At 59.7% G+C, this 57,671-nt stretch carries 48 protein-coding genes and 1 tRNA gene (1 of these 49 running past the window's edge); 18 read left to right on the top strand and 31 right to left on the bottom strand.

Annotation, left to right across the window (positions count from 1 at the left end):
- Positions 1–131 carry the 3' portion of a bifunctional lysylphosphatidylglycerol flippase/synthetase MprF gene (mprF, locus tag ACR0KM_RS10405; protein ID WP_480859597.1) on the top strand. It extends 2,476 nt beyond the left edge of the window, so 131 of the gene's 2,607 nt are visible here — the last part of the coding sequence; the start codon falls outside the window, past its left edge; its stop codon occupies positions 129–131.
- Positions 132–134: 3 nt separating this feature from the next.
- Here mprF and ACR0KM_RS10400 read toward each other — a convergent pair whose 3' ends face one another.
- The 4 genes from ACR0KM_RS10400 to ACR0KM_RS10385 all read right to left on the bottom strand — a co-directional run bounded on the left by ACR0KM_RS10400 (position 135) and on the right by ACR0KM_RS10385 (position 4,089).
- Positions 135–1,685 carry an efflux transporter outer membrane subunit gene (locus ACR0KM_RS10400; protein ID WP_480859595.1) on the bottom strand — a complete coding sequence of 517 codons (1,551 nt, stop codon included), beginning with the start codon at positions 1,683–1,685 and terminating at the stop codon, positions 135–137.
- Positions 1,686–1,696: 11 nt separating this feature from the next.
- Positions 1,697–2,842 (bottom strand): HlyD family secretion protein, encoded by a 1,146-nt coding sequence (locus tag ACR0KM_RS10395; protein WP_480859593.1) that lies wholly within the window; start codon positions 2,840–2,842, stop codon positions 1,697–1,699.
- 21 nt (positions 2,843–2,863) lie between these two features.
- The gene (locus ACR0KM_RS10390) at positions 2,864–3,226 is read right to left on the bottom strand and encodes a DUF3302 domain-containing protein (RefSeq protein ID WP_480821788.1); all 363 of its coding nucleotides are present in this window, start codon (positions 3,224–3,226) and stop codon (positions 2,864–2,866) included.
- A gap of 92 nt (positions 3,227–3,318) precedes the next feature.
- Positions 3,319–4,089 carry a DeoR/GlpR family DNA-binding transcription regulator gene (locus tag ACR0KM_RS10385; RefSeq protein ID WP_480859591.1) on the bottom strand — a complete coding sequence of 257 codons (771 nt, stop codon included), beginning with the start codon at positions 4,087–4,089 and terminating at the stop codon, positions 3,319–3,321.
- A 178-nt stretch (positions 4,090–4,267) separates the two neighbouring features.
- Here ACR0KM_RS10385 and glpD point away from each other — a divergent pair, with 178 nt between their 5' ends.
- A complete protein-coding gene (gene glpD, locus ACR0KM_RS10380) occupies positions 4,268–5,836 on the top strand; it encodes a glycerol-3-phosphate dehydrogenase (RefSeq protein WP_480859589.1) in 1,569 nt (522 codons plus the stop codon).
- Between the two features lie 45 nt (positions 5,837–5,881).
- Here the strand turns inward: glpD and ACR0KM_RS10375 are convergent, their stop codons facing one another.
- The 3 genes from ACR0KM_RS10375 to metG form a co-directional block, all read right to left on the bottom strand.
- Positions 5,882–9,019, bottom strand: a complete 3,138-nt coding sequence (locus ACR0KM_RS10375) for an efflux RND transporter permease subunit (protein ID WP_480859587.1) — start codon at positions 9,017–9,019, stop codon at positions 5,882–5,884.
- A gap of 3 nt (positions 9,020–9,022) precedes the next feature.
- Positions 9,023–10,201, bottom strand: a complete 1,179-nt coding sequence (locus ACR0KM_RS10370) for an efflux RND transporter periplasmic adaptor subunit (RefSeq protein ID WP_480859584.1) — start codon at positions 10,199–10,201, stop codon at positions 9,023–9,025.
- Between the two features lie 272 nt (positions 10,202–10,473).
- Positions 10,474–12,192: a methionine--tRNA ligase gene (gene metG, locus ACR0KM_RS10365; RefSeq protein WP_480859583.1), complete on the bottom strand. Its 1,719-nt coding sequence runs from the start codon at positions 12,190–12,192 to the stop codon at positions 10,474–10,476.
- A 165-nt stretch (positions 12,193–12,357) separates the two neighbouring features.
- Here metG and ACR0KM_RS10360 point away from each other — a divergent pair, with 165 nt between their 5' ends.
- The gene (locus ACR0KM_RS10360) at positions 12,358–12,558 is read left to right on the top strand and encodes a hypothetical protein (RefSeq protein WP_480859581.1); all 201 of its coding nucleotides are present in this window, start codon (positions 12,358–12,360) and stop codon (positions 12,556–12,558) included.
- A gap of 56 nt (positions 12,559–12,614) precedes the next feature.
- Here ACR0KM_RS10360 and ACR0KM_RS10355 read toward each other — a convergent pair whose 3' ends face one another.
- From ACR0KM_RS10355 to ACR0KM_RS10325, 7 genes are all read right to left on the bottom strand, one after another.
- Positions 12,615–13,835, bottom strand: coding sequence for an MFS transporter (locus ACR0KM_RS10355; protein ID WP_480859579.1), 1,221 nt, complete (start codon positions 13,833–13,835; stop codon positions 12,615–12,617).
- A 79-nt stretch (positions 13,836–13,914) separates the two neighbouring features.
- On the bottom strand, positions 13,915–14,511 hold the full coding sequence (locus tag ACR0KM_RS10350) for a YceI family protein (RefSeq protein WP_480859577.1): 597 nt from the start codon (positions 14,509–14,511) through the stop codon (positions 13,915–13,917).
- The gene (locus tag ACR0KM_RS10345; protein WP_480859575.1) at positions 14,508–15,722 is read right to left on the bottom strand and encodes an MFS transporter; all 1,215 of its coding nucleotides are present in this window, start codon (positions 15,720–15,722) and stop codon (positions 14,508–14,510) included. The genes ACR0KM_RS10350 and ACR0KM_RS10345 overlap by 4 nt, the downstream gene beginning before the upstream one ends.
- 62 nt (positions 15,723–15,784) lie before the next feature.
- On the bottom strand, positions 15,785–16,402 hold the full coding sequence (locus ACR0KM_RS10340) for an ImuA family protein (RefSeq protein ID WP_480859573.1): 618 nt from the start codon (positions 16,400–16,402) through the stop codon (positions 15,785–15,787).
- Between the two features lie 49 nt (positions 16,403–16,451).
- Positions 16,452–17,033, bottom strand: a complete 582-nt coding sequence (locus ACR0KM_RS10335; protein WP_480821808.1) for a retropepsin-like aspartic protease family protein — start codon at positions 17,031–17,033, stop codon at positions 16,452–16,454.
- A gap of 41 nt (positions 17,034–17,074) precedes the next feature.
- Positions 17,075–17,695, bottom strand: coding sequence for a MarC family protein (locus tag ACR0KM_RS10330; protein ID WP_480821810.1), 621 nt, complete (start codon positions 17,693–17,695; stop codon positions 17,075–17,077).
- Complete coding sequence (locus ACR0KM_RS10325; RefSeq protein WP_480859571.1) at positions 17,692–19,545, bottom strand: ABC-F family ATP-binding cassette domain-containing protein; 1,854 nt, start codon at positions 19,543–19,545, stop codon at positions 17,692–17,694. The genes ACR0KM_RS10330 and ACR0KM_RS10325 overlap by 4 nt, the downstream gene beginning before the upstream one ends.
- Positions 19,546–19,652: 107 nt before the next feature.
- On the opposite strand from ACR0KM_RS10325, the gene ACR0KM_RS10320 reads away from it, so the two are divergent.
- On the top strand, positions 19,653–20,855 hold the full coding sequence (locus ACR0KM_RS10320) for a multidrug effflux MFS transporter (RefSeq protein WP_480821814.1): 1,203 nt from the start codon (positions 19,653–19,655) through the stop codon (positions 20,853–20,855).
- Positions 20,856–20,958: 103 nt separating this feature from the next.
- Positions 20,959–21,381: a nucleoside-diphosphate kinase gene (gene ndk / locus ACR0KM_RS10315; RefSeq protein ID WP_170469645.1), complete on the top strand. Its 423-nt coding sequence runs from the start codon at positions 20,959–20,961 to the stop codon at positions 21,379–21,381.
- 58 nt (positions 21,382–21,439) lie between these two features.
- Here ndk and ACR0KM_RS10310 read toward each other — a convergent pair whose 3' ends face one another.
- A complete protein-coding gene (locus tag ACR0KM_RS10310; protein WP_480859568.1) occupies positions 21,440–21,787 on the bottom strand; it encodes a TfoX/Sxy family protein in 348 nt (115 codons plus the stop codon).
- Between the two features lie 97 nt (positions 21,788–21,884).
- Here ACR0KM_RS10310 and ACR0KM_RS10305 point away from each other — a divergent pair, with 97 nt between their 5' ends.
- On the top strand, positions 21,885–23,108 hold the full coding sequence (locus tag ACR0KM_RS10305; RefSeq protein WP_480859566.1) for a cytochrome P450: 1,224 nt from the start codon (positions 21,885–21,887) through the stop codon (positions 23,106–23,108).
- Between the two features lie 32 nt (positions 23,109–23,140).
- Here the strand turns inward: ACR0KM_RS10305 and ACR0KM_RS10300 are convergent, their stop codons facing one another.
- The 8 genes from ACR0KM_RS10300 to ACR0KM_RS10265 all read right to left on the bottom strand — a co-directional run bounded on the left by ACR0KM_RS10300 (position 23,141) and on the right by ACR0KM_RS10265 (position 34,525).
- Complete coding sequence (locus tag ACR0KM_RS10300; RefSeq protein ID WP_480859564.1) at positions 23,141–24,511, bottom strand: sensor histidine kinase; 1,371 nt, start codon at positions 24,509–24,511, stop codon at positions 23,141–23,143.
- Positions 24,504–25,184: a response regulator transcription factor gene (locus ACR0KM_RS10295; protein WP_480821822.1), complete on the bottom strand. Its 681-nt coding sequence runs from the start codon at positions 25,182–25,184 to the stop codon at positions 24,504–24,506. Before ACR0KM_RS10295 ends, ACR0KM_RS10300 begins: the two co-directional genes overlap by 8 nt.
- A gap of 166 nt (positions 25,185–25,350) precedes the next feature.
- Positions 25,351–26,787, bottom strand: coding sequence for a Do family serine endopeptidase (locus tag ACR0KM_RS10290; RefSeq protein WP_480859561.1), 1,437 nt, complete (start codon positions 26,785–26,787; stop codon positions 25,351–25,353).
- A 748-nt stretch (positions 26,788–27,535) separates the two neighbouring features.
- Complete coding sequence (locus tag ACR0KM_RS10285; protein WP_480859559.1) at positions 27,536–28,138, bottom strand: nucleotidyltransferase family protein; 603 nt, start codon at positions 28,136–28,138, stop codon at positions 27,536–27,538.
- Positions 28,139–28,169: 31 nt separating this feature from the next.
- Positions 28,170–30,578, bottom strand: coding sequence for a GcvT family protein (locus ACR0KM_RS10280; RefSeq protein ID WP_480859557.1), 2,409 nt, complete (start codon positions 30,576–30,578; stop codon positions 28,170–28,172).
- Between the two features lie 90 nt (positions 30,579–30,668).
- Positions 30,669–31,976 (bottom strand): HlyC/CorC family transporter, encoded by a 1,308-nt coding sequence (locus ACR0KM_RS10275; protein ID WP_480859555.1) that lies wholly within the window; start codon positions 31,974–31,976, stop codon positions 30,669–30,671.
- A gap of 63 nt (positions 31,977–32,039) precedes the next feature.
- Positions 32,040–32,996: a site-specific tyrosine recombinase XerD gene (locus ACR0KM_RS10270; protein WP_480859552.1), complete on the bottom strand. Its 957-nt coding sequence runs from the start codon at positions 32,994–32,996 to the stop codon at positions 32,040–32,042.
- A 2-nt stretch (positions 32,997–32,998) separates the two neighbouring features.
- On the bottom strand, positions 32,999–34,525 hold the full coding sequence (locus ACR0KM_RS10265) for a hypothetical protein (RefSeq protein WP_480859550.1): 1,527 nt from the start codon (positions 34,523–34,525) through the stop codon (positions 32,999–33,001).
- Positions 34,526–34,743: 218 nt separating this feature from the next.
- On the opposite strand from ACR0KM_RS10265, the gene ACR0KM_RS10260 reads away from it, so the two are divergent.
- On the top strand, positions 34,744–35,331 hold the full coding sequence (locus ACR0KM_RS10260) for a shikimate kinase (RefSeq protein WP_480859548.1): 588 nt from the start codon (positions 34,744–34,746) through the stop codon (positions 35,329–35,331).
- Positions 35,331–36,443, top strand: coding sequence for a 3-dehydroquinate synthase (gene aroB, locus ACR0KM_RS10255; RefSeq protein ID WP_480859546.1), 1,113 nt, complete (start codon positions 35,331–35,333; stop codon positions 36,441–36,443). Before ACR0KM_RS10260 ends, aroB begins: the two co-directional genes overlap by 1 nt.
- A 9-nt stretch (positions 36,444–36,452) precedes the next feature.
- Here aroB and ACR0KM_RS10250 read toward each other — a convergent pair whose 3' ends face one another.
- Together ACR0KM_RS10250 and ssb are read right to left on the bottom strand one after the other, a co-directional pair.
- Positions 36,453–37,523 (bottom strand): site-2 protease family protein, encoded by a 1,071-nt coding sequence (locus ACR0KM_RS10250; protein ID WP_480821840.1) that lies wholly within the window; start codon positions 37,521–37,523, stop codon positions 36,453–36,455.
- A gap of 19 nt (positions 37,524–37,542) precedes the next feature.
- Positions 37,543–38,028, bottom strand: a complete 486-nt coding sequence (gene ssb / locus ACR0KM_RS10245; protein WP_480859544.1) for a single-stranded DNA-binding protein — start codon at positions 38,026–38,028, stop codon at positions 37,543–37,545.
- 206 nt (positions 38,029–38,234) lie between these two features.
- Between ssb and ACR0KM_RS10240 the strand changes: the two genes are divergently transcribed.
- On the top strand, positions 38,235–38,813 hold the full coding sequence (locus tag ACR0KM_RS10240) for a lytic transglycosylase domain-containing protein (RefSeq protein WP_480821844.1): 579 nt from the start codon (positions 38,235–38,237) through the stop codon (positions 38,811–38,813).
- 54 nt (positions 38,814–38,867) lie between these two features.
- Here ACR0KM_RS10240 and ACR0KM_RS10235 read toward each other — a convergent pair whose 3' ends face one another.
- The 5 genes from ACR0KM_RS10235 to miaA all read right to left on the bottom strand — a co-directional run bounded on the left by ACR0KM_RS10235 (position 38,868) and on the right by miaA (position 46,604).
- On the bottom strand, positions 38,868–40,955 hold the full coding sequence (locus tag ACR0KM_RS10235; protein ID WP_480859542.1) for a dipeptide ABC transporter ATP-binding protein: 2,088 nt from the start codon (positions 40,953–40,955) through the stop codon (positions 38,868–38,870).
- Positions 40,956–41,050: 95 nt separating this feature from the next.
- A complete protein-coding gene (locus tag ACR0KM_RS10230) occupies positions 41,051–42,514 on the bottom strand; it encodes an ABC transporter permease (protein WP_480821848.1) in 1,464 nt (487 codons plus the stop codon).
- A gap of 14 nt (positions 42,515–42,528) precedes the next feature.
- Positions 42,529–43,575 (bottom strand): ABC transporter permease, encoded by a 1,047-nt coding sequence (locus ACR0KM_RS10225; protein WP_480821850.1) that lies wholly within the window; start codon positions 43,573–43,575, stop codon positions 42,529–42,531.
- Positions 43,576–43,696: 121 nt separating this feature from the next.
- Entirely contained in the window at positions 43,697–45,367 is a 1,671-nt protein-coding gene (locus ACR0KM_RS10220; RefSeq protein ID WP_480821852.1) for an ABC transporter substrate-binding protein, read from the bottom strand.
- A gap of 343 nt (positions 45,368–45,710) precedes the next feature.
- Positions 45,711–46,604: a tRNA (adenosine(37)-N6)-dimethylallyltransferase MiaA gene (miaA, locus tag ACR0KM_RS10215; RefSeq protein WP_480861731.1), complete on the bottom strand. Its 894-nt coding sequence runs from the start codon at positions 46,602–46,604 to the stop codon at positions 45,711–45,713.
- A gap of 97 nt (positions 46,605–46,701) precedes the next feature.
- Between miaA and pyrH the strand changes: the two genes are divergently transcribed.
- From pyrH to ACR0KM_RS10170, 9 genes are all read left to right on the top strand, one after another.
- Positions 46,702–47,454: a UMP kinase gene (gene pyrH, locus ACR0KM_RS10210; RefSeq protein WP_480821856.1), complete on the top strand. Its 753-nt coding sequence runs from the start codon at positions 46,702–46,704 to the stop codon at positions 47,452–47,454.
- 157 nt (positions 47,455–47,611) lie between these two features.
- Positions 47,612–48,838: an aminotransferase class V-fold PLP-dependent enzyme gene (locus ACR0KM_RS10205; RefSeq protein ID WP_480861729.1), complete on the top strand. Its 1,227-nt coding sequence runs from the start codon at positions 47,612–47,614 to the stop codon at positions 48,836–48,838.
- Positions 48,839–48,885: 47 nt separating this feature from the next.
- On the top strand, positions 48,886–50,310 hold the full coding sequence (locus tag ACR0KM_RS10200) for a cryptochrome/photolyase family protein (RefSeq protein ID WP_480861727.1): 1,425 nt from the start codon (positions 48,886–48,888) through the stop codon (positions 50,308–50,310).
- Positions 50,311–50,379: 69 nt separating this feature from the next.
- On the top strand, positions 50,380–51,588 hold the full coding sequence (locus tag ACR0KM_RS10195) for a class I SAM-dependent methyltransferase (protein ID WP_480861725.1): 1,209 nt from the start codon (positions 50,380–50,382) through the stop codon (positions 51,586–51,588).
- 15 nt (positions 51,589–51,603) lie between these two features.
- On the top strand, positions 51,604–52,044 hold the full coding sequence (locus ACR0KM_RS10190) for a TrgA family protein (RefSeq protein ID WP_480861723.1): 441 nt from the start codon (positions 51,604–51,606) through the stop codon (positions 52,042–52,044).
- A gap of 14 nt (positions 52,045–52,058) precedes the next feature.
- Entirely contained in the window at positions 52,059–53,177 is a 1,119-nt protein-coding gene (locus ACR0KM_RS10185) for an NUDIX domain-containing protein (protein ID WP_480861721.1), read from the top strand.
- 66 nt (positions 53,178–53,243) lie between these two features.
- Positions 53,244–54,278, top strand: a complete 1,035-nt coding sequence (locus ACR0KM_RS10180) for a cysteine synthase A (RefSeq protein WP_480861719.1) — start codon at positions 53,244–53,246, stop codon at positions 54,276–54,278.
- The gene (locus ACR0KM_RS10175) at positions 54,278–56,713 is read left to right on the top strand and encodes a DUF3772 domain-containing protein (protein ID WP_480861717.1); all 2,436 of its coding nucleotides are present in this window, start codon (positions 54,278–54,280) and stop codon (positions 56,711–56,713) included. The genes ACR0KM_RS10180 and ACR0KM_RS10175 overlap by 1 nt, the downstream gene beginning before the upstream one ends.
- A 57-nt stretch (positions 56,714–56,770) precedes the next feature.
- Positions 56,771–56,860 (top strand) — tRNA-Ser (locus ACR0KM_RS10170).
- 375 nt (positions 56,861–57,235) lie between these two features.
- On the opposite strand, the gene ACR0KM_RS10165 is transcribed toward ACR0KM_RS10170, so the two are convergent.
- Entirely contained in the window at positions 57,236–57,514 is a 279-nt protein-coding gene (locus ACR0KM_RS10165) for a hypothetical protein (protein WP_480861805.1), read from the bottom strand.
- Positions 57,515–57,671 lie beyond the last annotated feature (157 nt).

The following is a 57,671-nucleotide window of genomic DNA, read 5'->3' as shown; positions in this document are numbered from 1 at the left end:
GCTTCAAGCAGAAGTTCGAACCGGAATGGAGCCCGAACTACCTCGCCAGCCCCGGCGGACTGGCTGCGCCGCGCATTCTGTATGAGGTGAATATCCTGATTTCGGGTGGCCTGCGCGGGCTGACGAAGTAGCGGTCAGTTCAGGCTGGCCTGCGTCGGCGTTTTCTCAAGCAGATCACCCCAATCGGTACGGTACGCCATCTCGGCCAGTACCGTTTCGGGCAGGAATTCCTGATTTTGACGAATCTGCCAACCGCCGCCCAGACCTTTGTAGATCGCGACCAGATTGGATGAGACCTCCTGCCGCGCTTCGATCAGATTGGCCTGCGACCGCAGCAAAGCGGTCTGCGTGTTCAGGATACGCGAATAGCTGGCGATGCCGTCACGGTACTGGTCGACCGCGATATCGGCCGCCTTGCGCGAGGCCTCGACGCTGCGTTGGTAGAAGGTGACTTGTTTGCGCGCCTCGGTGTACGCGACCATGGCGCTTTCAACCTCGGAATAGGCGGTCAGAACGGTGTTCTGATAATTCGCAATCAGCGCCTGATATGCGGCGTCCTGCGCGCGCACATTGTTCTTGATGCGGCCATAGTTCAACACGTTCCAGACCACGCCTGCATTGGCCAGACCCGTCGCGCTGTTGGTGCTGAACAGGTCGCGCCCGCCCGAGGCTTGCAGCCCGATCGACCCCGAAAGGATGAATTGCGGATACAGATCAGCCAGCGCAATACCCACCTGCGCCGATTGCGTCGCGGCGGCCAGTTCGGCGGCGCGCACGTCGGGGCGGCGGCGCAGCAGTTCGGCGGGGACGCCCACTGCGACGTTCGAGCGCGCCGACGGAATGCGACCCGAATTGCCCAAAAGCCCCGCCATTTGCGACGGGGTTTTCCCCAGCAGCACCGCCAGCGCGTTTTTGGCTTGTTGCAGGTCACTTTCCAACTGCGGCACCAGCGCCTTGGTGTTGTTCAACAGCGCGGTGGATTCCTGCACATCCAGTTCAGTGGTCACACCATTGTTGAACCGCAACTGCGTCAGATCCGCCGAGACCTGCTGAATCTCAATATTCTCACGCGCGACGGCCAAGGCCTCTTGCAAGGAGCGTATGTTGATATAAAGCGCCGCCACATCGCCGGTCAGCGTCACAAGCGCGTCGTCGTAGTTGGCGACCTGCAACGCGAGGTTCGAGCGTGCTGCCTGCACGCCGCGCCGTTGCTGGCCCCAGACATCCAGTTCCCACTGCGCATCGAATCCCACTTGCGAGGTCGAGAACTCGGTATCCAGCGGAATGATGCGCCGGACGTCCGCGATTGGCCCCAGATTGTCACTGATCTGTCGCCGCTCCAGCGATCCACCAATGGCTTGTGATTGGGGGTAGAGCTCTCCGAAAGCGATGCCAAGCTGCGCGCGGGCCTGCAACACACGGGCCCCGGCGACTTGCAGAGTCAGGTTCTGCGCGTAGGCCTCGGCGATCAGCTTGTTCAGGGTGGGGTCGTTGAACGTCTCCCACCAGCGCACCACCGGCGCGCTGCGCGACGTCAGGCCGCTTTGACCTGCGCTGGGGCTGTTCACCTCGATCCACTGTTTCACGACCGGAGAGTTCGGGCGCACGAAATCGGGCCCCACCGGGGTGCAGGCCGCAAGGGTGGCGGCGCACAGGGCGGTGCCCAACAACCGGCGGAGTGTCATGGCACGCATCCTCAGATATCCAGCGGTCGGATGAAGTTGGCAAAGGAGTAGAGGCGGATGTTGATGCGCCTCAGGAACTCGAAACTTTTCCCCATGCCGGTATAGATCGCCACCGCCCCATGACCGCCGGCGGGGAAGGTATGACCCTCGGGTACATCGACCGAGATTTGCACCGCGATGCGGCCGGGCAGTTTGGGCAACTCGAAACCGGGCAGGCGGCCCGATGGCAGGTACTGGCCCTGACGGGTGGCCCACCAGATCGCCTCGACCTTGCCGGTCAGAATCTCGCCGGGATAGAGATCCAGTGCGACCTCGACCGGCTGCCCGACCTCGACGAATTTCAAGTTCTGCTGGCGGAAGGTGGCAAGAATATAGGGGCTGTCCTCGGTCACGAAACTGGCGATGGCCCCCAGCCGCAGGTCACCGACGACAAGACCCGGACGCGCCTGCTGCGACACGATCATGCCGTTTTCGGGGGCGTAGATCGTGGTGTTGTTCAGGAAGTATTCGGCCTCGGCCAATTGCGCCTGCGCCTGCAGGATGCCGGTGTTCACGCCGTCGATCTGCGAGGACTGCGCCAGCTTGGCTTTCTCAAGATTGGCCTCGGCCTCGTTCACCAGCGCCTGATCCTCGGCCACCTGTTCGGTCCAGCGATCCAGTTCGTCCTGCCGCGCCCCTCCGGCGGGGACAAGGTTTTCGTACCGCGCCTGCTCGGTCAGGGCATAGGCCAGCTTGGCATTTGCGCGCTCGACCGCCTCGGTCGCGGCAATGACATCCTGTTCCAGAATCTTGGCATTTTGCTCGGCCGCAACCAGCTGCGCCTTGGCCTTATCGACGGCCAGCGAAAACACCGTGTCGTCAAAGCGATAAAGTGGTTCGCCCTTAGTGACCCATGTGTTGGGCTCGACCAGCACCTCGGTCAACAGCGTGGGCTGGGTCAGCCGCGGCAGGATCTGGATGGTCGAACGCACCACATGGCCGTCGATCGAAAAGGGCTGAAAGAACCGCAGCGCGACCAAAAAGATCAGCAACAGATGCGCCCCAACCCAGAACGAGACGATCCCCCACATGATGTTGAACTTCAGCCACTGGGCCTTGAAGAACACGAACCAGACAAAGATGATGTAAAACAGCGTGATGCCGAGGGCGACAAGCATGTGTATTGATTTCCTCTGGCCTTAGCTTTTCTGCGTGTCGTCTATATCAAGTGGATCCTGATACTCGGGCTTTACCTTGCCGCCCAGCCGCTTGATCTCATCCCGGATGGCTTTGCGCTCATCTTCGGGGCCGCGGCGCATGTCCACGGTCACACCGTCATGAAAGGCCCAGATGAAGGCGTGGACCCATGGCACGATAGCCAGAAACCCCATCCAGCCCATCATCTTGACGGCCTCGGCATGGGGATGGTTGCGCTTGATTGCGATCCGGCCGGGCAGGCCCATGATGAACAAGAACAGCGCCATCACAGCCGCCAAAAGCAGGATCAACGCCACAAATGTCAGATAGTCGTAATAGCCCAGCGGCTGCCCCAAAAGTCCCATGCTCGCGCCTCCTGTTGGGAAGGTTACTGCATCCTCAGTTGTGCGCTGCGCTTCGTCAATCAGTTTATGGGTGTTTTGGAGAAAGTGATGACCTATTGCCTGTCGCCGCACATGACGATCTGTGTCTGCCATTCGGCACATTTCGCGGGCAGGTCTGCGGGCAGGGGCGCGTCAGTATAGATCGCATCCACATCCGCCAATGAGGCAATGCGGGCGGGGGCGGTGCGGCTGAACTTGGAATGGTCCGCCACCAGACTGGTGCGCCGCGCCTGCGCGATAATGGTCTGGCTGACCAGCACCTCTTGCAGGTCGAAATCCATCAGATCACCATCGGCATCCAGCGCCGAGCATCCGATGATCGCATGATCGAACTTGAATTGACGAATGGTCGACACCGCCAGATTGCCCACAAGACCACTGTCTGACCGGCGCAGAACGCCGCCAGCAACCACGATTTCGCAATCCGGGTTCTCGGCCAGAATGGTTGCGACGTTCATATTGTTGGTGACCACCATCAGGTTCTTGTGCTGCAGCAATTGGCGCGCGACCGCTTCGGTCGAGGTGCCAATATTCATAAAAACCGAACTGCCATCCGGGATATCCGCAGCACAGCGCGCGGCGATGCGCGTTTTGACCTCGTGGTTCAGGGCGCGACGATCCTCATACCCGATATTCGAGACGCCCGAGCGTAGAACGGCCCCGCCATGCACCCGGTCCAGCACGCCCGCATCCGACAACTCGGACAGATCGCGCCGGATGGTCTGGACAGTGACCTGAAAGCGCTCGGCCAAGCCATCGACTGTGACCCGGCCTTCGGTTCTGGCGATTTCAAGGATGTCCGATTGACGAAAGGACAGGGACATTGGGCGCTCCGCAGATGATTGTGTTCGTTTTTGCTCTTTTTGGTCAGTTTGGCAAGGCCATTGGGTGCGATGACGCGCATAGCAGCGGTATAAGAGCAAAAACGAAAGAATATATTGACGAAACGAACATCCGCAGGGTTAATGCGCGCAACGCTGCTAAACCAGGGAATCACGCGATATGTCATCGGATACCAATCAGGTCACCGATCTGTTTATCATTGGCGGAGGCATCAATGGCTGCGGCATCGCACGCGATGCGGCGGGGCGGGGGCTGTCGGTGGCTCTGGCCGAGATGAACGACCTTGCGTCGGCTACGTCTTCAGCCTCGACCAAGCTGTTCCATGGAGGGCTGCGCTACCTGGAATTCTTTGAATTCCGTCTTGTTCGCGAGGCGCTGATCGAACGCGAGACTTTGCTGCGCGCCATGCCGCACATCTCGTGGCCGATGCGCTTTGTGCTGCCCTATCACGGCGATATGCGGTTCGATGCGGAAACACCCACATCCAGATTGCTGAGCACGGTGATGCCGTGGATGCGTGGGCGGCGCCCGGCTTGGCTGATCCGGCTTGGCTTGTTCATGTATGATAACCTCGGAGGGCGGAAGATCCTGCCCGGCACCCGATCTCTGAACCTGCGGAGCGTGCCCGAAGGAGGTCCGCTGCAGGACAAGTTCGAAACCGCATATGAGTATTCCGATTGCTGGGTCGAGGATTCGCGCCTTGTGGTCCTGAACGCCCGCGATGCCGAGGCGCGCGGGGCGCAGATCATGGTGCGGACCGAGGTGATCTCGGCCGAGCGTGTGGATGATCTGTGGCAAATCACGCTGCGCGATCGCGACAGGGATGAGACCAGCACAGTTCATGCCCGGATGCTAATCAATGCCGGAGGGCCGTGGGTCGGCGACATCATCCAGACCAAGATCCGCATGAACTCTCGTGAAGGTGTCCGGTTGGTGCGCGGCAGCCATATCGTGACGCCGAAGCTGTATGATCACGACAAATGCTATTTCTTTCAGGGTGAGGACGGACGGATCATCTTCGCCATTCCTTATGAGCAGGACTTTACCCTGATCGGAACCACGGATCAGGATCATGCGGACCCGTCCGAGCCTCCGGTCTGCACCGAGGCCGAGCAGGAGTATCTGTGCGCTTTTGCTTCGAAATACTTCGAGAAGCCGGTGACACGCGAGGATATCGTGTGGACCTATTCAGGTGTGCGGCCTTTGTATGACGATGGGGCCAGCAGCGCCACAGCGGCAACGCGGGATTACACGCTGAAAGTGGATTCCGAAGGCGGCGCGCCGGTCCTCAATGTCTTTGGCGGCAAGATCACCACCTATCGCCGTCTGGCGGAAAGCGCGCTTGAGAAGGTGGGTGAGCATCTCTCGGGTGTGTTGGGGCCGTGGACAGCGGGTGTGCCATTGCCGGGGGGCGACTTTCCGGTCAATGGGGTTGATGCGCTGATCGAAAGCCTGATGGCGGATTATTCGTTCCTGACGCAGACATGGGCGCGGCGGCTGGTTCGGGCATACGGGACCGACGCGCGCGCCATATTGGGTGCGGCACAGGATCAATCCGATCTGGGTGAGGATTTTGGAGCCACTCTGACAGCGGCAGAATTGAACTGGCTGATGGACAAGGAATATGCGCGCTCGGCCGAGGATGTGATCTGGCGGCGCAACAAGCTGGGTCTGCGGCTGACGCCCGAGCAGGTTGCACGGATTGATGAGTGGATGAGCAATCGCTAGAAGCAAAACGCCCCGCTCAGTTGCGGGGCGTTTTGTTTTGTCTGATCAGGCGGCCTCTTCCGACGGGCCCGGATCGTTTTTGCTACCTTTGATCCGCTCGCGCAGCCCTTGCATCACGGCATAGAGGACGGGCACGAGGATCACCCCGAACAACGTCGCCGCCAGCATGCCGCCAAAGACCGCCACACCGATGGCCTTCTGGCTGGCCGCGCCCGCGCCGTTCGCGGCCAGTAGGGGCACAACACCCAGCAGGAACGAAAGCGCGGTCATCATCACGGCGCGAAAACGCTGATGCGCAGCCTCGGCTGCAGCCTCTCTGATCGACAGGCCCTTGGCGCGCTGCTCCATCGCGAATTCCACGATCAGAATCCCGTTCTTCGAGGCAAGCCCCACAAGCATGATCATCCCGATCTGCGTATAGAGGTTGATATCGCTGCCCACGACGGCCACCGCCGCCACCGCGCCAAACAGCGCGACGACCACGGACATCAGGATCGACACGGGCATCGTCCAGCTTTCGTATTGCCCCACAAGGAACAGATAGCCGAACAGGATCGCCAGGCCCAGGATCACGACCACCAGCCCGCCCGAGGCGAGCTGTTGCTGCGCCGTGCCGGTCCATTCGAACGCATAACCGGGGGGCAGGGCGGTTGCCGATTCCTCGGTCATGACATTGATCGCGTCACCGGTGGACAGACCGGGAGCAGGCACCGCTGTCACCGTGGCCGAGCGGAACAGGTTATGTCGTTTCAACAGAACCGGCCCCAGCACGTTCTCGACATCGATCAGCGTGCCCAGCGGCACCATCTCGCCCTTGGTGGAGCGCACATAGAGGTCCGATATATCCTCGACCTTGTTCCGGTACGAGCCTTCAGCCTGAATCATCACGCGATAGACCCGACCAAACAGGTTGAAGTCATTCACGTAGTAGGACCCAAGCTGCGCCTGCATGGTCTGGAAAATCTCGGCCACCGAAACCTGCAGGGTCTTGGCCTTTTCCCGGTCCAGATCAACGAACAGCTGCGGCACGTTTGCGCGGAAGGTGGTATAGGCCTGCGCAATCTCGGGCCGCTGGTTGGCTGCATAGACGTAAGAGCCAACCGCCGAAGCCAGATCCTGCGGTGAGCCGCCACCGGTCTGCTGCACCTCCATCTCAACACCGGCGGACATGCCGAGGCCCTGAATGGGCGGCGGGTTGAAGGCGACGATCGAAGCCGCCGATTCCTGGTTCGCAATCGCCAGCACTTTGCCCAGAATGGCATCCGCGCTCAGGTCGGGCTCTTGTCGTTCCTCCCAATTGGTGAGGTTGACGAAGATGGCGGCACCGTTGGTCGTTGTCCCGTTCAGCAGCGAGAAACCGTTCACCAGAACAGTGCTGGCAACACCGGGGATTTCCTGCATCTGCGCATCCAGTCGCGCCGAGACGGTCTCGGTCCGTTCGAGCGTTGCCGCGTCGGGCAGTTGGATGTCGACGAATAGATAACCATTGTCCTCAAGCGGGATGAACCCTTTCGAGGTATTCCCCATGATCGTACCGGTTCCCGCAGCAAAGGCGGCGATGATGCCAAGCGAGATGACCGGCAGGATCAGCAGTTTGCGCACCATAGCTGTATAGCCGCTGCGCATCGTACCGATGAAACCTTCGAACACCGCCAGCAAACCCTTAGGTGGCCCCGAGCGCGCCTTCAGCACCAGCCCGCACAAGGCCGGAGACAGCGTAAGCGCGTTGATCGATGAGATCACAACAGCGGTCGAGATCGTTACTGCGAACTGCGAATACAATCGCCCAGAGATGCCGGGCATGAAGGTCACCGGCACGAACACGGCCAGCAGAACCAGCGTGGTCGCGATCACCGGGCCCGTGATCTGGCCCATAGCCTTGCGCGTTGCTTCGGGCGGGGACAGCCCCTCTTCCGCGATGATGCGCTCGACGTTTTCAACCACAACAATGGCGTCATCAACCACAATCCCGATGGCCAACACCAATGCAAACAACGAGATCGTGTTCAGCGACATTCCGAAGGCCAGCAGGAATGCAAATGTCCCGATCAAGGACACCGGTATCGCCACCGCCGGAATGATGGTCGCGCGCCAACTGCCGAGGAAGATGAACACAACCGTGATCACCAGAATGAAGGTCAGGATCAGGGTCGAAACAACGTCGTTCAGGGACTGTTCAACAAAGTCCGTTGTATTGAACGGCACTGCGTATTCGACATCGGTCGGGAAAGAACGTGACAGGCGATCCAGCTCGGCCTGCACACGCTCGGACACGGCCAGCGCGTTGGCGCCGGGGGCTTGGTAGATACCGATCACGGTGGCCGGGACGCTCTGGAAAAAGCCCGAGGCTGAATAGAACTGCGCCCCCAGCTCGGTGCGCGCGATGTCTTTTACGCGCACAATCGCACCGGCATCTCCGGTTCGGATCACGATGTCCGAAAACTCTTCGGCCGAGGTCAGGCGGCCTTTGGTCTTGATCGTGTATTGAAAAGCTTGCCCTTCGGGTACCGGCGGCGACCCGATCGAGCCTGCCGAGACTTCGATGTTCTGTTCGCGGATGGCGTTGATCACATCACCCGGAGTGATGGACAGCGCTGCCATCTTATCGGGGTCCATCCAGATTCGCATGGCGTATTCCAGATTGGTCAGAACGTCGGCCCTGCCGACACCCTGAATCCGCGCCAGCGCATCTTTCAGGTTGATCGAGGCGTAGTTCGACAGAAACACGCTGTCATATGTGCCATTGGGCGAGGTCAGCGTGACCAGCAACAGCATGTTTGTCGACGCTTTCTGCGTCACAACGCCGGACGATGTGACCTCGGACGGAAGCGAGGCCATGGCCTGCGCCACCCGGTTCTGTACGTTCACTGACGCGATGTCGGGGTCGGTTCCGACCTCGAACGTCACGTTCAAAGAATAAGATCCGTTGTCGGACGAGGTGGACGTCATGTAGATCATATCGTCTACGCCGTTAACCTGCGCCTCGATGGGCGCGGCAACGGTGTTTTCAACGGTCTCGGCGTTTGCACCGGTATAGGTGGCCGTCACACTGACGACCGGGGGTGTGATGTCCGGGAACTGCGCCACCGGCAGCACCAGATAGCCGATCCCGCCCAGAATGGTCAGGACCAGCGAAATGACAAGCGCCAGCTTGGGCCGGCTGATGAACAGGGCTGAGAACATCGGTTACTCTCCCGGCTGCTCAGAGGCGACAACCGCGTCTACAGCCACGCCGGGGCGCACCCGCTGCAGGCCCTCGACAATCACGCTTTCGCCTTCACGCAGGCCGTCGGAGACGATGATCGCCGATCCGACCGTATCTCCGGTGGTGATATATCGCTGTTCGACCATCTGTTTGTCATTGACGACCAGAACGAATTCACCCCGCTGGTCACGCTGCAGCGCGGCCTGTGGGATCAGTACCTGCAATGTGGGTTCCAGTGCCTCAATCTGAACATTCACAAACGCACCGTCGATGATGAGACGATCGGTGTTTTCGAACTGCGCTCGCACGGTAATTGCGCCGGTCAGAGGGTCGATCCGGTTGTCGACAAAGACGATCTCGCCGGTCTCATCCAACTCGGTTCCATTGGGCAGCGTAACGTGAACGTTCGGGCTGTTGTTGCTTTCGGCCAAAGACGCTGCGTTCTCGCCAACCTGTTGAAGAACTGTGGTGAATTGCTTTTCGTTCAGCGAAAAGTTCACATAAATCGGAGCTTCGCTGACAAGATTGACCAAGGGTGGGTTGTTTGGTCCTACGACATCTCCGACGCTGGTGGCTACGCGCCCAAGACGCCCGGTGAATGGGGCGTGGATCTCGGTGTAACCCAGATCCAGTTCAGCCTGCTGTATCGCGGCGTTTGCGGCTTTGACCTCGGCTTCGGCAACCAGTTCGTTGGCGCGTGCAATGTCGCGCTCGGATTCCGGGGTCGCCTGCCGCCGGAACAGCTCTTCCTTGCGGGCCAGATCGACCTTGGCCAGCTCAAGATTGGCCTCGGCCCGATCCAGATCGGCCTTGCGGGCCTGCAAGGTGGCCTCGTAGAGGTCTGGTTCGATCTTGAACAGCAGATCGCCCTCGTTCACCAACGCACCGTCTTCGACGTCCTGGCTTTCCAGAAAACCGCTGACCCGTGCCACGATGTCGACCTTGTCGATGGCCTCGGCCCGCCCGATAAAGGTGGCCTGATCGGTAATTTCCTGGGAATAGGCTGCCGCGATGGACACTTTCGGCGCGGGCGCGTCACCCTGATCCTGCGCGGCTGCAGAATGCCAGAACCCAAGACACGAGAGTAGGGCCAGGGTCGGACCAAGCGCCGTGGCGGGTCTGCAGCGACGGGGGGAGGTGGGAACAAATTCAGGGGACATAACACATGCCTCGTTCAGACGATAAATATGCGCCGCGGCATAGGCGCACCGCGACGAGTCGATCACATTGAGATCAGGATGGCCGCTTTGCGGTCATTTCTCAAGCATGTTGACGACCGGGTTGTCGCCAACAACCGATAAAATTCTCAGGCGAATGGCAGAGTTACACCGCAAAGCTGACGATTGTGGCGCATAGTGCAAGGTTCAAGCGAGAACACTGAAAGACCGGAGGCAGCTAAGCCCCCGGTTCGAGATTTCTGAACGGTCGTGGTTCAGGTGCGCGTTCCGGCGAATTTCGCCTGCCAGTCTTCGCGCTGCTCATCGGTGATCTTGGCAAACAGCACATCGGGCACCGAGAATTGATGGCCGGCGGGCAGGGCGCTCAGCGCGGCCTCAACATCGTTGGGCCATCCGGTATCCAGCGTGTTCATCGCGCTCAGCATCCGGGCCGAGGTTTCGGGGATGAACGGCGCGCTGAGCACGGCATACAGCCGGATCAGGTTCAGGCCCAGACGCACCTGCGCGGCGGCCTGTTCGGGGTCTTCCTTGAAGGTGGACCAAGGTGCTGCGGCCTGCAGATATTCATTGCCCGCGACCCAGATCGCCCGCAATTCCTGCGCGGATTTGCGAACCTCCATCGCCTCCATATGGCCTTCATAGGCGCGGATGCGTTTGGTCAGATCTGCAATCAGGGCCTGCTCGCGCTCGCCAAAGGTACCGCCCTCGGGCACGGCCTCGCCGAATTTCGAGCGGCAGAACTTGGTGATCCGGCTGACGAAGTTGCCCAGAACATCGGCCAGGTCCTTGTTCACCGATTGCTGGAAGTTCTCCCACGTGAACTCACTGTCGCTGCTCTCGGGCGCATGGCTCAGCAGCCACCAGCGCCAGTAGTCGGCGGGCAGGATCTCCAACGCCTGATCCATGAACACGCCACGGCCTTGGCTGGTCGAGAACTGGCCGCCGTCGTAGTTCAGATAGTTGAAGGATTTCAGGTGATCGACCATCTTCCAAGGCTCACCCGAGCCCAGAATGGTGGCCGGGAAGCTGAGCGTATGGAAAGGCACGTTGTCCTTGCCCATGAACTGGACATAGCGCACGTCATCCGCGCCCTTGTCGGTGCGCCACCAGCGCTCCCATTCGGCATCCGGTTTGCCGGTAGAATCCGCCCATTCCTTGGCGCAGGCAATGTATTCGATGGGGGCATCGAACCAGACATAGAAGACTTTGCCCTCCATCCCCGGCCAGTCCTGATCGCCTTTCTTGACGGGCACACCCCAGTCCAGATCGCGGGTGATGCCGCGATCCTGCAGACCGTCGCCGTCATGCAGCCACTTCTTGGCGATAGAGGTGGTCAGGATCGGCCAGTCCGTCTTGCTGTCGATCCACGCGTCCAACTGATCTTTCATCGCCGATTGACGCAGATACAGGTGCTTGGTCTCGCGCACTTCAAGATCGGTCGAGCCGCTGATCGCGCTGCGCGGCTCGATCAGATCAGTCGGGTCCAACTGTTTGGTGCAGTTCTCGCACTGGTCGCCGCGCGCACGGTCATAGCCGCAATTGGGGCAGGTGCCCTCGATATAGCGATCCGGCAGAAACCGGCCATCGGCGTTGGAATAGACCTGTTTTTCGCTGACCTCACGGATCAGGCCTGCCTCGTCCAGCTTGCCCGCAAAATGCTGGGTCAGGCGCTTGTTTTGCGCGCTGGACGAGCGGCCAAAGTGATCGAAGCTGAGGCCAAAACGCTGCGCGATCTCGGCCTGAACGGCATACATATCCGCGCAGTATTCGGCGACGGGCTTGCCCGCTTTCGCCGCTGCCAGCTCGGCCGGGGTGCCGTGTTCATCCGTTGCACACAGGAACATCACCTCATTCCCCCGGCCACGCTGGTAACGTGCATAAAGATCGGCAGGCAGTTGCGAGCCGATCAGGTTGCCGAGGTGCTTGATCCCGTTGATGTAAGGGATCGCCGAGGTGATGAGAATTCGGGCCATTTTTGCGTTTCCACGTAACTAACTGCGCGCCCGTCTACAGTATGTGACCGCTCAGCAAAAGCCCGGTTTAGGTGTTGGTGCCTTATTCTCACCCGGAAACGCCGCCTTCGCGAAAACTCCGGACGGTGTGTTACGATGGTCAAAGCAGTTTTGCAGGGGGGATTTATGTATTGCTCTTATTTGGCGCGTGTATTTCGCCTCTCCGCCATCGTTGCAATGACCCCAGTTCTTTCACCGACCAGCACTCTGGCCGACCAGGAGCAAGCGCTGGCCGATTTTGTCGGCTATGAGCGTATGCAGCGGCATGTCGGGGCCTGGGTCTTCGGTAATCCGCGCGGGGCTGGAAATCGACCCGCTGGGGTATGAAGCGGGCTCTGTCCTGGATGAGATGGTTCAGTCGTCGCCGCCTGTAGAATAAGCCTTTAATCCTCGCGTGATCGTTTCAGAAGGCGGCCGATGGTGAATGAAGTTCGAGGAGCATAGACGTAGTTCGTTCTTTCTTGGGGCGTTGGGCGCGACCGCATCCGGGCAAGGCCAAAAACGATCAGCCCCAGATGCCCGACGGCGACAAATGCAAATAGCGCGCCCGGCCCGAATTGCTGGATCAGCGTCGATGAGACATAGGGCGAGGCGATTGCCCCCAGCGCGTACCAGAACATCAATGCGGCAGACAGTTCAACGCGTTGTTCAGTTGTTGCGAAGTCATTGGCGTGCGCAGACGAGACCGAGAAGATTGGAAAGGTGGTCAGTCCGAAGAAACCGGCAGCCAGCATGACACCCAGCGCGCCTGCACCGCTTGCGGCCATCGTAATGGCACAGCTTAGCACGGCGGCGGCGGACAGCCAGATCAGCACCCAGCGGCGGTCGTATTTGTCTGCCAGCCACCCCAGCGGATATTGGGCCAGCGCGCCGCCCAGAACAAACGACGCCAGAAAAAAGGCGATCTGGTCCACGCCCAGACCGACCTCTTGGCCGTAGACCGGGCCCACCATGCGGAACGACGCCGAGCTGAGCGCTGCAACGATGACCCCGGCGACCGCAAGTGGCGAGTTTTGCCAAGCCATTCTGGGCCGCAGGCGCGGGGCGTCCGGTGTTTTGGGTTGGCTGGCGCGCGTCAGCGCCAGCGGCAGCAGCGAGGCACAACACAGGATCGCCAGCAGATTGTAAGAGATGTAAGATGCAGGTGGCAGAACCGCGATGATCAACTGGGCGCAAAGCGACGCCCCAAGGTCTGCGATCCGATAGCTTCCCATGACCCGCCCGCGCGAGTCGTTGGTGACCTTGGCATTCAACCAGGCCTCGATCACAGTATAACACCCTGCAACGCAAGTGCCCGAGGCGATGCGCAACACGGCCCATATGCGGGGGTCCTCGGTCAGTGTGTGGCCCAGCAATCCCATCGCACCCAAAGCGGTGCAGACCGCAAACGCACGCGAATGACCGACACTGCCCATCAGGCGCGGCGCCCACCAGCAGCCGATGAAGAAGCCGAGGAAATGCGCAGATCCCAGCAGACCGATCTGTTCCGTCGAAAAGCCCAGCGTCAGCCCCGAGATCGCGTCCAACGGGCCGACGCCGCCGGTCGAAAGCTGCAGCAGAATGACGGAAAGAAACAAGGCGGCAAAGGAAATAATCGTGCGCATGATGGCCTCAGCTTGACGTCACGCGCCGGTATTTCGCGCGACTATTCGACCTGCGCGCGTCGTTTTTTGCCTTTCTGCCTCATCCTTCGCGGACGATCTCGGCATGGATGTTCAGACCCACCGTCTCTTGCACCAGATCTGGGTAACCCGAGGCACCGAACTCGTGCCGGTTCAATGCCCCGATCAGTCTGATGCTCAGAGCATCCAGGTCATCCACCGCGCTGCCCGGCTTTCGGTAAAGGTTGGCCATCAGCGTGACAGGACGTGTCACGCCACGCACAGTCAGATCACCCGTCACGGTTGCGCCTTCGGATATTCGACCCGACGGGCCCAGTTGAATCTTGGTCGAGGTGAACCGTATCGTCGGGTGCGTTTCGGCGTTCAAGACACTTTCGCCCAGCATCGGGCCACGGGCAAATGGCAGTCTGGTGCGCGCATCGGCCACGTCAAGCACCACGTCCACTGTGCTGTTCTGCAGACGTTTGGTGTCGATCCGTATGTCGGCAGACCGGATCGGCATCGTGCCGGATTGCGCCACGCCTGACAGATCAAAGGTAAAGCCAACCGAGGTGCCCTTGGGGGCCAGCACATAGGGGATCAGCCCGGTTTGCGCGGCGCTTGCCAGGGGCAGGGCGGTCAGCCCCGCGATCAGGGTGCGTCGGGTCAGATATGTCATGCCAAAACCTCTCTACCCCGCGGGCGTGATCGTTTCATTAGGGTCAGCAGAATGACGATGTTCAGGCCGTTCCAGAGGATGCCGTTGATAAAGGCCAATTGATAATTTCCGGTTACGTCGTAAATCCAGCCCGACATCCAGCCGCCCAAAGCCATACCCATGATGGTCATCATCATGACAAAGCCCACCCGCGCACCAGCCTCTTGTGGGGGCATGTATTCGCGCACCACAAGGGCATAGCTGGGGACGATGCCGCCCTGTGCCAGACCAAACAGCATGCTGATGACATACAGCGAGACCATCCCGTCATAGGGCAGGAACAGAAACAGCGCGATACATTGCAGGATCGACCCGATCAGCAAGGTGGTCAGCCCGCCCAACTTGTCGGCCACAAGGCCCGAGATCACGCGGCTGACCACACCACCCAGCAGCATCAGCGAGAGCATCTCGGCCCCGACCGCCGGGCCGTAACCCAGGCCGACGCAGTAGGATACGATATGGACCTGCGGCATCGACATCGCTACGCAGCAGCCGATTCCGGCGATCCCGAGGATGTATTGCAGCGCGCGCGGCGACAGGCCGACGCTGTGCGCGCGGGTCTGGGCGGCAGCTGCGGCGGTGCTGTGCGCCTCAATCGGGACTTGACGGCGCAGCAAGAGGGACAGGGGGATCACCGTAACGACAGTGATCAGCGCAAGGCTCAGGTAGACCTGTTGCCAGCCCTCGCGCGCCAGAATGCCCGACAGCAACGTGGGCCAGATCGCACCGGACAGGTAGTTCCCGCTGGCCACCAGCGCCACGGCGATCCCGCGCCGCCGCATGAACCAGTGCGAGATATCGGCGATCAGAGGGCCGAACCCCACCGCCGTACCCAGCCCCAGCAGCAGATGCGCCAGCGACAGCAGAAGCATGTTCGGGGCCAGTGTGGCCAGCAGATAGCTGACAGCACTCAGGGCGGCGGCCCCGATCAGCGCTTTGGTCACGCCCAGCCGGTCCACCAGTTGACCCAGCCACATATTGCCCAGCGCAAAGCCGATCATGGTCAGGACATAGGGCAGCGACGCTTCGGCGCGTCCGGCCCCGAACTGTGTTTCGATGGCGGGCATCACCACGATCACGGCCCACATGCCCACATTGACCACCGTGGCAATGGCCAGAGTGATCAGCAGGCGCAGCCAGGAATAGCGGCTATCGTGGATCGCGTGGGTCATCCCGGAACGCTAGGGCGCGGCTGCCGCTTTGACCAGTCACAAGTTGCGTGACCGCTGTGCTGTCACTCAGTCGTGTCTTTGGTTTCGACCCGTTGCAGGTGCAGAGCCTGACCCGCAGCCCGGGTGGCCAGCCAGCTGGCAGGCGGTTGTGCGCGGGCACGGCGGCGGGTCAGGGTCCAGCTCTGGCCTGCGTCGCAATAGGTGGCGGCCATATGCCAGCGCGTCTCGATCCCTTGTGCGCCGCCGTCATCGGGGGTCAGCAGCAGCCCCAGCGGTGCTTGCCCCGCCGCGCCGCCCTGTTCTGCGGCCAGATGCATGCGCCGGACCGGGGTCAGCCCCGGCGGGCCGGGCAGATCACCGATGACAAGGGGGGCTGTCCCGCTGCGCAGCGCCTCCTCCATACACCAAAGCAGGTCTTCGGCTTTCGATGGGCGCACCAGCAGAAAGCGCGCGGGATCGGCGAACGGCAGCATACCCTCGGGGTGCAGGTGTTCGATCTGCCAGTCCGGGGCGATCCACATCACGGGCCCTTGGGTCTGCCCCGCCAGCCACAGGGCAAAGCTGCGCCGTGCGGGGCCGCAGGCCTCGTGGACACGGGCCAGTTGCAGGCTGATCTGTGAATGCAGGGTCACACCGGGCGGGGTGCGCGCGGGTTTGCGGTCAATAAGCTGAGTGGACATGCCGACAAATTAGCATGTTCCCACTTTGTTCTCAATCGGGGAATCGCTGTCAGCGCGACAAAATCAGGCGTCCATCTGCGAACTGAATGTTCGAGAAGCGATGCAGATACTCCATCCCCAGCAGCGACTGACTTAACTCGCCTTCAGTGATCGAAGCCGGGACATTGCTGTCGGTGATGGGCCCCAACGCAAGGCTTTGCAAGCGAACCGGTGCTGTACGCACCATGCCGTTGGCGGTCGAGGCGCGCCCAACATAGTTCAGCTGTGCCGTATCTATCCCGGCACGCTCGGCATCCTTGTCGCTGAGAACGATTTGGCTGGCACCGGTGTCGACCAGAAAGGTCACGGCTGTGCCATTGACCAGCATGGGCAGATAATAGTGACCATCCCGCGCGCGCGGCACCTCGATCGCGTCACCGGTGATCGCCATCTGCGGGGCGGGGCTGACTGACGAACGGATATCCTCCCACAGGCCGATCACGGCGATGGCGCCCACGAAGATGAACACCCAGGCCATGATCTGCTGCAAGGTCTTGTTCAGCGATTGGCGGTTTTGCGAGACAAACCAGAGTGCCACGGCCGAACCAAGCACGACCAGATATACCAAACGCCCGATGCTGTCGCCGTCCATACCGCAATCCTCACCACAGTCACTTTGGTATATATGGGGATTCAGGACGCGAAACCAAAGGCCTTCAGGCCATCCAGAATGAACTGAACCGACAGCGCGGCCAACAACATACCCAGCAATCGGGTCAGTACGTTCAGGCCGGTCTTGCCCAGTATGCGGGCGATCAGACCTCCGGCGAGAAAGAACACAAAGACGACGATCATGACCGCCAGCATAACGGCGCAGGCTGCAGCGATGCCCTGAATGCCGGGGTTCTGGCCTGCCAGCAGAATGATCGTCGCAATCGAACCGGGGCCCGCGATCAGGGGAATGGCCAGAGGGAAGACGGACGGGTCGGGGTGCTCTTCCTCTTCGGCCCGGTCCTCGCGGCGCTTGGTGCGACGGTCGAACAGCATGTCGAGCGCGGTCAGAAACAGCAGCGCGCCACCGGCTACACGAAAGGCTTCCATTGAAATGCCGACAAAGCCCAGAACCGCTTCGCCAAAGGCTGCAAAGGCGATCAGGATACCGGCTGCGGTCAGACAGCTGCGGATGGCGACCTTGCGGCGCGTTGTTGCGTCCATGTCCTGTGTCAGCGCCACGAAGATCGGCGTGGTGCCGAACGGGTCGATCACCACAAACATGGTGGTGAACGCCGTTATGAAAAAGGCCAGTTCAATCATGCTGCATTCTCTGCCTGTTCAAGTCGCTCTGCGGCCGCGACCCACAGGGTTTCGGCTTTTTGCATTGCCTCGGTCACCTCGGCGAACTTCCGGTTCCAGGTTTCCAGATCGTTGATCCTGTCATCCTCGTACAAGGCCGGGTCCGCCAGCTTGGCCGAGAGCTTGTCGTGCATATCGGTCAGTTTCTCGATCCGCTCCTCGCATTTACGCAGATCGGCGCGCAAGGCCAGCATTGTATCGCGCGATGGGCGCTTGGGCTTTGCGGACTGTGGTTTGGCTTTGACGGGTTTGTCTCTGGCAAGCAGCATGGCCCGATAAGCCTCAAGATCTTCCTCGAACGGTTTGACCGTACCGTCCGAGACCAGCCACAAACGGTCGGCCACCAGTGACAGCAGGTGCATGTCGTGACTGACCAGAACCACCGCGCCGGAATAAGCCGTCAGCGCCTCGACCAGCGCCTCGCGGCTTTCGATATCAAGGTGGTTGGTGGGTTCGTCGAGGATCAGCATATGCGGCGCGTCGATGGTCGCCAGAAGCAACGACAGGCGGGCCTTCTGACCCCCGGACAAACGCCCGACCTTGGTTTCGGCCTGATCCGCGTTCAGGCCGAAACCAGCCAGACGCGATCGCCACTTGCCCGGCGCCTCATCGGGGCGCAAACGGCGCAGGTGATCCAAAGGTGTTTCGTCTACATACAGCTCATCGACCTGATGCTGCGCGAAATACCCGATGCGCAGCTTGGAACTGCGCGTCATCTTGCCCGCCATCAGGGGTAGGCGGTCGGATAACAGCTTCGAAAGGGTTGATTTGCCCTGACCGTTCTTCCCAAGCAGCGCGATGCGGTCATCCTGATCAATGCGCAGGTTCAGGCGGCGCAGCACCTCGGTCTCGCCATAACCGGTCACACCACCTTCGATCTGGATGATCGGCGGCGACAGTTCCTCGGGCTCGGGGAACGAAAACGCGCGCAGCGCGGCCTCTTGCGGGGTCGAGACCAGCTGGATGCGCTCGATCATCTTTAGCCGCGACTGGGCCTGAACGGCTTTCGACGCCTTATAGCGGAAGCGATCCACAAAACTCTGCAGGTGCGCGATGCGGGCCTTGGCCTTGGCGTTCTCGGATTCGGCCTGCGCCAACCGTTCGGCGCGACGCTCGGCGAACTTGTCGTAGGGCACGGCGTAGTAGGTGAGCTTGCGATCTTCCAGATGCAGGATCGAGCCCACGGCACGGTTCAAAAGCCCCCGGTCGTGGCTGATGATGATCACCGTGTGCGGGTACTTGGCCAGATAGCTCTCGAGCCACAGCGCACCTTCAAGGTCCAGATAGTTGGTCGGCTCGTCCAACAGCAGCAGATCGGGCTGGGAAAACAGCACCGCTGCCAGCGCCACGCGCATCCGCCAACCGCCGGAGAAATCGGAACAGGGGCGCAGCTGATCCGCGTCGTCGAACCCCAGACCTTTGAGGATCGAGGCCGCGCGCGCTTCGGCCGACCAGGCGTCGATATCGGCCAGACGGGTCTGGATATCGGCAATGCGGGCGGGATCTTCGGCACTTTCGGCCTCGGCCATCAGCGCGCTGCGTTCGGTATCTGCAGCCAGAACGGTATTGATCAGTGACACATCGGACGAGGGCACCTCTTGCGCCACACCGCCAATCCGGGCGCGTTTCGGGATCGAGATACCGCCCGATTCAAGCGCCAGTTCCCCGCGGATCAGGCGGAACAGCGTGGTTTTCCCGGTGCCATTGCGGCCCACAAGGCCAACCTTGTGGCCGTCCGGGATGGTCGCGCTGGCCCCGTCAAACAACGGGCGGCCCTCAACGGCGTAGGTGATGTTTTCGATCCGTAGCATGACGCGCTCTTAGCAGAGCCGTGATGCCGCCGCCAGCGGCTTGGCATGTTCAATCCAAAAGCGATGTGTTAGCGCTGGTCCGATTGGATTTCAGTTGGTTTTGACCCATGCGCGCGGCCCGGACGCCCCCATCTTTGGCGACACTGATTTTTGCAACGGCGCTGTCGGTGCTGTCGCTGAATATGTTCCTGCCGTCGCTGGCGCGGATGGCAGAAGATTTTCAGGTCGATTACGGGTTGGTGAATTTCTCGGTGGCCGGTTACTTGGCGGTTTCGGCCTGCTTGCAGCTGATCCTTGGGCCTTTGTCGGACCGGTTTGGACGCAGGCCTATCCTGTTGATCGGGATGGGTGTCTTTGCACTCGCGTCTCTTGGCTGCGTATTGGCTGACTCGATTTGGGTCTTCCTTGGGTTTCGACTATTGCAGGCCGCGGTGGTTGCGGGGCCTGTTCTGTCCAGCGCGTCGATCCGCGACAGATATGCCCCGAATGAGGCTGCCAGCAAACTTGGGTATGTGGCGATGGCCATGGCCTTGGCCCCGATGCTGGGGCCAATGCTGGGCGGCGCATTGGACATGCTGTTCGGGTGGCGCGCGGGATTTGTCCTGTACACGGTATTCGGGGTGGGAATGTTCGCCTTGCTTTGGCTCGATATGGGCGAGACCAATACCAACCGGTCTGCAACCTTCGCCGCACAGCTGAGAGAATACCCACACCTGTTTCGCGCCCGCCGGTTTTGGGGCTATGCGTTATGTGCCGCTTTCTCGATCGGTGGTTTCTACAGCTTTATCACCGGCGCCCCCCTTGTGGCAGCGGCATGGTTTGATCTGAGCCCGGCGATGTTGGGTCTGGGCATCGGGATCATCACCGGCGGCTTCATGGTCGGCAATTTTATCACTGGCCGCTTCGCCAGGCGCACACAGTTGACAACGATGATCCTTGCAGGCCGGATCGTGGCCTCAACCGGACCATTTGTCGGCTTGTTGTTGTTTCTGGCTGATCTGGGGTCGGTCTGGGTGTTCTTTGGATCCGCTATTTGCGTAGGGTTCGGAAACGGTTTGACCAATGCCAATGCTTCGTCTGGGGTGATGTCAGTGCGACCTAAGCTGGCGGGCAGTGCGGCGGGGCTGTCGGGTGCAATGATTGTCGCGCTGGGGGCAATTCTGACGACCATGACCGGCGCTTTTGTCAGCCCCCAGAACGGCCCGTTCCTTGTGCTTGGAATGATGAGTGCCAGCAGCTTCGCAGGTCTTCTGGCCATTCTCTATGTGCGCAGGCTTGATCGGATCGACCCGTTGCCCGACGCGATCTGAGGCTTAGGCCATCATAGTGCTTTTCTTGTGCCGCATACCGTGTTAGGCGGCGCGCGATGGATTTCGGCGCACATCTTGCGCCACATTGTAAGGAGAGGCCGACATGGCACTGGAACGCACATTCTCGATCATCAAACCCGATGCAACCCGCCGCAACCTGACTGGCAAGATCAACGCCAAGTTCGAAGAAGCTGGCCTGCGCATCGTTGCGCAAAAGCGCATCCAAATGACCAAAGCGCAAGCAGGCAAGTTCTATGACGTGCATGCCGAGCGTCCGTTCTATGACGAACTGTGCGAATTCATGTCGTCGGCTCCGGTCGTTGTTCAGGTTCTGGAAGGCGAAGGTGCCATTGCCAAGAACCGCGAAGTCATGGGCGCAACCAACCCTGCAGACGCAGCCCCCGGCACCATCCGCGCCGAGTTCGCTGAATCGGTTGGTGAAAACTCGGTCCACGGCTCGGACGCACCGGAAACCGCCGCGGTTGAGATCGCGTACTTCTTCTCGGGCATCGAACTGGTCGGCTAAGCTGCCGCTTCGGTGACAAGATTGGGCCGCTCCGGACCGGGGCGGCCTTTTTTTGTACTCAGAGGGGTTTCAGGTCTGCCGGAGTCACGCGCACGCCCACAGCATCCAAATCAGAGATTATCTGGCTTTCCGGTGCCCGGCTGACCTCGGCCTTGATGGCGTCAAACCGTTCACGCAGCTCCTTCTTCTCGTCGCCTTTGCAATCATTCCATGGGCGGCCCTGCAGCCCCATGACCAGCACATAATACCCGATGAAATGCGGGCGCGAGCCCGATTGCAGCAGGCGCGCATAGGCCTCATCCGCTCCTAAGTCCCGCAGTTGCTGCGCCGAATGAATGCCCGCGCGGGCACAGGCCTGTTCGAAAGCGGGGCCAAGGTTGCGGATAGAAGAGACCGGGTCAGACATGCCTCTGACATAGCCTGCCTCGTGGCCGCTGTCACCTGCGCAGAGTTGTTTGATCTCGCCTCATGCGTTAGGCAATTGAAGGGGCAGGGAGGATGCGATGAACAGCGTAAGCCGCGAAGATATGGTGCAAAATCTGGATTTGATGAATCCACCTGATGGCTTTGTGGATGATCCGTTCCCTTTCTATGATACGCTGCTGCGGCACGCACCAGTCCTGCCGCAGCCCGATGGCTCGATCCTGCTGTCGCGCCACACTGATCTGGACAGGATCTATCGCGACACCACGCTCTATTCATCCGACAAGAAAGCCGCCTTTGGTCCGAAATTCGGAGTAGGTTCTCCGCTGTTTGAACACCACACCACCTCGCTGGTCTTCTCGGATCCACCGCTGCACACGCGGGTGCGCAAGATCATGACATCGGCCCTGACGCCGCGTGCCATCGCCCGGATGGAGCCGGGGCTGATCGAAACCGTTGATACGTTGCTGGACGCGATGGTCGGTCGGGCCGAGGTGGATCTGATCGAGGATTTCGCCTCGACCATCCCGATCCAGATCATCGGCAACCTGCTGGATGTGCCAATGTCCGAACGCGGGCCGCTGCGCGATTGGTCTCTTGCCATTTTGGGCGCTTTGGAACCCGCGCTGACCGAGGCACAACTGGCCAACGGGCACAGGGCCGTGACTGAGTTCAAGGCCTATCTTGAAGACCTCGTTGCGCGCCGTCGCGCCAGCCCGGGTGATCCGGAAACGGATGTCCTGACCCGCCTGATCCGGGGAGAGGGCGCGGATGCGCAGCTCAGCGAAGTCGAATTGCTGCAGAACTGCATATTCATCCTGAATGCGGGGCATGAAACCACGACCAATCTGATCGGCAATGGGCTGGCCCTGTTGCACGACTACCCGGATCAGCGGCGGCGACTTCTGGACGATGACAGCCTGATCAATTCCACCATCGAAGAGGTCCTGCGCTTTCGTTCGCCAAACCAGTTCGGCAATCGCGAAACAACGGCCGATATGGAGCTAGAAGGCCTGCGCGTTCCGAAAGGCACCAACTTGCATCTGTGTATCGGGGCGGCCAACCGCGATCCCGCCGTATTCGATGATCCGGGACGCTTCGACATCACCCGCAAACCCAACCGTCATCTGGCCTTTGCCGGAGGGCCCCATGTCTGCGTTGGCCTGACCCTCGCACGGTTAGAGGGGCGGGTTGCGCTGGGACGGTTCCTGCAACGGTATCCGCGCTATCAGGTGCTGCCACTGCGCAGGCGCGGTGGCAGAATCCGCTTTCGAGGGTATGCATCTTTGCCCGCTATACTCTGATTGAAAACAATGCAGTGCACGGCGTTCTTGATCTAAGGGTTTCGCGCCAGTCTCAGAGTAGTCTCCAACCCGGGTTTGCGATTGCGCGCCAGGAATTTGCCGCCATGCATATGTGAGATCGCGGCGACCAGCGCCAGGCCAAGCCCTGCATTGCGTCCGGTTCTTGCAGGGTCCAGGGTCACAAAGGGCATCTGCAGTCTGGGCAGATCGCTTTCCGGTACGCCCGGTCCCCGATCGCGCACGCTGAGCAGCGTATAGTCACCGTCTTCGCGGATTTCGATGGTAATGGCCGTGCCCGCCGGAGCGTAACGCATCGCATTTTCCAGCAGGTTGGACAGCGCCTGAGACAGCAAGGGGCGGTGGCCTTGGATCGGGCCAGCGCTGCCCTTGACCTCAAGCCGGATGTTCTGATCAGCCGCGACGGGCTCGTACAGCTCGACCACATCGCCCACCAGTTGCTGCAGTTTCACCGGCTCGAATTGCTCGCGCCCAAGACCGGCCTCAGCCCGTGAGATCTCGGTCAGTTGGCTGAGAACACGCAGCAGATGGTCGATCTCACCGGTTGCGCGGGCCATGTCGATGTCACGCTCCTGATCGGTCTTGCCCGGTTCGGCCAGCGATTCGACCCGCTGGCGCAGACGCGACAGAGGCGAACGCAGATCATGCGCGATCGAGTTCGAGGTGGTCCGCAGATTGCTGACCAGCTCTTCGATCTTGTCCAGCATGTTATTGAGCGTCCCCGAAACCTGGTCGAACTCGTCCCCCGTGCCACGCAAAGGCATCCGCAGGGCCAGATCGCCCGAGACTATGTTGTCTGCTGTATCGGCAATTTCCCTGAGACGCGAAAACACCAGCCGGGTCAGCAACCAGCCGGTCAGCAAACTCAGGACCAGAGCGGTCACAAGGGCCAGCGCAACGGATCGAAACAACGCGCGGTCGAATTGCTGCCGCGCCAGTGCGTCGCGGCCAACCAACAGACGCTCACCAGCGGGCAGTCGCACCGAGGCGGCCGAGATCGGAACGGTCTGCTCGCTGCCTTCACGGCGCAGTTGCAACTCGACCCAGCCGCTGCCGGGCGAGATGCCTTCGGGCCAACGGGTCAGATTGCCTGCAAGCCGCGTGCCTTGCCGCCCTGTCAAAAGATACAGGGCATCGCGCTGTGCTGCGGTCGGCAACCGGCGTTCGATCGCGTTGATCAGCCCGATTATGCCAAGGCGTTCGTATTCGTCCGCCAACCCCGTCAACTCCGCTTGCACGACCGAGCGGGTCTCTGCCGAGATCGTCCGATTGGCGGTCACATAGACAGTCGTCAGCACCGCAGCGGTCAACAATGTGCTGAGCACCATGCTGGCGATGACCAGCCGGGTGCGGGCATTTCTGAGCGACAGCCGCAGGTCAGCCATCCGAAACCATGTATCCAGCACCCCGAACCGTCTCGATTATCGGGTCTGCTCCATCCTCGTCCAACTGACGGCGCAGCTTTGAAATATGGACGTCAACCACGTTGGTGTTGGGGTCAAAGTGATAATCCCAGACGCCCTCCAACAACATGGTGCGCGAGACGACGCGGTTCTTGCGGCGCAGAAAGAACTCCAGAATCTGGAACTCACGCGGGGTGAGGGTGATCTCGCGCCCGCCACGGGTGACTTTGCGGGTCAGCAGGTCCATTTCCAGATCGCGACAGGCCAGTGTCGGCGTCTCTTCGGATTCCTGCGGGCGGCGCAGCAGTGCCTCGATCCGGGCGTGCAGTTCCTGAAACGAGAATGGCTTGACCAGATAGTCATCCGCCCCAGCGCGCAGGCCCTTCACCCGCTCGTCGACCGCGCTCATGGCGGTCAGCATCAGGACAGGCGTTTTCAACCCCGCCGCGCGCATCGACTTGATCAGCGACAGACCGTCGAGCCCGGGCAGCATCCGGTCCAGAACAACCGCGTCGAAACCACCGTCGGTGGCATGATAAAGCCCCTCGCGGCCATCCGAAGCGACCTCGACCACGTAGCCTTCTTCGTTGAAACCCTTGGCTATGAAATCGCGGGTCTCTTGGTCATCCTCAACAATCAACAGGCGTCTGCTCATGGCCGGGGCTCCTTTCCCAATCGGATATAAACACAGATACTCTTTCAAAAAAACAGGCCGGGTGCGAAGCCGCACCCGGCCGTCCCGTCAGTGCGTGGACAATCCGCACTTTCGGGGATAAGCGCACCAGATTTCCCCATCATGTGGCGCGCTTTGGTGTTGTAGGTCAGGCGATCTCGACCGCGACAAAGATCTGGTTGCCGCCGCGATTGATCAGGACCAGCGCGGGATCAGTCTTTTCGCTTTCCAGCGCGCTTTTCAGTGCATCCGGCGTCACGGTGTCCAGATTGCCTAGACGTACGATCACATCGCCGCGCTGCAGACCGGCCTTTGCGGCAGGGCTTTCGGGCTTGAGATCGGTGACGACAACGCCATCCACAGTCTCGGCCACGCCCATTTCCGCGCGCGCGGTTTCGGTCAGCGGTGCGACCGTTACGCCCAGTGAGGTACCTTCGAACTTGTCCTCGACCACGCTGTCGGTCGCAGCCGCAGCGGATTGATGCTGGCCGATGGTCAGTTCAATCTGTTCCTCCTTGCCGTTGCGCAGTACGGTCAAAACGCTGTCGGTACCCACCTTGGTGGTGCCCACAAGGATCGGCAGATCGCTACTGGATTCAACGGGTTCTCCGTTAAAGCTGAGGATGACATCGCCTTGCTGCAGCACCCCGTCAGAGGGGCTGTCGGCCACGACGTCGGACACCAAGGCACCGGTTGCCGCATCGACACCCATCGCGGCGGCCAGTTCCGGGCTGACGTTCTGGATCGACACGCCCAGCCAGCCGCGGCTGACCTGACCGTCATCCCGCAGGTCGGCGGTGATGTGATCCACGATGTTGGAGGTAACTGCAAACCCCAGACCCACCGAGCCACCGCTAGGCGAATAGATGGCTGAGTTCACACCGATCACCTCGCCTTGCATATTGAACAGCGGACCGCCCGAATTGCCTTTGTTGATGGCGGCGTCGGTCTGGATAAATTCCGCGTAGGGCCCTTCCGAGATATTGCGGCCTTTTGCCGAGACGATGCCAGTGGTCACGGTCGAGCTGAGCCCGAACGGGTTACCGATGGCCACGACGTCCTCACCCACACGGATCACGTCGCTGTCACCCAATTGTACCGCCTGCAGGTCCTCGCCCGCGTCGATCTTCAGAACTGCGATATCTGTCAACGGATCGGTGCCGATGACTTCGGCCTCAAAGCTGCGGTCGTCGCTCAGGCGGACGGTGACTTCGCTCGCGTTATCAACGACATGGTGGTTGGTGACGATGTATCCAGCCTCATCCAGAACAAAGCCGGATCCAAGGCCTTGGGCCGGGCCACGCTGCGGCGTCTGGAACCCTTCGGGTCCGCCGAAACGCTTGAAGAACTCTCCAAACGGGTGGCCTTCGAAATCGAAGTCCTGTCCCTGCGCCGGGGCTGGCGCGGCGTCCTGCTTGGCGATGATCGTGACGACCGAGGGTGATACACTCTCGACCAGATCAGCCAGCGCCTCGTCTGCCATGGCTGGTAGGGCGGTGGTGGCCAGCATGGCCGCGCCCAACGCGCTTACGCCCATCCAGTTCGATGTACGGGGGAAAAGCAATGAGGATTTACGGATGCTCATTTTGACTCCTGTCTGTGTTTGGCGGTTTTGCCCGCGCTTGTGACAGGAGATGCCTCTCAAACCTTTGGGGTTTCTGACAGAAAGATTAAGAAACCTTAATTTTGCCACTTTCTGCCATTTCTATGCCACGGGTCGGCACGGGCGCATGAGCGGGAATCAGCCTGTCTGCCCCCCGGCGATTCGGTGAATTGTTGCCGATCTGGTCAACAGTCCGAAAAAAGTGTCGAATTGATTCAGTTTTGTTAACAAACGAACCAGGTGTCGGATCAAAGTGACACCTATCATCCTAAGGTTGTGTTTCGAGTGTCGGCCGGATGCGCGGAACCGCGGGAAAGCTTCAAAAACAAATCGAATTGCAAAGCAACGAAGGAAGGGTCGCATAATGTGCGCGGCAAGCCCTGATCTGCGCGCAACCCAAAGGAGATTTCGGGTTGTTGCATTTTTGCGCAAGCCAGTCTTCGATTTCGGGGAAATTTACCATTTCTTCCAATTTTACGTTGTTTGAACGCATTGGATCGGCAACGATGTAATTGCCCAAGTGAGGGGGGCCCGAGACACTAGGGGGTGTCGAAGGCACATCTTCAGTCTCCATAGCGCTGAGCGGCATGTTAACGAGGGGGTCTTGTTTAGGTTCGGCAGCAGATAGTCAGGAAACCAGTTTGGTGATCTGACCGCGCTTGCGAGATTGGTGAAAGTGGTAGTCCTGTTTTTTGGGCAAGCGGCCCGGTCTTTAACGACCGGGCCGTGTCTATTCTGAAGGGCGGTTTGACTGCCAGTTTTGCCAATCTGCCGGGGTATCCAGATCCAGAAGTGCGTTCCGCGCGGGCAGGGGGTGAAGGTGGACCTTGCCTTTGCATTGCCTCACGACATCCTGCGCCCCGGTGTCCCCGGTCAGTTGCGACAGGGCACCGAAAACCGACCGCGTGAAGATGACCGGATGACCGGGCTTGCCATCTGCGGTCGCGCCGCGCCAGACAAGGTGGTCGGGGTGATGGGTTTTCGATCGAAGGACAGCGTTAAGGTCATCGGATGTAAGATCTGGCAAGTCCGCCAGCAGGATCATCACGGCAGGTGCGGTTTCAGGGACCATCGCCAACGAACCGCGCAAGCTGGCATTCATCCCTTCAGCGGCATCTTCGATTTCGACAATTTCGACATCCAGCGCCTCGAGGGCGCCGTGTCGCGGATGGGGGGCTGGGGGCAGCGCAACGATCACCGGACCAGCCGTCTGCGCGATCATGGCCGAGCGCCGCAGCAATGGCATGCCATCGACCGGTTGCATCAACTTGTCGATGCCGCCCATGCGGCTGGACTGTCCTGCAGCCAGCAGGATGATGGGAATCGCGCTCATGCCCCGACCATGCATTCTTTGCTGCCGCGCGTCATCCCCGCATACGGGTTCCATCGGCGTCGAACAACGGGATCGAGATGACCCACGCAGGCCGCATCTGCCCAAGGATTTCGATCTCGACCGCCTGATCAGCCTGCGCATGTTCAATCGGCAGGAACCCCATCGCGATGGATTTCGAAGCATAGTGGGAGTAGCCGCCAGAGGTACAGAAACCGACGACTGCACCGCCAATCCAGATAGGCTCATAGGCGTTGACGTCGGCATCATCGGCGTTGACCTCAAAGGCGACCAGCTTGCGGTTGGGGCGGTCCGCCTCGGCGGCTGCGCGCCCGATGAAATCGGTAGGCTTGGCGAACGAGATGAACCGGTCCAGCCCGGTCTCGGCGGCGGTGTAATCGGGCGAGAACTCACGCATCCACGAGCCAAAGAACTTATCCAGCCGCAAGCTCATCATCGCGCGCATGCCAAAGGGCACTATCCCATGCGGTTCCCCGGCCTGCCACAGCGTCCACCAAAGCTGTCGCTGCGCCATTGGATCGCAGTAGATTTCATACCCGAGATCGCCAGTATAGCTAACGCGCTGCACGATGCAGTCGGTCATGCCGACCGTCATACGGCGCACGTCGAGAAAGCGCAGCGCGCCGACATCATCGCGCGCGCAACTGGCCAGTACCTCAGCCGCCTTTGGCCCCGCAATCTGGAACCCGTTCAGCCGGTCGCTGATATTGTCGACCGCCACGCCGTCCTGCGCGTTCTGCTGGAACCAGCGCATGTGAAAGGCCTGACTGCCGTAGGAAGCTGTTAGCTGAAATTCAGTCTCACTCAGGCACGAGATGGTGAAATCGCCGATCAGTTTGCCCTTGGGCGACAGCATAGGTGTCAGCGATAACCGTCCCGGCGATGGGATGCGGCCTGCCATGATCCGGTCCAGCCAGTCTCGTGCACCGGACCCGGTGATGCGGTACTTGCCGAAATTATGCACCTCGTTGATGCCAACGCCTTCGCGTACCGCCCGGACCTCGCGTCCGGTGGCGTCGAACGCGTCCGAGCGGCGGAATGATGGCGTTTCATATCCGGGCTCCTCGCCTTGGGCGAAGTAGTTCGGCACTTCCAATCCATATTGCTGCCCCCAGACCGCGCCAAGATCGCTGAAGATGTCGTACATCGGCGTGGTGCGGTTGGGGCGAGCGGCCGGCAGTTCTTCGTTCGGGTAGGCGACGCTGAATCGTTTCTGATAGTTCTCGATCACCTTGGGGCGGGTGTATCCGGGGCTGATCCAGTCGCCGAACCGGGCGACATCCATGGCAAAGACGTCCCGTTCCGGTTCACCTTCGATCATCCATTGCGCCAGTGTCAGGCCAACGCCGCCGCCCTGACTGAACCCCGCCATCACCCCGCAGGCGGACCAATAGTTGCGCACACCCGGCACCGGGCCGACCAAGGGATTCCCGTCTGGCGCAAAGGTAAACGGCCCGTGGATGACCGACTTTACACCAGCCTCGGCCAGAACCGGGAAGCGGCGATAGGCAAACTCGATGCTGTCGGTGATCTTGTCATAGTCGTCCGGCAGCAGTTCATGGCCAAACTCCCACGGCGTGCCATCGACGGCCCAAGGCTTGCAGGGCTGCTCGTAGAATCCGATGCATAACCCGCGCCCTTCCTGCCGAAGGTAGCTTTCGCCAGCGGGGTCCATCACATGCGGGTGCTCTCCGCCGGCATCAATGATCGCCTCGATTTGGGGGATGGCATCGGTGACAAGATATTGATGCTCCATCGGGTGCAGCGGAAAGTAGATGCCTGCCATCGCCCCGACCTCGCGCGCCCAGAGGCCGCCTGCGTTGACGATATGCTCGGCATGGATGGTGCCCTTGTCGGTCACCACATCCCATGTGCCGTCGGGTCGCTGGTTGGTTTCGCGCACCATGCAGTGGGTTTCAATCGTGGCGCCCCCCATCCGCGCGGCCTTGGCATACGCATGTGTGGTGCCCGACGGATCAAGATGCCCGTCGAGCGGATCGTAAAGCGCGCCGAGGATGCCATCGGTGTTGGTGATCGGGGCGATCTTTTTGATCTCGTCCGGGCCAACGATTTCAGTCTCAAGCCCCATAAATCGATGCTTGGCCCGTTCGGCCAGCAGCATGTCAAAACGGTCCTGATTGTCGGCGAGCGTAACACCGCCCACATGATGCAGGCCGCAAGACATGCCGGTGATCTCTTCCAGCTCTTTATACAGCCGGATCGTATAGCCCTGCAGCGCGGCCATATTGGTGTCGCCGTTCAGCGTGTGAAACCCGCCTGCCGCGTGCCACGTGGACCCGCTGGTCAGTTCAGAGCGTTCCAGTAGCATCACATCCGACCAACCCAGCTTAGTCAGGTGATAGAGAACCGAACAGCCGACGACGCCGCCGCCGATCACTGCAACACGGGTGGTGGTTTTCACGGCTGATCTCCCTTGGGTTTTGGCCAAAGCCTGCAAGGGCCGCCGCGCCAATACTGTTCCGTTCGCGACATGAGCTGTCGTTGGTCGGGCCTAAAGGGGACGCACTTTCAAGCCGGTGATCCGGTTGCCTTCGCGCGCCGTGACCTCGAACCGGAAGCCGTGGAACGAAAACACCTGACCCACGGTCGGGATCATCTGCGCTTCGTGGATCACCAGACCGGCCAGTGTATTGGCCTCTTCATCCGGCAGCGACCAGTCGAGTGCACGGTTGGCATCACGGATGGTCATCGCGCCTTCGACAAGGAACTGGCCGTCGTCTGTACGGCTCACCGGCACCTCTTCGTCGATATCGAACTCGTCCGCGATTTCGCCCACAATCTCTTCCAGAATGTCTTCAAGCGTGATCAAACCACGCAGCGAGCCATATTCGTCGACAACCAAAGCAAAATGGCTGTGCATTCGAAGAAACTCGCGCATCTGGTCGTCCAGCGTGGTCGTTTCGGGAACGAAATAGGGGTCGTTGGCCACCTTGGCGATATCAAAGGTCTTGAGCCGGTCAGCATCGCCATCCGCGCCCCCGACCTGCGCATACATCGCGCGAAACAGATCTTTGGCATGGACAACGCCCACAATGTTTTCATGCTCGTCGCGGTAGACGGGCAGGCGAGTGTGCGGGCTTTCCAGACACTGCTGCAGGATCGCCTCGGGCTCGGCATCCGCGTCGATCATCTCGATATTCGAGCGATGCAGCATGATCTCTTCCACCGCTCGGTCGCCAAGGTCGAGCGCGCCCAGAATGCGGTCTCGGTCTTCCTTTTCGACCACGCCTTCGGAATGGCCAAGCTGCAGGGCCCCCGCGATTTCCTCGCGTACGGCCAGAATGTTGCTGTCGGGGTCGATCTGCACACCGAACAGGCGCAGCACGCCGCGCACCAGAAGACGCACTGCCGCAACGACCGGCGAGAATACCGTGACCACTATACTGATCACCGGCGCAACCAGCGAGGCAGCCTTTTCGGCATTGGTGATGGCGTAGGTTTTGGGCAGCACCTCAGCAAAGATCAGGACCAGCAAGGTCATCACCAGCGTCGCCAACGCAACACCGCTTTCACCGAACAAGCGGGTAAAAAGAGCGGTCGCAAGCGAAGCCGCCAGAATGTTCACCAGGTTGTTGCCCAGCAGAACCGACCCGATCAGACGTTCATTGTCATCGGTAATATCAAGGGCTTTTTGCGCCCCCTTTGATCCCTTGTCTGCCTGTGCCCTGAGCTTACCGCGCGAGGACGCCGTCAGTGCCGTTTCCGAGCCAGAGAAAAAGCCCGACAATACGAGCAGAAGAAGGATAGAGCCTGAGGTGATCCAGAAGGCACTATCAAGCAGAGAAGAGGTGGGTTCCATCGGTCCTTGGATATGTCTGTTGCTGCATCCGTTATGGGGGTGCGGCCCCGTCGGATCAAGGGGTTAGCCCTGATCGGTTGTGTCGTCTTTTGCCAGCGGGTGGTGTTCCAGCACCAGTTCCGACAGGCGTTCATCCAGCACATGGGTGTAGATTTCGGTCGTCGCCACATCCGCATGCCCCAGCAGCGTCTGGATTGAACGCAGATCTGCGCCGTTGGCCAGCAGGTGTGTGGCAAAGGCGTGGCGCAGCGTGTGTGGCGTGACTTTCTCGGGCGGGACGCCGCCCTCGACCGCCAAGTCCTTGATCAACAAAAAGAACATATGCCGGGTCAAATGGCCGGAACGCCCGCGCGAGGGAAACAGAAAGCGCGATGTCTGACCCCCTTTGGCGACTGATTGTTCCTCGGTCTCGTCCCGGACCTTCAACCAGACGGCCAGCGATTTGCGGGCATCGGGCGACAGAGGCACCATCCGCTCTTTGCCACCCTTGCCCAGCACCAAAAGCATGCGCGGGTCGCCACGCGCCGAAGAGACTGGCAACGAGACCAGCTCGGTCACGCGCATGCCTGTGGCATAAAGCAGTTCCATCAGGCATGTGTTGCGCAACTTGTCGGCTCGTGTCCGCCCTGTGCGGCGGGCAGCGGCCAGCAGTTGGTCAACCTCGGCCACGTCCAGCGTTTTGGGCAGCCGTTTCGCACGCCCAGGGCCTTTGATCTGGATCGCCGGGTTGGCGTCGCGCCAGCCTTCTTCGAACGCAAAACGATAGAGCTGCTTGATTGCCGACAGACGACGTGCGCGCGTCGAACGGGACAGCCCCTGAGCGTCACAATCGATCAGGTAACCCTCGATCAGGTCGCGGTCCGCACTGGCAAAGCTGGTTTTGCGACGGTCCAGCCAGCCTGCGAAATCCTTGAGGTCGCGCCCATAAGCGAGCAGCGTATTGGTGGCCGCGCCCAGTTCGGCGGCCTGCGCTTCCAGGAAGGTGGAAATCCACAACTCTTGTGAGGCGGGCGCGGTCATGGTCAGGCCCCGTTGAGGATCATCAACTGCAACGCCGCACGACGCGCCGTGTCTTCAAGGCCGACACGGCGGAAGGCGGCGAGTGCCGCGGTCAGGTCGACCAGATTGCCACGTGCGCCATGCGCGAACAACTGCATGGTTTCCAGAATGGCCTCGCCCAGTTGGTCATTGCTGAGCAACGCGTTGATATCTGACGGAATCGGGGCGGACCACGCAAACCCCTCGGAAATCGCATCAGCCAGTGGTGTCGGTGCCTCGGCGCGACCGGGGTCTCCCATTGCAAGCGCGGCCAGGAAAGCGTTTGCAGCTGAGCCATCCGGTGCCGCCCGCGCCGCGTCCTCGTACAGTTCGGACAGCAACACGATCCGCCAGCGCAAGTTCTCGGCATCGTCGGACGGCAGGGTCAGAGACGCAAGACGAGGGGCGAACAACTCGGCAAAGGCAACTTCAAGACCCACGGTTTGCATCTGAGACCAAGCAGCCGTCAGCGATTGCCCGATGGCGTCTGCGGAGCCTGAATTCAACGCCGTTTCGAACTTCTGAATGGCCGCGACGCGATCCCAAACGGCGCCGGACGCGGCCGGAGACCGTTCGGTGTAAAGACCCAACAACTGGTTGGGGGTGAGCGCTCCGATGCGGGTCAGGCGTTCCGCAGCTTCAACCTGCGCTTTCCAGCCAGCGACATCCCGCAGGTCGGCATTGGCGAAGGCGCGGGGCAGCGAGGCCGTGGGCAGGCGCTCTCCGATGGCTTCGAACAGACGGAAGGTCAACGGGTTCGGATCTTCGGGCTGCGGCAGGTACTCGGCATCCTCGAACAGTTCCGGGCTCAGAAACCGGTCGAGCAGAGCAAGCTGATCCTCGGGCAGAACCTGAAGTGCATGCGCCGCTTCCAATGTCAGCGCCGCCGAAGCCCAGTCGCCGCGCCGGGCCTTGCAGAAGATCTGCGCCGCATAGTCCCGCGACAGATGCGGTTGCGCGATCAGTGCGGTGCAGCTGCGGTCCTCGTCCCCGGTCAGCAATGTGGCGTCGAACCAGCGCTGAAACCTCTCTTGCGAGTCGGTTGGACCGGCCAATTGCACCAAAGATTGAACCGGGTCGGACGCGCCAAGTTGCATGAGGCGATCCAATCGTGCCATCAGCAATATGTCATGCGACTGCGTTCCCAAAGGCGGTCGCGCCTCGGTCAGAAGCAGAGTGAACAGCAGGCGCTGCATCGCGGGGTTTGCTCTGACGGGGACGCGGGCGATCAGTTCTGCAAGCCGCTCGGGCGCACTGCTTTGCCACAAGTCTACGGGCAAGCCGGTGACCGAAGATGCAACCAGACCCAACGGTGGGGAAAGCGCTTCGAGCGGGGTGACCTGCACATCGGGCTGCAGACCGGTCTGGCTTACCGGTGGCTCCAGCAGCACAGTGCCGGGCAGGTTCTGGGGCGGATCTGTCAACCAGTCGATGGCAGACAACGGTTCGGACGTTTGTGCCTGCGCCGTCCCGGCCAGAAGAAGCGCCAGCAAAGTGGCTTTAGTCCGCATTCAATGAGACCGGTTCTCGTATTTCGCTTTGCGGTGCAGAAAAGTCTGCGCCAAAGAATGGCCCGACATAGGCATACCCGACCAGCCCGATGAAGCTCAGGCAAATGAGGTATATCAGGAACTTGATCAAACGACCCATGGGTGAACGCTGCCTCAAATTTTGCTTTTGCCCAAGTTATAACTGGCATTTTTTCCAAGATCACGTCATTCACGATGAAATGAGCGAAATTAAGCATAACGCGTCACGCCCCGGCACCGCTGAGCGGTTTCGATTGCACAAAACCGTCGTCCTTGTGGGTATGATGGGCGCAGGGAAGACCGCCGTAGGGCGTGCGCTGGCCGCGCGGCTGGGTGTACCGTTTCTCGATAGCGACGCCGAGATCGAATCGGCTGCCAACATGACGATCCCCGAGATTTTCGCCCGCGATGGCGAGACCTTCTTTCGCAGCAAGGAAAGCCAGATCATTGGGCGTTTGCTGGATGAACAGAAGGGCATTCTGTCAACCGGTGGCGGGGCGTTTCTGGCGGAAGGGAACCGCCAAATGATCTCGGACCGGGGGGTGTCGGTCTGGTTGAGGGCTGATCTGAATGTGCTTTGGAACCGGGTCAAGCATAAGGACACACGTCCGTTGCTACGCACAGCAGACCCTTATGCGACATTGCGCGATTTGTATCAGGCGCGGGTGTCCGTCTATGAACAGGCAGATCTGGTCGCCGACTCGGACGGCGAAACCGCGATTGAGGATATGGTGGGCCGGGTGGTCTCAGCGCTTGAGACGCGCCCGGATGTTTTGGAACGGATTTAATGCATCAGACCGTACATGTAGACTTGGCCGAACGTTCCTATGATGTTGAGATCGGGCCAGACCTTCTGGCGCAGGCCGGCGCGCGTATTGCGCCTTTGTTGCCGCGTCCGCGCGTCGCAGTTCTGACGGATGACACGGTCGCGGGCCTGCATTTGGACGCTTTGCGCGACGGGTTGGCGACCACTGGCATCGAGATGACGGCGCTGACGCTGCCCGCTGGCGAAGCCACCAAAAGCTGGCCACATTTCGAGCGCGCGGTCGAATGGCTGCTCGCCGAAAAGGTCGAGCGCCGGGATGTGGTCGTCGCACTCGGCGGCGGGGTGATTGGCGATCTGGCCGGATTTGCGGCGGCAGTGATGCGGCGTGGTGTGCGGTTCGTGCAGATACCAACCTCATTGCTGGCGCAGGTCGACAGTTCAGTGGGCGGGAAAACCGGGATCAATGCGCCGCAGGGTAAGAACCTGATCGGCGCATTCCATCAGCCTTCGCTGGTGCTGGCCGACACGACTGTTCTGGGCACGCTGACTGCGCGCGACTTTCTGGCCGGATATGGCGAGGTGGTGAAATACGGCCTGCTGGGGGATGCTGAGTTCTTTGAGTGGCTTGAACAGAACGGCCCGCGCTTGTCCTCGGGCGATATGGCAGCGCGGGTTCAGGCGGTCACACGGTCAGTTCAGATGAAGGCCGATATCGTCGCCCGTGACGAAACCGAGCAAGGTGACCGCGCGCTACTGAATCTGGGCCACACCTTCTGCCATGCGCTTGAGGCCGCGACTGGTTACTCGGACCGGCTGCTTCACGGCGAAGGCGTCGCCATCGGTTGTGCGCTTGCGTTCGAGCTGTCGGCCCGTTTGGGTCTGTGTTCTCAGGAAGACCCCAGCCGCGTACGGGCGCATCTGCGCGCCATGGGGATGAAAACTGATCTGGCCGATATCCCCGGAGAGTTGCCGGGCGCCGAAGCTCTGGTCGACTTGATGGCGCAGGACAAGAAGGTTGTGGATGGACAGCTGCGTTTCATTCTGGCGCGCGGGATCGGGCAGGCGTTTGTGACATCGGATGTCCCGAGAGAGGCGGTTGTTTCGGTCCTCGACGATGCGTTGGAGATGTCCTGACAGGGCCGGCTAGCGCCCCTGTATCACCATCAACTCACCGATATTCTCACGCGTGATGTAGCCCACCATCTTTCCGGCCTTGGTGCAAACAGCAATCGCGGGCGCGCCCGAATGCAGCCCATCCAGAACCTTGTTCAAACCAGCGGTCAGTGGAACCTGTGGGATGCCGGTTTCCATGATCGACACCGCAAGGTCCGAACGTGGGTGATCCCCAGCCAGCGCAGCGAACAGGCGATCGCGGGTGACAAAGCCCAGAAGCTCGCCTTCGAAATCCAGAACCGGGAATTCGTGTTGCGTGGTATGGATCACCGCCTGCGCAGCAGTGGCCAGCGTGTCCTCGGGCGTAAGCGCGCGGAATTCGGTGATCATAGCGTCGCGTGCCTGAACCCGCCGGGCCACCGAACGCATCGCCACGTCCTGGCTTTCGCTATTTGCGGCAACGAAGACAAACACGGCGATCAGAACCAGAATGGGATTGGCCGATGTCAGTCCGAGAAAGCCTAGACCTACGGCCACGATCTGTCCCGCGATAGCGGCAAAACGAGTCGCCCGGACCCGGTCCATTCGCAGGCACAACAGGGCGCGAAACACTCGCCCGCCATCCATGGGAAAGGCCGGTATCAGGTTGAAGGCGGCCAGCAGCAGGTTCACATTGGCCAATCGGTTCAGCAAACTCGCCTGCGCGGAGTCAATTTGAACCAACGACTCCAGCCTCAGACCGCCCCCAAGCACAACCAGAATCGCCCAGATCACCACATTCACCGCAGGCCCGGCGAGTGCTACCCAAACCTCTTGCATCGGTTTTTCCGGCATGCGTTCCAGTCGGGCCAGACCGCCGATGGGCAACAGAGTGATGTCAGGAGTGCGGATGCCATAGCGCCTTGCCATCAGCGCATGGCCAAACTCATGAGCGACCACACAGGCAAACAGGGCCAGAACGAATAGCAGGTTGTTGAGCGCGGCGTGCCAACCCCCGTTGGAATAGGCCGCAAATCCGACCCATGCCAGAAGCAGGAAGAAGGTGACATGGACCCTCAGTTCCGAACCGAGCAATCGGCCGAGCGAGAAGGACCATGCCATGTTCTATCTCCGTTTGGGCTTAGAACGGAATCTCGTCGTCATCGATTCCGCCCGATGCCGGGGCAGGTGCGCTGGAGGGGCCGCCATAGGGATCGCCATAGCTGCCGCCGCCCTGACCGCCGCCATAGCCACCACCGCCGCCGCCGCCTTCACCGCGGCTGTCCAGCATCGTCAGTTCGCTGCGATAGGGGCGTAGCACGACCTCGGTCGTATACCGGTCCTGTCCGGACTGGTCCTGCCATTTGCGGGTTTCCAGCTGACCCTCGATATAGACCTTGCTGCCCTTGCGCAGATATTGCTCGGCCACACGCACCAGAGGTTCCGAGAAGATGGCGACCGTATGCCACTGGGTCCGATCCCGACGCTCTCCGGTGTTGCGGTCTTTCCACGTTTCCGAAGTGGCGATGCGCAGGTTACATACCTTGCCTCCGTTCTGAAACGACCGCACCTCGGGGTCGGCTCCAAGATTGCCGATCAGAATGACCTTGTTGACTGAACCCGCCATAAATTCCCTCGTTCTTTTTGACTGGATCGCGCCCGAATCTGGCGCGCTGTTCTGCTGCTGACCCTATACGGGCTGGGTCTTGGTTAAAACATGATTGATGGTGCAACTTTGATCAGCAAAATATTAGCACCGTCTTTACCAAGCTTTCATTTCTTACGGTTTTAACTATAATTCGTCTGGTTGTTGAGCGTGCAGGATTGGCTTTAATGCGTTTTCTGATTGGTGGACTTTCGGTTCTAAGCCTTTGTCTGGTGACTGTGTCGGCACAGTCTGAAACCCTTTCGACCAAGAATCGAAAGGCGATTTTCCTGAAACAGTCCAAGGTGCTGGACGGTCGAGCCGCCTCGCAATATCGCGACTCCGAACGCCTTAAGCCCAAAACCGAACGTGGGAAATTCGCCAAACGATACACCGGCAGCTACAAGGGCCAGTATCTGGATCACGCAAGACGGGTCGCGCGACAGCATAACGTTCCGGAAGAGTTGTTTTTACGGCTCGTTCAACAGGAAAGCGGCTGGAATCCGGGTGCCAAATCGCACAAAGGGGCCTTGGGCCTGGCGCAGCTAATGCCGCAGACGGCGCAACTTCTTGGTGTGAACCCTCATGATCCCATCCAGAATCTTGAGGGGGGCGCACGGTATCTTTCCTGGCAATACCGCAAGTTCAAGTCCTGGCCGTTGGCGCTTGCAGCATATAATGCGGGGCCGAAAGCGGTTGAGAAACACGGCGGTATCCCGCCCTACAAAGAAACCCAGAACTACGTGAAAGTGATCTGGGGCGGGTAGTACCAAAGAAAAGGCCGGTTGAATTCCGGCCATTTCTTCTGTTTCTGCCGCGCTTTATTCCGCGGCAACTTTGATAACCGGTTCCATCCGCGCCAATATGTCTTCTGCCAGATGGCATTTGACTTGGTGACCATCTGCCAGTGTCTGAACCGGCGGCACATGAGACTCGCAGCGTCCATCCGGCACTTCGGATTTCCAGCGGCAGCGCGTCTGGAACGGGCAGCCCGGCGGTGGGTTCATGGCCGATGGGATGTCGCCTTCCAGCACGATATGCTGCTTCTCGACCGAGGTATCGGCAATAGGCACGGCGCTTAGCAGCGCTTCGGTATAGGGGTGGTAAGGGGGCGCAAAGACCTGGTCAGTCGTACCCAGCTCGACCACATGACCCAGATACATCACCATCACCCGGTCGCTGAGATAGCGCACAATCGACAGGTCATGGCTGATGAATAGCAGGGTGGTTTTGTGTTCGCGCTGAATCTCCATCAGCAGATCTGTCACCGCCGCCTGCACCGATACATCCAAAGCCGAAACCGGCTCATCCGCCACTACGATCCGCGCGTCACCGGCAAAGGCACGGGCGATGCCAACACGCTGCTTCTGCCCACCGGAAAGCTGGCGTGGCATTCGGTCTGCAAATGCGCGAGGCAGTTTGACAAGGTCCAGCAGCTCCAACATCCGCTTCTTGCGCTCGGCCTCCGAGTTGCCGACGCCGAAGATTTCCAGCGCACGGATAATCTGCCGACCTACCGTCATCGACGGGTTCAGCGTATCGAACGGGTTTTGGAACACCATTTGAACTTCGCCAACGGTCTTGGCATCGCGTTCCTCGATCGGTACGGCTTCGATGTTGCGGTTATCCAGTAGAATCTGACCATCGGTCGCCGTTTCCAGCCCCATCAATACTTTTGCAAAGGTGGATTTGCCGCAACCGGATTCGCCTACAATCGCCAACGTCTCGGATTCGTGAGCCTCAAAGCTTAGAGTCTCATTGGCCTTGACCACCTTCGTCTCGCCGCCACCGAACAGGGCATTGGCCGCCACCTCATAGTATTTCTTGAGGTTGTCCATCTTCAGAACGGTCCGGCCAATCTCGGCCTTTTCTTTCTGCTCGCCCACGGTGATCGGCGCGTTCCAGTCGATCTCTTTAAACTTCAAACAGCGGGTGTGATGGCGGTCATTGCCGGGCACGGCTTCCATCAGAATGTCCTTGGCATCACAGCGACCTTCCTCGAAATAGTCACATCTTGGGCCAAAGTTACACCCCGGAGGGCGCTCATGGGGCAGGGGGAAGTTCCCTGGGATCGCCACCAGCGGGCGTGCGTTCTTATCGGCCCCCGGCAGAGGGATCGACCGGAACAGCGCCTGCGTATAGGGGTGTTGCATCTCGTCGAACACATCCTTGATCGAGCCGCGCTCGACCGCTTCACCCGAATACATCACACACAGCCGATCACAGGTTTCCAGCACCAGCCCAAGATTGTGTGAGATGAACAGCATCGAGGTGCCATACTTCTTGCCCAGATCCTTGACCAGCTCGACCACCGCGGCCTCGACGGTCACGTCCAACGCTGTCGTGGGCTCATCGAGGATCAGCAGCGCCGGTTTCGACATCAGCGCCATCGCGATCACGATCCGCTGCTGCTGACCACCTGACAACTGGTGCGGGAAGGAATTCAGCATCCGCTCGGGGTCGGGCAGGCGTACATCGGTGACAACTTCCAGCGCACGGGCATAGGCCTCTTCCGCGCCCACACCTTCGTGGATCATCGGCACTTCCATCAACTGCTTGCCGATCTTCATCGCCGGGTTCAGCGAAGCCATCGGCTCCTGATAGATCATTGCGATTTCATTGCCACGAATGTCGCGCAGTTCCTCGGTGGTCATCTCGCCCAGATCACGTCCCTTGAACTTGATCGACCCACCAACGATGCGCCCGTTCTTGCCCAGATCCTGCATGACACCCAAAGCGACCGTGGATTTGCCACACCCGGACTCACCCACCAGACCCACGGCCTCACCCGGTTGGACACTGACCGAGAAATCCATAACGGCAGGAATCTCTCTCAGCCGGGTAAAAAACGAAATCGACAGTTTATCGATCTCCAGAATAGGCCCGTCATAATCCGCCATTTTGCTCATCTTGTTACTCCTCGCGAGAGTCCGGGGGATCCCCTTCATCTGGCTAAAAATATCCCGGGGGGGCCGGGGGGCTGGCCCCCCGGCCTACGATCACATCAGTCCTTCAGGCTTTCTTCGCGCAGACCGTCTGCCAACAGGTTCAATCCAAGAACCAGCGACAGCAGGGCCAGTGCGGGCGGAAGGGCCGGATGCAGGTAGATCGAAAGCAGCTTACGCCCCTCGTTGATCGTCGATCCCCAGTCCGGGCTTTCGGGCGGTAAGCCCAACCCGAAGAAGCCCAACGTCCCAAGAAGAATGGTGGTGTAGCCGATGCGCAGACAGAAATCGACGATCAGCGGGCCACGTGCGTTGGGCAGAATTTCCCAGAGCATGATATACCATGGACCTTCGCCTCGGGTCTGGGCTGCGGCCACGTAGTCGCGCGTTTTGATGTCCAGCGCCAACCCGCGCACGATGCGGAACACCGTGGGTGAGTTCACGAAGACCACCGACACGAACACCACCAGAATACCGCCGGGGATGTCGAACAGGTCCAGATATGTTGGCAAACCCCAGATGCTGTAGTTGTCGGTGTTGATGATGTAGCCACCGGTCGAAATCAGCGACAGGTATAGCCACAGCGCGACTCCCAAAACGCCGATTAGCAGCGGTGTGCGGAAGCTCGGACGTGTATAAAAGCGCGAGTTCAGCAGGACGCCGAGGAAGATGATCGGGAATACGAACAGGATTGCGGCCATATAGTTCGGCACGCCAGTCGCTACGATCTCGGGTGTCACCAGCAGGTAGAACAGCAGGATCACCGGGAAGGCCAGAATCAGGTTCGCCAGGAACGACAGAAGCGTATCCAGACGACCGCCGTAATACCCGGCAGGCAGACCCAGAGTGATGCCGACCATGAAGGCAAACATCGTTGCCAGCGGAGCAATCTGCACCACGATCCACGCGCCCTTGACCATCCGGCTGAAGACGTCGCGGGCCAGGTTATCTCCGCCCAGAAGGTACCAGGCGTACTGGCCGTCTTCCAGATTGGGCAGGGGCGTCCCCGGCACCTTGTTTTTCATGCCCGAGATCTGCGAGAGCGGATCATGGGTCACGATCAGGTCGAGCGCGCCGAAGATCCCAGTGAAGACCCAGAACATCACAAGTCCAAAGCCAATCATGCCGATGGGGCTGTCGAACAGCTTGCCATAAAGGCCCAGCTTGCGTTTGAACGCGATCGACATCGCATAGAGGATAACGAGCGACAGCCAAACGGGCAGGAACTGCTGCGAGATCGCACCAATGATTCCGGCGCTGGTACCCATCAGGATGCCCAGCACGACATAGGCGACGGCGATCCCTACGCTCGCCAAAAAGCTGTAGCGCAACGCGGCCTGGATCATGTTTCGCAGGCCCGAGCTCGAGGTCAATGTGCCGTCAGGGTTCACCGTCATCTGATCTTCGGGCAGCACAATGCTGGCCAGCATCCAGACGACAATGGACAGGGCCATCAGCCCCAATGCCAAAGCGAATAGCGGGTTGAGGAAGGCGATAGAGCCGGTCCAGGTAAGTGGTTCCATGATCTGACCCTCCCTTAAGAAATGCGAATGCGCGGGTTGAGGTAGACATAGCCGATATCCGAGATCAGCTGCGTCACCAGCACCACAAAGACTGACACGACCGAGATCGCCAGCAACAGCTGGATGTCATTGTTGCCCGCCGCCTGCACCAGCGCCCAGCCAAAGCCCTTGTAGTTGAACAGGGTCTCGACGATCACCACGCCATTCAGCAGCCATGGGAACTGCAGCATGATGACGGTGAACGGCGCGATCAGAGCATTGCGCAGCGCGTGCTTCATGACGATGTTCGGGAACGACACACCTTTAAGGCGCGCGGTCCGAATATATTGCGCTGTCATCACCTCGGTCATTGAGGCGCGGGTCATGCGGGCGATATAGCCCATCCCATAAAGCGCAATGGTCAGTACCGGTAAGAAGAAGTTCTCGAACGTAGGGTTCTCCATCGCTTGGGTCGCCGTGCCCTTGAACCACTTCAACCCAACGGCTGAGGACGTGAAGATCGCGATAAAAATCACGCCCGAGACATATTCCGGTGTCGCAGTGGTTGTAATGGCAAAGGTCGACAGGGTGCGGTCCGTGGCCGAACCCTCTTTCATCCCCGCCAGAATGCCCAAAATCAGGGCCGAGGGGACCATCAGCAGCATTACCCAGAACATCAGACGTCCGGTCAAGGCCAGCCGGTTACCAACGACAGTTCCGACCTCTTCCTTGAAAACGGTCGAATAACCCCAGTAACCTTGCAGGATGCCGCAGAAGTTGGGCGACTCTTCAGCGGTCTTCCCCGGCAGAATGCAGCGACCCTGAACGGTGCCGTCTTCATTCGTATGCCGGTACGAGGGCAGAACCCCCAGCCACTCGCCATATTTCACGGGCGTAGATTGAAGGTATCCGCCCTTTTCCAGAAAACTGGCGACCTGTTCATCCGACATCCGGAAATTGCCTTGCGTCTTCGCAAGTTTTTCCAGGTTCGGGTAAAGGTTGGTCAGAAAGAAGACCAGGAATGTCAGGCACAATGCTGTCAAAAGCATGATGCCGACGCGCCTTAGAATGAAAAGTCCCATGATAGCCCCTGTTGGTCGGCCAGCGTGAAAGGTATCGGATTTCACGCGTCGCTGTTTTTATGTCGCCACAGTCAGGACGAAAGGGCCGCGCCTGATTGGCGCGGCCCGATGTCTGTTAAGCTCAGGAAGTAAGGCCAAACTTATACAGTTGCGGCAGGTCGGCGATGTGCTTTTCAACCCCTACCATATTGTCGCGGTGGTGGCGCATCGCCGTCCGCCAATAGGGCTGAATGACCACGCCTTCTTCGATCATGATCGCCTGCAACTTGCCCATGACCTCGCGACGCTGGTCCACATCTGCCAGCGAGTTGGCTTCGGCCAGCAACGTATCAAACTCTTCGTTCGAGAAGCCGGATTCGTTCCAAGCCACGCCGGACTTGTAGGCGAGCGCCAGAATTTGCGTGCCAAGCGGACGGTGGTTCCAGTTGGTCGAAGAGTAGGGATACTTCGTCCAGTCGTTCCAGAAGGTCGAGCCGGGCAGAACCGTGTGCTTGGCCTTGATGCCCGCATCGTTCAGCTGAGCGACAACCGCAGCGGTGGTATTGCGGCGCCAGTCATCGTCGATCGACTGCACTTCGTGCTCGAAGTCACCCATGCCCGCTTCGTCCATCAGCGCCTTGGCGCCTGCCGGATCATAGGGGATACGCGTGATGGACGAGTCATATTCGGGGTGCATCGGGCCGACATGGCTGTTTTCTGCGGCGATGCCGTAGCCGGACATGCCAAGTTCAAGGCAGACCTCGTTATCCACGGCCATGGCAAGCGCCTGACGCACCCGCTTGTCGCCATAGATTTTGTTGCCATCGGCGTCTTCGGCCAACTGGTTCGGACGGATCACGATGGTAAAGCCCGAAGGGATTTCCGAACGCACAAGGCCGATGCTGTCAAAGATATCGACGAATTCACCAACCGATTCCCAGTTCATGTCGATTTCTTCGGCCTCGTAAGCCGCCAGGAAGGCGGCCGGATCGGTGCCGTAGTCGATGAACTCGATCCGGTCGATATATCCGCCCTTGCCGGCGTCATAACCCCACCAGTCGAAGCCTTCGTTGCGCACCAGAACGCCCTTCACGCCGACTTCATGGCTTTCAGGCAGCATGAAGCCGGTGCCAATCGGGTTCGAAAGCATGTCGTTGGGGTCAAAGCTGCTGTGTACAATCGCAGCCGGGTAGTCGGCCATGCCCGGAATGATCGTGATGTCGGGCGCGTTGCACTTCAGCTTTACGGTGTGAGAGTCGACAACCGTGATCGCGCCATCGGCCGCTTTCTGGGTGCTTTCGTCCACCAGAGACGCCATGCGGGACGCCATCGAGTTGCCTTCAAGCGATGCGTCACACCAGCCTTCGATGTTGCGGGCGACGTCTTCGGCGGTGAAATCATCACCGTTGTTCCACTTTACGCCCTGACGGACGTTCAGGGTGTATTCGGTCGCGTCGTCATTGGCCTCCCAACTTTCCAGAAGCATGGGTTTGAACGAGCCGTCATTGTTGTATTCAACAAGGTATTCGAGCCAACCTGCGGTGAAGGTCGCGATCTGCGTCCAGTCATAGGTGCGCGGATCTTTCAGCGCGCGCACTTCCATCTGATAGCGGATGGTGCCGCCGCGCTGCGCTTCTTGCGCAGCCGCTGGCGATTGCAGGCCGATCATACTGTAGGCCGCCGGTACAGCGACTCCCAAAGCGGTGGCGCGCGCGATGAATTCGCGACGGTTCAAATGACCGTCACGATATTCCTGCGCATGCATTTCTGCCGCCCAATGCATCGGCTTTCCGTTGATTGTCTGGTTTTCCATAGATGTCTCCCTGTGACACTGTATTTTTTTGATGTGTTGTGTGTGGATTGATCAATCCGGGCCCTATTGCGAACGGTTCCTACGGGTTCGCCGGGCTGAAAGATCAATTTCTGGATTTCTAAACATCCCCATAGCAGCATTCGGCACCAGTTTTTGGCCGCCGTCAATGATCGAAATCGTCATCATTTGTACAAAAACGACATCCCTGAGGAAAGTGGAAGCCACGGACCGCCGCACCGAAACCCACACGAATGACAGCCTCGGACCTGCCGAACCCGCGTTCGATCACGCGCAAGCGCCGTGATCAAGATTTTGTTATTCATATATTATTGGCCGGTTGCCACTAGGACGATGCGTTCAGCCAATGCCAGGATTTCATGCGGGCCCGGAACCATGTGCGCTGCCGCTTTGCGAATTGGCGTGTTGCGACCGTCGCGCGTTCACGCGCCTCGGCCAGCGACATGCGCCCCTCGATGCAGGCCATCAACTCGGGCACGCCTATCGCTTTGAACGCAGGCAGCGTGGGATTGTAATGATCACGCATTGCGGCGACCTCTTCCATCGCGCCCTGATGCAGCATCTGATCAAAGCGGCGATTGATCCGATCCAGCAACCAGTCTTTTTCGGCATCAAAAACCACGGGGACGGTACCATCAAGCGCCAGCGTCGGCGGCGGTGTATCTGCCTGCCAGGCGGAGAGGGGGCGACCGGTGGCGCGCTGAACTTCCCATGCGCGCTGAACACGCGCGCGGTTCAGGCGGTCCAATCCTTCCAGTGTCTGCGCGTCGACGCCCTCGGTCAGTTCAGTCAGTGACAGGCGGTCGGCCTGGGCGCGAATCTCCGGCGGCGTCGGCGGGATGTCCGCCATCCCCTGAGTCAGGGCCGAGAAATACAGCCCCGTACCCCCCACGATGATGGGCCGCTGCGCGCCCGACAACAAAGGGGTGACCTCGCGCATCCAATGACCGGTGGAATAGTCCTGATCGCACGCGACATGCCCATAGAGCATATGCGGCGCCCGGGCCTCTTCTTCGGGTGAAGGCCGCGCCGATATAACGCGCCAGCAGTCATAGACCTGACTGGCATCGGCATTCACAATGACGCCGCCGCAGCGTTCTGCAATCAACAAGGCCAGCGCGGATTTTCCCGAAGCGGTCGGCCCGGCGATCAGAACAGGTTTGTCATCAGGGATCGGGGGCAGGAGGTCCCAAAGCCGCTCGGCAGTCGTGTCGGCCATTTATACTTGCCCCATTCCTGTTGATCCGCATTGAACCTGCGGAGGTTTTGCTTCATTTTGCGCCGGAAAATAACCCCGTGCCAGCCCGGAGCGCAACATGACCCTTTCCCAATCCATCGAGACCGCCGAGACCCCGAAAACAAAGTACAAACGTGTCATGTTGAAGATCTCGGGTGAGGCTCTGATGGGGGATCAAGGATTCGGCCTGCACCCGCCCACCGTTCAGCGCATCGCACAAGAGGTCAAATCGGTCCACGATCTGGGGGTCGAGATTTGCATGGTCATCGGTGGCGGCAACATTTTCCGTGGCCTGAGCGGGTCCGCGCAGGGGATGGAACGGACCACGGCCGATTACATGGGTATGCTGGCCACGGTTATGAATGCGCTGGGGATGCAATCGGCGCTGGAAGAGGTCGGAGTGTTCACCCGTGTGATCTCGGCCATTCGGATGGATGAGGTCTGCGAGCCCTATATCCGTCGTCGCGCCGTGCGTCACCTTGAGAAAAAGCGGGTTTGCATCTTCGCGGCAGGAACCGGCAATCCCTATTTCACCACCGACACCGCTGCGACACTGCGCGCCAACGAAATGGCCTGTGAGGCGATTTTCATGGGTAAGAACGGTGTCGATGGCGTTTATGACAAAGACCCCAAGACCCACGCTGACGCGGTCCGCTATGACACCGTCAGCTATGATGACGTCCTTGCCAAACGGTTGCGCGTGATGGATGCCTCGGCCATCGCACTTGCGCGGGACAACAATCTGCCGCTGATCGTCTTCGGATTGGACGAACCCGGTGGGTTCCGCGGCATTCTCGCGGGCGAAGGCACCTATACCAAAGTGCAGGGATGATGCGCGCTCGTGCTGGTTGACCAAACGTAATAGCGTTTGTTTTCCAGCGACTTGTATGACGATCCTGTGTCTCATACCCACTTGACGGGGGGCCGGCGCGTCGGCTTACTGGCGCGGTATCAGGGCTACGGGATCAAATGGGAGGGCGCGCGGCGTCATGAGCACTCTGGACATCGAATTTGTGCGCGCACAGTTTCCAGCGTTTTCCGAGCCCAGCCTTCAGGGACAGGCGTTTTTTGAGAATGCGGGCGGCTCTTACACCTGCCGACCTGTCATCGATCGGCTGCATCGCTTCTATACCCAGCGCAAGGTACAACCCTATGCCCCCTATGAGGTCAGCCAGTTGGCCGGGGCCGAGATGGATGAGGCGCGCTTGCGCCTGTCCGCGCTGCTGGGTGTCGAGGCCGATGAACTGAGCTTTGGTCCGTCGACCACCCAGAACACCTATGTGCTGGCGCAGGCGTTTCGCCAATGGATGCAACCCGGAGACGCAATCGTTGTGACCAATCAGGACCACGAGGCCAATTCCGGTCCGTGGCGCAGACTGGCGGACGAGGGGGTCGAGATTCGCGAATGGCAGATTGACCCCGACACCGGAACATTGGACCCGCAAGTTCTGGAAAACCTGTTGGATGAGCGGGTCCGGCTGGTCTGCTTTCCCCATTGCTCGAACGTGGTTGGCGAGATCAACCCGGTGACCGAGATCACCGCGATCGCCCACGCGGCGGGTGCGTTTGTCTGCGTCGATGGCGTTTCCTATGCCCCGCACGGTCTGCCGAATGTTGGCGATCTGGGACCTGATGTCTATCTGTTCTCGGCCTACAAAACCTATGGTCCGCATCAGGGCTGCATGGTGATCCGGCGCAGTCTGGGCGAGCTGCTGCCCAATCAGGCGCATTATTTCAATGCTGGTTCGCTTTACAAACGGTTTACGCCGGCGGGACCGGATCACGCGCAGATTGCGGCCAGCGCGGGTATGGCGGATTACTTCGAACAGCTTTGCGACCACCACGGCGGCCCGGCTTCGGGCACAGCCGCGCGCGGTGCTTTTGTCCACGATTTGATGCGCGCGCATGAGGTCGCTTTGCTGCAACCGCTTTTGGATGCGGTGAAAGATCGCAAAGCGCTGCGGTTGCTTGGGCCGTCTGACGCCATACGGCGCGCGCCTACGGTTGCTTTGGCCCTGAACCGGGCTGCGGAACCCGTGGCCGCCGAACTGGCCAAGCTTGGCGTCATGGCAGGGGGCGGTGATTTTTATGCGGTGCGCCCGCTGCAGGCGATGGGGGTCGATCCTGATCAGGGCGTCCTGCGTCTGAGCTTTACGCACTACACTTCGGAACAGGAAATTACCCAGCTTATCGAAGCGCTTGATCACGTTTTGTGATCCAGATTCTGCCCGGTTCCGTAAACGAAAGAAAACACAGGTCGGATATGGCAACCGGGCAGTCTGCAGTCATTTTGTGGTTTCGTCGTGATTTGCGCCTCAGCGATCACCCCGCGCTGTGTGCGGCGGTGGCGTCAGGTGCACCGATCATCCCCGTTTTCATTCGGGATGATCAGGTGGAGGCGCTCGGGTCCGCACCCAAGTGGCGTCTAGAACAAGGCTTGGTTGCTTTGGCGCAATCGCTGGAGGCGTTGGGAAGTCGTCTGATCCTGCGCCACGGCGATGCGAAAGAGGTAATGCAGAGCCTTATCGCCGAGACAGGAGCGTCGTCTGTCTATTGGACGCGCGCCTATGATCCCGGCGCGATTGAACGGGATAAGCGGATCAAATCCACGTTGTCGGATCAAGGGATCGAGGCGCGATCCTTTCCCGGCCATCTGCTGTTCGAGCCCTGGACGGTCGAGACCAAAGCGGGTCAGCCGTTTCGGGTGTTTACGCCCATGTGGCGCGCAGTTCAGGGCCGCGACATCACCACGCCGGAACTCCGTCCAACTCGGATTACGAGCCCCGCAAGCTGGCCGCACTCTGATCGTCTGTCGGACTGGCAGATGGGGCAACAGATGCAACGCGGTGCCGCAATCCTTGCGCCCTATGTCCACGCCGGAGAAATGGCGGCGCTGGATCAGTTGGATGCCTTTATGGACCGGCTCAGCCGCTATTCGGATCAGCGCGATCGGCTGGACGACACCGGGACGTCGGACCTGTCCGAGTATCTTTCGCTGGGCGAAATCAGCCCACGCATGATCTGGCACCGGGTACAAACGGCGGCGCAGACAGGCACACCCGGGACAGACGCTTATTTGCGCCAACTGGTCTGGCGCGAGTTTGCTTATCATCTGATGTACCATTGGCCACACCTGTTGCACGCGAACTGGAAACCGGACTGGGATGCCTTCCCCTGGAGTGTCGACCCCGACCAGCCAGAGGTGCAGGCCTGGAAACAGGCCCGGACCGGCGTGCCGCTGGTCGATGCTGGGCTGCGCGAGATGTATGTAACCGGCAGAATGCACAACCGCGCGCGCATGATCGTCGCAAGTTACCTGACCAAGCATCTGACAACGCACTGGAAAATCGGCATGGACTGGTTTGCCGACTGCCTGATCGACTGGGATCCTGCCGCTAATGCAATGGGCTGGCAATGGGTGGCCGGATCGGGACCGGACGCGGCACCTTACTTCCGGATTTTCAATCCTGACACGCAACGCGAGCGCTTTGATCCCAAGTCCGAGTATCTGGACAGATGGATCGCCGAGGGACGAGCCGATCCGTCGGCAACCGCGCTGAGCTATTTTGATGCGATACCCCGGTCCTGGGGGCTGTCCGCGCAGGATACATACCCCAAACCCGTCGTTTCTTTGGCCGAGGGGCGAAGCCGCGCCCTGGCGCTCTATGAACGCAGCAAGAACCAGTAAGGAATTGAAAACTTGCCAGAAACCGAATCCCGTCCTAGCCTGACCCCGCAACCGCAGAGGGGAGAGCGGATGTTTCTGACGTCCACAGATGGGCAGGAAAACCTGCCAAGGTATTTCGCACAAGTCTTCAAGATGGTGAAGCGCATGGAGGCGGGGCGGCTGGATATCGCGCTGCCCGATGGCCGTGTGTTCCGCGCCGAGGCGGCAAAACCGGGGCCCGTCGCGCATGTGGACATCCACGACCCCGAGGTCTTTGCCCGGCTGGTGCGCGAGGGTGAACTTGGGTTCTCGGATGCTTATCTGGAGGGCGACTGGAGCACGCCGGATCTGCGCAGTTTCATGGATCTCGTGCATATGGGCACGGAAACAGTCTATGACGATTTCACCGGAAAGTTTCTGGTGCGCGCCTATGAACGTTTACGGTTCTGGTTACACCGAAATCACAGGTCCCAAGCGAAAAAGAACATCTCGTACCATTATGATTTGGGCAACGAGTTCTATGGTCTGTGGCTGGATGACACCATGACCTATTCCAGTGCGATTTTTGAAACAGGACAGGAAAGCCTCGAAAAAGCGCAAATCGCGAAATACGCCAGTCTGGTTGATGAGATGGGTGCCAAACCGGGTGATCATATCTTGGAAATCGGCTGCGGTTGGGGCGGCTTTGCGGAATATGCTGCCAAAGAACGTGGCCTACGTGTTACGGGCCTGACCATCAGCCAAGAGCAGTTGAGGTTTGCGCAAGAACGCATTGAAAAGGCAGGACTTTCCGATCTCGTTGAATTCAAGTTGCAGGACTATCGTGACGAGCAGGGCCAATATGACGGTATTGCGTCGATTGAAATGTTCGAGGCGGTGGGCCAGAAATATTGGCCCGTCTACTTCGATACCGTGCGCGAGCGCCTGAAGCCCGGCGCGCACGCGACCCTGCAAATCATCACCGTCGCTGATCAACGTTGGGATGTTTACAAGAACGGCGTTGATTTCATTCAGAAATATATCTTCCCCGGCGGTATGTTGCCAGCCCCGACGATCCTCAAACAACAGATTGCGCAAGCTGGTCTGAGCGTGGTTCGATCGAAAGAGTTCGGCAAGAGCTATGACCTGACCTTGCGGCGCTGGTATGAGACGTTCAACGACCGATGGGATGAGATCTCAGAAATGGGGTTTGATGAGCGTTTCCGCCGCATGTGGAATTATTATTTGACCGCCTGCGGCGCAGCCTTTGACACCGGCAATTGCGATGTGACACAGATCACTATAGCCAAACCGAGTTAAAGACGGAAAAACCGAATGCCTACAGCCTCGCGTCTTATTGCAGCCATCTGTCTGCTGGTGGTGGCGTTCCTCGTATCGACGATGGTGATCGCGAACGGAGAAGAGGGCAAGAATTACGGCAATTTCACCTATGTAAACATGGCACTTGGGGCCATCTGTGGTTGGGTGGTCATGGGCAAACGTGCAGGGCGCGGTTGGACCGCGGGTATAAACAACGGCCTGACCGGCGTTGCGTCTTTGGTGTTCTGGGGGCTGTTCGTGCAAGGCACCTACGAAATGATTAGCCTTGCGATGCGTCAGCGCTATGGCGGCCCGTTCGAGGCGTTGCTGGCCATCTTCAAGATCGGGGTCGAGTTCGGAGAGCAGTTGATTGTGCCCGAAATCCTGTGGACGCTTGCGATCGGTGCGGTCGCCAGTGGCTTGCTTACCGAAATCGCCTTTCGTCGTTGGCGATAGCTACCTTCGTCCCCATGGCTGACCTGTTCTTCTACGGCACATTGCGGCACATACCACTGTTGGAGCTTGTTCTGGGACGGTCCAGCGCCGATCTGACATTTTCGCACGCAGCACTGTCTGATCACGCAGTTTATGGCGTAAAGGATCAGATATTCCCGATGATTGTCGAAGCCCCGCGCCAAACGGCGAAGGGTCTGCTGGTTCAAAATCTCAGCAGCGAGGACCTGCGGCGGCTGGCTTTTTATGAGGGTGGATTCGACTATGATCTGCGGCCGCAGACGATTGAGCGACCCGATGGGACAACCGCACGAGCCGAGGTGTTCTATCCTCAACCCGGCCTTTGGGCACCGGATCAGCTGTGGACGTTAGAAGATTGGATCGCACGTTGGGGAGAAATGAACCTTCTGGCCGCGCAAGAAGTAATGGCGCATTTCGGAACGTTTGAGGCCGAGACGGTCGCGCGCAACTTTTCCTCTATTCGAATGCGCGCATGGGCGCGACTGGCGGCGCGGGGCCGGACGGGGCCGGATCAACGCGATCTGACACAGGATGTCGTCGTCCACCGTCGCGCGCGTGCCTATACCGGTTACTTCGGAATGGACGAGATTGATGTGCAGTATCGTCAGTATGACGGCTCGATGGGCCCGGTCCTGCCGCGCAACAGCCTGATGCAGGGGGCAGCGACCATTGTTCTGCCCTATGATCCCGTGCGCGATAGCGTGCTGCTGGTCGAACAGTTCCGCGCGCCTGTGTTCATGATCGACGATCCCGACCCATGGATGTGGGAACCCGTTGCCGGCATGATCGATCCGGGTGAAACCCCTGAGCAGGCAGCGCATCGCGAAGTCCGCGAAGAGGCTGGAATCGCGCTGAAGGCTCTGGAGTTTGCTGGCGGGGCCTATGCCTCGAGCGGATCGTCGACCGAATATGTTTACCTGTATGTCGGGCTGGCCGATCTGACCACAAGTGTCGAAGGCGGAGGTTTGGCCTCGGAAGGGGAAGATATTCGCAGCAAAATCATGCCCTTTGACCATTTCATGGATCAGGTGGATGCCCATGCCTTCAAGGACCTGCCGCTGTTGACCCTGGCACATTGGCTGGCACGGCACCGGGATCGGCTGCAGGACGTATGATCGCGGCTTGTGGTTGCGGCGGGGCGCCTGTAAATCTTCTGCGATACCAAACGACAAGAGGGTGCCATGCGCATTGCACGAGACCTTGCCGACGCGGTCGGTAAAACACCTTTGATCCGGCTGCGCCGCATCAGCGAGGAAACTGGTTGCGAGATCCTCGGCAAGGCCGAATTCATGAACCCGGGCCAATCGGTCAAGGATCGCGCGGCGCTCTACATCATCCGCGACGCCATTGCGCGCGGAGATTTGAAGCCCGGTGGGACGATTGTCGAAGGCACGGCGGGCAATACCGGGATCGGTCTGGCGCTGGTTGGGGCCTCGATGGGCTTCAAGACCGTGATCGTGATCCCCGAAACCCAGTCTGAAGAAAAGAAGGACATGCTGCGTCTTGCCGGGGCGCAGTTGGTCCAGGTGCCTGCTGCCCCGTACCGCAACCCCAACAATTTTGTGCATTATTCCCGTCGTCTGGCCGAAGAACTGGCACAGACCGAGCCCAACGGCGCGATCTGGGCAAACCAGTTCGACAATGTGGCCAACCGTCAGGCGCATGTGGAAACCACCGGCCCCGAAATCTGGGAACAGACAGGCGGTAAGGTTGATGGCTTTATCTGCGCCGTTGGTTCAGGCGGGACATTGGCGGGGGTCGCCGATGCGCTTCAGCCCAAGGGCGTCAAGATCGGTTTGGCCGATCCGATGGGGGCCGGGCTTTATTCCTACTACACCACTGGTGAGATCGCGATGGAGGGTGGCTCGATCGCGGAAGGCATCGGGCAGGTGCGCGTGACCAAAAACCTTGAAGGATTCACGCCTGATCACTCCTACCAGATCACCGATAACGAAGCGCTGCCCTATATATTCGATCTGCTGCGGGAAGAGGGGCTGGTGATGGGCGGCTCGACCGCGATCAACATGGCTGGCGCGGTCCGGCTGGCGAAAGAAATGGGGCCGGGGCATACGATCGTCACGATCCTGTGTGACTATGGCACCCGCTATCAGTCGAAACTGTTCAATCCCGAATTCCTGCGCGAAAAAGAGTTGCCGGTGCCGGATTGGATGACTGAAGCACCCCGCAGCATTCCGGGCGTGTTCGAGGACGTGTGATGCTTCGGCAGGTCCGTCTGTTACTGGTTCTTGTTGTATTCAGCCTGTTCGGACTGGGCGAGATGGCCTCGGCCCAGTTAACCGACCGGCAAAGCGAATATTATCAGGGCTGGATCAGTACAGCGGACCGTGCGGAATCTGTGATCAGCGCGAACCGGGCATCGAATGCGGCGCTCGAAAACTTGCGTTCTGAAATAAATGGTTATCGCGAGGACTTCAACAGGGCTCGGGGCGCGAATACCGACCGTATCCAAACTCTGGAAAGTCAGATCAACGCGCTGGGTGCAGCGCCTGCCGACGGCGAAACCGAACCCGAAGATATCGCAAGGCTGCGCGAGCATCTTGAAAGCCAGCTGAACAGCCTGCGGGTTCCGCGTATCATTTCGGAAGAGGCGTTCAGCCGCGCGAATGGTCTGATCAGTGAAATCGACCGGATCATCCGCGATCGTCAAGCCAAAGAACTGCTTGAACGTGGTCCATCACCGCTCAATCCCGCATATTGGGGCCCTGCGTGGAGCGACGTGAAGAATGCGACGCAAAGCCTGATAAACGAAATCTCGAAAAACCTGCGCACCGATGTTGTGCGCGAGCGGATTCGGGAACGTGGTCTGGGCATCTTCGCCCTGCTGGCGGCTTCGGCCATTTTGTTGCTTTATGGGCGCTCTTGGTCTGAAAAGGGTGGTGCATATCTGCGTTCGCTGGGTGGCAGCGGCAGCGGCGTGTGGACTTTCATCGTTTCTCTTCTGCGCATTCTGCTGCCTTGGCTGGGGGTGTGGGCCCTGGTCGAGGCCGTCATGCTGACGGGCGTACTTGGTCTGCGCGGGATGCTTCTGTTTGACAACATCCCTTATTGGGCGGCGATCATCTTTTATTTCGACTGGATCGGACGTCAGATATTCCTGATGGGGGCGGCGCAGAATTTCCAGCGCCTGTCCGAGGGTAAGATCCGTGAGGTGCGGTTCTACATCGACCTTTTGGCGATTACGCTGATCCTGCATGAGTTGGCGCTGCTGTTCGAGCAGATCGAAAACATCTCGGACGCGACGCGTGCGGTGGTTGGTTTTCCGATCATACTTGCGACCGCGCTGCTATTGCTGCGCTTGCGCCAGATCCGACAGAACGAGCCCACGCAGCAGGGGGCCGAGCAGGACACGCCGCGCCGCGCAGCCGGTTTCAGCCAGCTGGTTGAGTTCTTGCGCCGTGCGCTGTTCTTGCTGGGGATTGCCACACCGGTGCTGGCAGCAACCGGATATATCAACGCGGCCGAGGCGATCGTCTTTCCCGCGGTCAAGACATTGGTCCTGATTGCCGCACTGGTGATCGTGCAGCGGTTCTTCAGCATGGTCTATGGCTGGTTGTCCGGGCAGGGTGACGCCGCACGCGATTCATTGTTTTCGGTGCTGGTGGGCTTTGCGCTGGCGATCGTGGCGCTGCCAATCCTGGCCATATACTGGGGTGCGCGCGAGACAGACCTGCTAGAGGTCTGGTCGCGGATCATATTGGGTTTTGACATTGGCGGCGTGACAATCTCGCCCAGAAATTTCCTGACCTTTGTCGCTGTCTTTGCGATCGGCTTCGCATTGACCCGCCTGCTGCAAAGCGGCCTGCGTAATTCGCTTTTGCCCAAGACAAAAATTGATCCGGGCGGCCAGAACGCAATTGTGTCGGGGACCGGCTATGTCGGCGTCTTTCTGGCGGCGCTGATCGCCATCGTCATTGCGGGCTTTGATCTGTCTTCATTGGCAATCGTTGCAGGGGCGCTGTCGGTCGGGATTGGCTTTGGGTTGCAGACGATCGTGTCGAACTTTGTTTCGGGCATCATCCTGTTGGTCGAGCGCCCGATCTCGAAAGGCGACTGGATCGATGTAAACGGGATGATGGGGTATGTCCGTGATATCTCGGTCCGGTCGACGCGGATCGAGACCTTTGACCGGTCGGACGTGATCGTACCGAACTCGGACCTGATCAGCGGTGTGGTTACGAACTATACCCGCGGTAACACGATCGGTCGTTTGATCGTGCCTGTCGGCGTCGCCTACGGCACCGATACCCGGAAGGTCGAGAACATTCTGAGCGAGATTGCAAATGCGCACCCCATGGTTCTGGGGAACCCGGCCCCAAGCATTGTGTTCCAGGGGTTTGGCGCGGATTCCTTGGATTTTGAAATCCGCGCGATTCTGCGCGATGTGAACTGGGTGCTGTCGGTCAAATCTGACATGAATCACGAGATCAACCGCCGGTTTGTCGAAGAAAACATCGAAATTCCCTTCGCTCAGCGCGACGTCTGGTTGCGAAATGCGGAAGTCTTGCGAGATACTGCAAAGGATGCACCTGAGGCCAAACCTGGGGCGCAAGAAGGCAGCGCTCAGCGCTCTGACAAAGCCGTCGATCTGACTGAAGGCGATGTGGGTTCTTCAGATGCGGATGAGCTGTAATTCAGCTGTATTCTGGCCTTGCAAATCCCGTTTCGATGGTCCAAATAACGCCGACACGGAGAGGTGGCCGAGTGGTCGAAGGCGCACGCCTGGAAAGTGTGTAGGCGGGAAACCGTCTCCAGGGTTCGAATCCCTGTCTCTCCGCCACTCATACCTGTCTCACTTCAGTTGTGTTTTCTGACCCGGAATTGTGCCGCAATTCCCGCACGTTGGCCCGTACGCTTTCAATCAGAGACGGAGCAGATCGTACACTCAGAGCGCAATTTCGGCCGCAGTCTCACTGCCGCACTTTGGCGGGGTCGCTTTGGGTTGGATTTCCCTGATAACTTGCATTTTACAGGGAATTTCCGTGAAACAGGTCTGAGTTTCGTCATGTATCCTGTCGGAACTGTTTGTTTTAAAACGGTTTCTGTCGGGTTTTCCCTAAAAGGTGGAACAGGGAATTTTCTCGCGGGAACAGGGAATTTTCCTGACGGTTCAGGGAAGGCGAATGCAGTATCAGGGAGTACGGAATTCGCGGTGTCAAAAGCCGAACAGGTTTTCCTGTTCGGACCAATCAAGTGGGTGGGTCACGCTGACCAGGCGCTTGAGGGTGAGTTCCGGCGGCTGCGTGCCGTCGAGAATCGCGGCCTGAATTTTTGGTGACAGAAAGGCGAGCTGGGCGCGGGTACGGATGAAGGCGCCGGGGAGGTTTTCCCGTCGCGCAATTTCCATCAGTTGAACTCCGGCTTTTAGATCACGGGCCCAGCCATGGGCGCGGGTCAGCATGGACCGGAGGTGGGGATCGGGTTGGGGTGCCATGTCTCCGGCGATGACCTTGGTCTCGACGCCGCGTCGGCGTAGATCGAAGGATGCGGTGATGTGGGTTGTCCGTCGTCAGAGATTTTGGGACAGATGGCGCTCTGATCTAAGAGAGAGTGTGGCTCATCTGGTTAGATTGATTATGCGGCGGTTTTGC

This window comes from Ruegeria sp. G10 (assembly GCF_056533645.1).
This window is presented reverse-complemented; position numbering and strand designations above follow the sequence as displayed.

Coding starts and splice junctions, on each gene's coding strand:
- ACR0KM_RS10400 (WP_480859595.1), bottom strand. CDS start 1,685: ATGACACTCCGCCGGTTGTTGGGCACCGCCCTGTGCGCCGCCACCCTT.
- ACR0KM_RS10395 (WP_480859593.1), bottom strand. CDS start 2,842: ATGCTTGTCGCCCTCGGCATCACGCTGTTTTACATCATCTTTGTCTGG.
- ACR0KM_RS10390 (WP_480821788.1), bottom strand. CDS start 3,226: ATGGGACTTTTGGGGCAGCCGCTGGGCTATTACGACTATCTGACATTT.
- ACR0KM_RS10385 (WP_480859591.1), bottom strand. CDS start 4,089: ATGTCCCTGTCCTTTCGTCAATCGGACATCCTTGAAATCGCCAGAACC.
- glpD (WP_480859589.1), top strand. CDS start 4,268: ATGTCATCGGATACCAATCAGGTCACCGATCTGTTTATCATTGGCGGA.
- ACR0KM_RS10375 (WP_480859587.1), bottom strand. CDS start 9,019: ATGTTCTCAGCCCTGTTCATCAGCCGGCCCAAGCTGGCGCTTGTCATT.
- ACR0KM_RS10370 (WP_480859584.1), bottom strand. CDS start 10,201: ATGTCCCCTGAATTTGTTCCCACCTCCCCCCGTCGCTGCAGACCCGCC.
- metG (WP_480859583.1), bottom strand. CDS start 12,192: ATGGCCCGAATTCTCATCACCTCGGCGATCCCTTACATCAACGGGATC.
- ACR0KM_RS10360 (WP_480859581.1), top strand. CDS start 12,358: ATGTATTGCTCTTATTTGGCGCGTGTATTTCGCCTCTCCGCCATCGTT.
- ACR0KM_RS10355 (WP_480859579.1), bottom strand. CDS start 13,835: ATGCGCACGATTATTTCCTTTGCCGCCTTGTTTCTTTCCGTCATTCTG.
- ACR0KM_RS10350 (WP_480859577.1), bottom strand. CDS start 14,511: ATGACATATCTGACCCGACGCACCCTGATCGCGGGGCTGACCGCCCTG.
- ACR0KM_RS10345 (WP_480859575.1), bottom strand. CDS start 15,722: ATGACCCACGCGATCCACGATAGCCGCTATTCCTGGCTGCGCCTGCTG.
- ACR0KM_RS10340 (WP_480859573.1), bottom strand. CDS start 16,402: ATGTCCACTCAGCTTATTGACCGCAAACCCGCGCGCACCCCGCCCGGT.
- ACR0KM_RS10335 (WP_480821808.1), bottom strand. CDS start 17,033: ATGGACGGCGACAGCATCGGGCGTTTGGTATATCTGGTCGTGCTTGGT.
- ACR0KM_RS10330 (WP_480821810.1), bottom strand. CDS start 17,695: ATGATTGAACTGGCCTTTTTCATAACGGCGTTCACCACCATGTTTGTG.
- ACR0KM_RS10325 (WP_480859571.1), bottom strand. CDS start 19,545: ATGCTACGGATCGAAAACATCACCTACGCCGTTGAGGGCCGCCCGTTG.
- ACR0KM_RS10320 (WP_480821814.1), top strand. CDS start 19,653: ATGCGCGCGGCCCGGACGCCCCCATCTTTGGCGACACTGATTTTTGCA.
- ndk (WP_170469645.1), top strand. CDS start 20,959: ATGGCACTGGAACGCACATTCTCGATCATCAAACCCGATGCAACCCGC.
- ACR0KM_RS10310 (WP_480859568.1), bottom strand. CDS start 21,787: ATGTCTGACCCGGTCTCTTCTATCCGCAACCTTGGCCCCGCTTTCGAA.
- ACR0KM_RS10305 (WP_480859566.1), top strand. CDS start 21,885: ATGAACAGCGTAAGCCGCGAAGATATGGTGCAAAATCTGGATTTGATG.
- ACR0KM_RS10300 (WP_480859564.1), bottom strand. CDS start 24,511: ATGGCTGACCTGCGGCTGTCGCTCAGAAATGCCCGCACCCGGCTGGTC.
- ACR0KM_RS10295 (WP_480821822.1), bottom strand. CDS start 25,184: ATGAGCAGACGCCTGTTGATTGTTGAGGATGACCAAGAGACCCGCGAT.
- ACR0KM_RS10290 (WP_480859561.1), bottom strand. CDS start 26,787: ATGAGCATCCGTAAATCCTCATTGCTTTTCCCCCGTACATCGAACTGG.
- ACR0KM_RS10285 (WP_480859559.1), bottom strand. CDS start 28,138: ATGAGCGCGATTCCCATCATCCTGCTGGCTGCAGGACAGTCCAGCCGC.
- ACR0KM_RS10275 (WP_480859555.1), bottom strand. CDS start 31,976: ATGGAACCCACCTCTTCTCTGCTTGATAGTGCCTTCTGGATCACCTCA.
- ACR0KM_RS10270 (WP_480859552.1), bottom strand. CDS start 32,996: ATGACCGCGCCCGCCTCACAAGAGTTGTGGATTTCCACCTTCCTGGAA.
- ACR0KM_RS10265 (WP_480859550.1), bottom strand. CDS start 34,525: ATGCGGACTAAAGCCACTTTGCTGGCGCTTCTTCTGGCCGGGACGGCG.
- ACR0KM_RS10260 (WP_480859548.1), top strand. CDS start 34,744: ATGAGCGAAATTAAGCATAACGCGTCACGCCCCGGCACCGCTGAGCGG.
- aroB (WP_480859546.1), top strand. CDS start 35,331: ATGCATCAGACCGTACATGTAGACTTGGCCGAACGTTCCTATGATGTT.
- ACR0KM_RS10250 (WP_480821840.1), bottom strand. CDS start 37,523: ATGGCATGGTCCTTCTCGCTCGGCCGATTGCTCGGTTCGGAACTGAGG.
- ssb (WP_480859544.1), bottom strand. CDS start 38,028: ATGGCGGGTTCAGTCAACAAGGTCATTCTGATCGGCAATCTTGGAGCC.
- ACR0KM_RS10240 (WP_480821844.1), top strand. CDS start 38,235: ATGCGTTTTCTGATTGGTGGACTTTCGGTTCTAAGCCTTTGTCTGGTG.
- ACR0KM_RS10235 (WP_480859542.1), bottom strand. CDS start 40,955: ATGAGCAAAATGGCGGATTATGACGGGCCTATTCTGGAGATCGATAAA.
- ACR0KM_RS10230 (WP_480821848.1), bottom strand. CDS start 42,514: ATGGAACCACTTACCTGGACCGGCTCTATCGCCTTCCTCAACCCGCTA.
- ACR0KM_RS10225 (WP_480821850.1), bottom strand. CDS start 43,575: ATGGGACTTTTCATTCTAAGGCGCGTCGGCATCATGCTTTTGACAGCA.
- ACR0KM_RS10220 (WP_480821852.1), bottom strand. CDS start 45,367: ATGGAAAACCAGACAATCAACGGAAAGCCGATGCATTGGGCGGCAGAA.
- miaA (WP_480861731.1), bottom strand. CDS start 46,604: ATGGCCGACACGACTGCCGAGCGGCTTTGGGACCTCCTGCCCCCGATC.
- pyrH (WP_480821856.1), top strand. CDS start 46,702: ATGACCCTTTCCCAATCCATCGAGACCGCCGAGACCCCGAAAACAAAG.
- ACR0KM_RS10205 (WP_480861729.1), top strand. CDS start 47,612: ATGAGCACTCTGGACATCGAATTTGTGCGCGCACAGTTTCCAGCGTTT.
- ACR0KM_RS10200 (WP_480861727.1), top strand. CDS start 48,886: ATGGCAACCGGGCAGTCTGCAGTCATTTTGTGGTTTCGTCGTGATTTG.
- ACR0KM_RS10195 (WP_480861725.1), top strand. CDS start 50,380: ATGTTTCTGACGTCCACAGATGGGCAGGAAAACCTGCCAAGGTATTTC.
- ACR0KM_RS10190 (WP_480861723.1), top strand. CDS start 51,604: ATGCCTACAGCCTCGCGTCTTATTGCAGCCATCTGTCTGCTGGTGGTG.
- ACR0KM_RS10185 (WP_480861721.1), top strand. CDS start 52,059: ATGGCTGACCTGTTCTTCTACGGCACATTGCGGCACATACCACTGTTG.
- ACR0KM_RS10180 (WP_480861719.1), top strand. CDS start 53,244: ATGCGCATTGCACGAGACCTTGCCGACGCGGTCGGTAAAACACCTTTG.
- ACR0KM_RS10175 (WP_480861717.1), top strand. CDS start 54,278: ATGCTTCGGCAGGTCCGTCTGTTACTGGTTCTTGTTGTATTCAGCCTG.
- ACR0KM_RS10165 (WP_480861805.1), bottom strand. CDS start 57,514: ATGGCACCCCAACCCGATCCCCACCTCCGGTCCATGCTGACCCGCGCC.